This window comes from Streptomyces nogalater, assembly GCF_039532885.1.
In the GTDB taxonomy this organism is placed as follows: Bacteria; Actinomycetota; Actinomycetes; order Streptomycetales; family Streptomycetaceae; genus Streptomyces; species Streptomyces nogalater.
This window is the reverse complement of sequence record NZ_BAAASM010000030.1, coordinates 56124-113146: the sequence shown is the minus strand read 5'-3', so window position 1 is coordinate 113146 and position 57023 is coordinate 56124. Positions and strand designations below refer to the sequence as shown.

General features: G+C 71.2%; 47 protein-coding genes, 1 tRNA gene and 1 pseudogene (2 of these 49 cut by a window edge). 17 read left to right on the top strand and 32 right to left on the bottom strand.

Annotated elements, in window-relative coordinates; genetic code table 11:
• Nucleotides 1-385: the 3' portion of an STAS domain-containing protein gene (locus ABD350_RS20280; RefSeq protein WP_344349607.1), read on the top strand. It extends 107 nt beyond the left edge of the window; 385 of the gene's 492 nt are visible here — the last part of the coding sequence; its start codon lies beyond the left edge, outside the window; its stop codon occupies nt 383-385.
• Between the two features lie 488 nt (nt 386-873).
• Here ABD350_RS20280 and ABD350_RS20275 read toward each other — a convergent pair whose 3' ends face one another.
• From ABD350_RS20275 to ABD350_RS20260, 4 genes are all read right to left on the bottom strand, one after another.
• A complete protein-coding gene (locus tag ABD350_RS20275; RefSeq protein ID WP_344349606.1) occupies nt 874-1827 on the bottom strand; it encodes an anti-sigma factor RsbA family regulatory protein in 954 nt (317 codons plus the stop codon).
• Nucleotides 1824-2249, bottom strand: a complete 426-nt coding sequence (locus ABD350_RS20270; RefSeq protein ID WP_344349605.1) for an STAS domain-containing protein — start codon at nt 2247-2249, stop codon at nt 1824-1826. Before ABD350_RS20270 ends, ABD350_RS20275 begins: the two co-directional genes overlap by 4 nt.
• 305 nt (nt 2250-2554) lie before the next feature.
• Entirely contained in the window at nt 2555-4216 is a 1662-nt protein-coding gene (locus ABD350_RS20265) for an FAD-binding dehydrogenase (protein ID WP_344349686.1), read from the bottom strand.
• 2 nt (nt 4217-4218) lie between these two features.
• The gene (locus ABD350_RS20260) at nt 4219-5172 is read right to left on the bottom strand and encodes an alpha/beta fold hydrolase (protein ID WP_344349604.1); all 954 of its coding nucleotides are present in this window, start codon (nt 5170-5172) and stop codon (nt 4219-4221) included.
• Between the two features lie 1275 nt (nt 5173-6447).
• Between ABD350_RS20260 and ABD350_RS20255 the strand changes: the two genes are divergently transcribed.
• Nucleotides 6448-7821 (top strand): NsdA family TPR-like regulatory protein, encoded by a 1374-nt coding sequence (locus ABD350_RS20255; protein WP_344349603.1) that lies wholly within the window; start codon nt 6448-6450, stop codon nt 7819-7821.
• Nucleotides 7822-8067: 246 nt separating this feature from the next.
• Here ABD350_RS20255 and ABD350_RS20250 read toward each other — a convergent pair whose 3' ends face one another.
• Both ABD350_RS20250 and ABD350_RS20245 read right to left on the bottom strand, forming a co-directional pair.
• On the bottom strand, nt 8068-9198 hold the full coding sequence (locus ABD350_RS20250) for a Leu/Phe/Val dehydrogenase (protein WP_344349602.1): 1131 nt from the start codon (nt 9196-9198) through the stop codon (nt 8068-8070).
• A 99-nt stretch (nt 9199-9297) separates the two neighbouring features.
• Nucleotides 9298-11019 (bottom strand): PHA/PHB synthase family protein, encoded by a 1722-nt coding sequence (locus ABD350_RS20245; RefSeq protein ID WP_344349685.1) that lies wholly within the window; start codon nt 11017-11019, stop codon nt 9298-9300.
• A gap of 511 nt (nt 11020-11530) precedes the next feature.
• Between ABD350_RS20245 and ABD350_RS20240 the strand changes: the two genes are divergently transcribed.
• Nucleotides 11531-13246, top strand: coding sequence for a long-chain-fatty-acid--CoA ligase (locus ABD350_RS20240; protein WP_344349601.1), 1716 nt, complete (start codon nt 11531-11533; stop codon nt 13244-13246).
• Nucleotides 13247-13293: 47 nt separating this feature from the next.
• On the opposite strand, the gene ABD350_RS20235 is transcribed toward ABD350_RS20240, so the two are convergent.
• A complete protein-coding gene (locus tag ABD350_RS20235) occupies nt 13294-13635 on the bottom strand; it encodes a transposase (protein WP_344349600.1) in 342 nt (113 codons plus the stop codon).
• A gap of 408 nt (nt 13636-14043) precedes the next feature.
• Here ABD350_RS20235 and ABD350_RS20230 point away from each other — a divergent pair, with 408 nt between their 5' ends.
• Nucleotides 14044-15798 carry an alpha-keto acid decarboxylase family protein gene (locus ABD350_RS20230; RefSeq protein ID WP_344349599.1) on the top strand — a complete coding sequence of 585 codons (1755 nt, stop codon included), beginning with the start codon at nt 14044-14046 and terminating at the stop codon, nt 15796-15798.
• Between the two features lie 344 nt (nt 15799-16142).
• On the opposite strand, the gene ABD350_RS20225 is transcribed toward ABD350_RS20230, so the two are convergent.
• Together ABD350_RS20225 and ABD350_RS20220 are read right to left on the bottom strand one after the other, a co-directional pair.
• Nucleotides 16143-16216, bottom strand: a tRNA-Pro gene (locus tag ABD350_RS20225).
• A gap of 45 nt (nt 16217-16261) precedes the next feature.
• Entirely contained in the window at nt 16262-17692 is a 1431-nt protein-coding gene (locus ABD350_RS20220; RefSeq protein ID WP_344349597.1) for an MFS transporter, read from the bottom strand.
• Between the two features lie 245 nt (nt 17693-17937).
• On the opposite strand from ABD350_RS20220, the gene ABD350_RS20215 reads away from it, so the two are divergent.
• The 4 genes from ABD350_RS20215 to ABD350_RS20200 all read left to right on the top strand — a co-directional run bounded on the left by ABD350_RS20215 (nt 17938) and on the right by ABD350_RS20200 (nt 21316).
• Nucleotides 17938-18516: a TetR/AcrR family transcriptional regulator gene (locus tag ABD350_RS20215; RefSeq protein ID WP_344349596.1), complete on the top strand. Its 579-nt coding sequence runs from the start codon at nt 17938-17940 to the stop codon at nt 18514-18516.
• 128 nt (nt 18517-18644) lie between these two features.
• Complete coding sequence (locus ABD350_RS20210; protein WP_344349595.1) at nt 18645-18989, top strand: cupin domain-containing protein; 345 nt, start codon at nt 18645-18647, stop codon at nt 18987-18989.
• A gap of 136 nt (nt 18990-19125) precedes the next feature.
• Nucleotides 19126-20277 (top strand): Gfo/Idh/MocA family protein, encoded by a 1152-nt coding sequence (locus tag ABD350_RS20205; RefSeq protein ID WP_344349594.1) that lies wholly within the window; start codon nt 19126-19128, stop codon nt 20275-20277.
• 34 nt (nt 20278-20311) lie between these two features.
• Nucleotides 20312-21316 (top strand): Gfo/Idh/MocA family protein, encoded by a 1005-nt coding sequence (locus tag ABD350_RS20200; RefSeq protein ID WP_344349593.1) that lies wholly within the window; start codon nt 20312-20314, stop codon nt 21314-21316.
• A gap of 40 nt (nt 21317-21356) precedes the next feature.
• Here the strand turns inward: ABD350_RS20200 and ABD350_RS20195 are convergent, their stop codons facing one another.
• Nucleotides 21357-21551: a hypothetical protein gene (locus ABD350_RS20195; RefSeq protein WP_344349592.1), complete on the bottom strand. Its 195-nt coding sequence runs from the start codon at nt 21549-21551 to the stop codon at nt 21357-21359.
• Between the two features lie 124 nt (nt 21552-21675).
• Nucleotides 21676-22578 carry a sugar phosphate isomerase/epimerase family protein gene (locus tag ABD350_RS20190; RefSeq protein ID WP_344349591.1) on the bottom strand — a complete coding sequence of 301 codons (903 nt, stop codon included), beginning with the start codon at nt 22576-22578 and terminating at the stop codon, nt 21676-21678.
• Between the two features lie 226 nt (nt 22579-22804).
• On the opposite strand from ABD350_RS20190, the gene ABD350_RS20185 reads away from it, so the two are divergent.
• A complete protein-coding gene (locus tag ABD350_RS20185) occupies nt 22805-24160 on the top strand; it encodes a cellulase family glycosylhydrolase (RefSeq protein ID WP_344349590.1) in 1356 nt (451 codons plus the stop codon).
• A 76-nt stretch (nt 24161-24236) separates the two neighbouring features.
• On the opposite strand, the gene ABD350_RS20180 is transcribed toward ABD350_RS20185, so the two are convergent.
• From ABD350_RS20180 to ABD350_RS20165, 4 genes are read right to left on the bottom strand one after another with little or no spacing between them, the layout of a single operon-like run.
• Nucleotides 24237-26630: a beta-xylosidase/alpha-l-arabinosidase gene (locus ABD350_RS20180; RefSeq protein WP_344349588.1), complete on the bottom strand. Its 2394-nt coding sequence runs from the start codon at nt 26628-26630 to the stop codon at nt 24237-24239.
• A complete protein-coding gene (locus tag ABD350_RS20175) occupies nt 26627-27445 on the bottom strand; it encodes a carbohydrate ABC transporter permease (RefSeq protein ID WP_344349587.1) in 819 nt (272 codons plus the stop codon). The genes ABD350_RS20180 and ABD350_RS20175 overlap by 4 nt, the downstream gene beginning before the upstream one ends.
• Entirely contained in the window at nt 27442-28398 is a 957-nt protein-coding gene (locus ABD350_RS20170) for a carbohydrate ABC transporter permease (RefSeq protein ID WP_344349586.1), read from the bottom strand. The genes ABD350_RS20175 and ABD350_RS20170 overlap by 4 nt, the downstream gene beginning before the upstream one ends.
• A gap of 7 nt (nt 28399-28405) precedes the next feature.
• Nucleotides 28406-29710, bottom strand: a complete 1305-nt coding sequence (locus ABD350_RS20165; RefSeq protein WP_344349585.1) for an ABC transporter substrate-binding protein — start codon at nt 29708-29710, stop codon at nt 28406-28408.
• A gap of 134 nt (nt 29711-29844) precedes the next feature.
• Between ABD350_RS20165 and ABD350_RS20160 the strand changes: the two genes are divergently transcribed.
• The gene (locus tag ABD350_RS20160) at nt 29845-30867 is read left to right on the top strand and encodes a LacI family DNA-binding transcriptional regulator (RefSeq protein WP_344349583.1); all 1023 of its coding nucleotides are present in this window, start codon (nt 29845-29847) and stop codon (nt 30865-30867) included.
• A gap of 620 nt (nt 30868-31487) precedes the next feature.
• Here the strand turns inward: ABD350_RS20160 and ABD350_RS20155 are convergent.
• Nucleotides 31488-32573, bottom strand: a complete 1086-nt coding sequence (locus ABD350_RS20155; protein WP_344349582.1) for an endo-1,4-beta-xylanase — start codon at nt 32571-32573, stop codon at nt 31488-31490.
• A 385-nt stretch (nt 32574-32958) separates the two neighbouring features.
• Here ABD350_RS20155 and ABD350_RS20150 point away from each other — a divergent pair, with 385 nt between their 5' ends.
• The 3 genes and pseudogenes from ABD350_RS20150 to ABD350_RS20140 all read left to right on the top strand — a co-directional run bounded on the left by ABD350_RS20150 (nt 32959) and on the right by ABD350_RS20140 (nt 35417).
• Entirely contained in the window at nt 32959-33654 is a 696-nt protein-coding gene (locus ABD350_RS20150; RefSeq protein ID WP_344349581.1) for a glycoside hydrolase family 11 protein, read from the top strand.
• 68 nt (nt 33655-33722) lie between these two features.
• Nucleotides 33723-34433, top strand: a pseudogene (locus tag ABD350_RS20145) (polysaccharide deacetylase family protein); the annotation flags it as partial.
• 120 nt (nt 34434-34553) lie between these two features.
• Nucleotides 34554-35417 carry an LLM class flavin-dependent oxidoreductase gene (locus ABD350_RS20140; protein ID WP_344349579.1) on the top strand — a complete coding sequence of 288 codons (864 nt, stop codon included), beginning with the start codon at nt 34554-34556 and terminating at the stop codon, nt 35415-35417.
• Between the two features lie 121 nt (nt 35418-35538).
• Here the strand turns inward: ABD350_RS20140 and ABD350_RS20135 are convergent, their stop codons facing one another.
• Nucleotides 35539-36543, bottom strand: a complete 1005-nt coding sequence (locus tag ABD350_RS20135) for a helix-turn-helix transcriptional regulator (RefSeq protein WP_344349577.1) — start codon at nt 36541-36543, stop codon at nt 35539-35541.
• Nucleotides 36544-36895: 352 nt separating this feature from the next.
• On the opposite strand from ABD350_RS20135, the gene ABD350_RS20130 reads away from it, so the two are divergent.
• On the top strand, nt 36896-38653 hold the full coding sequence (locus ABD350_RS20130) for a M28 family peptidase (RefSeq protein ID WP_382466716.1): 1758 nt from the start codon (nt 36896-36898) through the stop codon (nt 38651-38653).
• Nucleotides 38654-38887: 234 nt separating this feature from the next.
• Here the strand turns inward: ABD350_RS20130 and ABD350_RS20125 are convergent, their stop codons facing one another.
• The 15 genes from ABD350_RS20125 to ABD350_RS20055 all read right to left on the bottom strand — a co-directional run bounded on the left by ABD350_RS20125 (nt 38888) and on the right by ABD350_RS20055 (nt 53423).
• Nucleotides 38888-39721, bottom strand: a complete 834-nt coding sequence (locus ABD350_RS20125; protein WP_382466710.1) for a restriction endonuclease — start codon at nt 39719-39721, stop codon at nt 38888-38890.
• 130 nt (nt 39722-39851) lie between these two features.
• Nucleotides 39852-41132, bottom strand: a complete 1281-nt coding sequence (locus tag ABD350_RS20120; RefSeq protein WP_344349574.1) for a lytic transglycosylase domain-containing protein — start codon at nt 41130-41132, stop codon at nt 39852-39854.
• A 69-nt stretch (nt 41133-41201) separates the two neighbouring features.
• Nucleotides 41202-42005, bottom strand: coding sequence for a hypothetical protein (locus ABD350_RS20115; protein WP_344349573.1), 804 nt, complete (start codon nt 42003-42005; stop codon nt 41202-41204).
• Nucleotides 42006-42049: 44 nt separating this feature from the next.
• A complete protein-coding gene (locus tag ABD350_RS20110) occupies nt 42050-42598 on the bottom strand; it encodes a hypothetical protein (protein ID WP_344349572.1) in 549 nt (182 codons plus the stop codon).
• Between the two features lie 26 nt (nt 42599-42624).
• Nucleotides 42625-43386 (bottom strand): hypothetical protein, encoded by a 762-nt coding sequence (locus ABD350_RS20105; protein WP_344349571.1) that lies wholly within the window; start codon nt 43384-43386, stop codon nt 42625-42627.
• Entirely contained in the window at nt 43383-43895 is a 513-nt protein-coding gene (locus ABD350_RS20100; protein WP_344349570.1) for a hypothetical protein, read from the bottom strand. Before ABD350_RS20100 ends, ABD350_RS20105 begins: the two co-directional genes overlap by 4 nt.
• Nucleotides 43892-45178 carry an MCE family protein gene (locus tag ABD350_RS20095; RefSeq protein ID WP_344349569.1) on the bottom strand — a complete coding sequence of 429 codons (1287 nt, stop codon included), beginning with the start codon at nt 45176-45178 and terminating at the stop codon, nt 43892-43894. The genes ABD350_RS20100 and ABD350_RS20095 overlap by 4 nt, the downstream gene beginning before the upstream one ends.
• Complete coding sequence (locus tag ABD350_RS20090) at nt 45175-46431, bottom strand: MCE family protein (RefSeq protein ID WP_344349568.1); 1257 nt, start codon at nt 46429-46431, stop codon at nt 45175-45177. Before ABD350_RS20090 ends, ABD350_RS20095 begins: the two co-directional genes overlap by 4 nt.
• Complete coding sequence (locus tag ABD350_RS20085; RefSeq protein WP_344349567.1) at nt 46428-47450, bottom strand: MCE family protein; 1023 nt, start codon at nt 47448-47450, stop codon at nt 46428-46430. Before ABD350_RS20085 ends, ABD350_RS20090 begins: the two co-directional genes overlap by 4 nt.
• Nucleotides 47447-48535: an MCE family protein gene (locus ABD350_RS20080; RefSeq protein WP_344349565.1), complete on the bottom strand. Its 1089-nt coding sequence runs from the start codon at nt 48533-48535 to the stop codon at nt 47447-47449. The genes ABD350_RS20085 and ABD350_RS20080 overlap by 4 nt, the downstream gene beginning before the upstream one ends.
• Nucleotides 48532-49593, bottom strand: coding sequence for an MCE family protein (locus ABD350_RS20075; RefSeq protein ID WP_344349564.1), 1062 nt, complete (start codon nt 49591-49593; stop codon nt 48532-48534). The genes ABD350_RS20080 and ABD350_RS20075 overlap by 4 nt, the downstream gene beginning before the upstream one ends.
• A complete protein-coding gene (locus ABD350_RS20070) occupies nt 49590-50843 on the bottom strand; it encodes an MCE family protein (protein ID WP_344349563.1) in 1254 nt (417 codons plus the stop codon). Before ABD350_RS20070 ends, ABD350_RS20075 begins: the two co-directional genes overlap by 4 nt.
• 1 nt (nt 50844) lies before the next feature.
• Nucleotides 50845-51651 (bottom strand): MlaE family ABC transporter permease, encoded by an 807-nt coding sequence (locus tag ABD350_RS20065; RefSeq protein ID WP_344349562.1) that lies wholly within the window; start codon nt 51649-51651, stop codon nt 50845-50847.
• A gap of 6 nt (nt 51652-51657) precedes the next feature.
• Entirely contained in the window at nt 51658-52422 is a 765-nt protein-coding gene (locus tag ABD350_RS20060; protein ID WP_344349561.1) for an MlaE family ABC transporter permease, read from the bottom strand.
• Nucleotides 52419-53423 carry an ABC transporter ATP-binding protein gene (locus tag ABD350_RS20055; RefSeq protein WP_344349560.1) on the bottom strand — a complete coding sequence of 335 codons (1005 nt, stop codon included), beginning with the start codon at nt 53421-53423 and terminating at the stop codon, nt 52419-52421. Before ABD350_RS20055 ends, ABD350_RS20060 begins: the two co-directional genes overlap by 4 nt.
• A gap of 653 nt (nt 53424-54076) precedes the next feature.
• On the opposite strand from ABD350_RS20055, the gene ABD350_RS20050 reads away from it, so the two are divergent.
• The 3 genes from ABD350_RS20050 to ABD350_RS20040 form a co-directional block, all read left to right on the top strand.
• On the top strand, nt 54077-54712 hold the full coding sequence (locus ABD350_RS20050) for a hypothetical protein (RefSeq protein ID WP_344349559.1): 636 nt from the start codon (nt 54077-54079) through the stop codon (nt 54710-54712).
• Between the two features lie 125 nt (nt 54713-54837).
• Nucleotides 54838-56448, top strand: coding sequence for a DUF6801 domain-containing protein (locus ABD350_RS20045; RefSeq protein ID WP_344349558.1), 1611 nt, complete (start codon nt 54838-54840; stop codon nt 56446-56448).
• A gap of 46 nt (nt 56449-56494) precedes the next feature.
• Nucleotides 56495-57023, top strand: the 5' portion of a protein-coding gene (locus ABD350_RS20040; RefSeq protein WP_344349557.1) for a hypothetical protein. It continues 413 nt past the right edge of the window; 529 of the gene's 942 nt are visible here — the first part of the coding sequence; its start codon is at nt 56495-56497; the stop codon falls past the right edge of the window.

Below are 57023 nucleotides of genomic sequence, written 5' to 3'. Positions count from 1 at the left end.
GCGCCGCGAAGCCTCGGGAGTTCTCGAGCGGGGATGTCCGCATCTGGTTCTGGACCTGTCGCAGGTCGGCTTCTGCGACTCCGCCGGTCTGAGCGCGCTCATCGGCCTCTGGCACACCGCCCAGGCGGTAGGCGGTGCGCTCGGACTCGTCAACGTCCCCGACCGCCTGATGCGGATGCTCGTCCTCACCGGTGTCGACGCAGTCCTGCCGGTCCATGCCACCGCCGCCGAAGCAGTCACCGCCATGACCGCCGGCCTGTTCACCAGCGCAGGCGAGCACGGCTCAATCACCCGCGCCTCCGCCGGCGGCGGGAGCGGTGAGCCGACCGGGGTGCAGCGCACGGCCTGCGACAGCGCTCACACCCCCTCTGCCGAACTGAGCTGATCCCTTCCCCGGGTGCCGCGGCGGGAGCGAGATGCTTGCGCAACTTGGCTCTCCCAGGCCGACAGGCACAGCAGGCACAGCGGTTTCTTCACTGCGGTGGACCCCCACAGCGGGCTCTGGAGACGTCGGCCCCGGCTGTGGCCAGGTGCAGCCTGTCGCCATGGGGCCCGGGCGTGACGGCGTGCGCGCATGATCCGGGCAAGACGCCTTCTGGCGGCGCTGTGGTTCGCGGCGCGGGGTGCCGTCCGCCCTCGAAAACCGTCTCCATTGAACCCGGCGGCTCGAAACCGCCGACGTGCTGCTGACGAATGACGGCGCGGATGCGCGGGTCAGGGTGCCGCCGTATTCGAGGCATCCGTTGCCTGCCGCGCCTATTCGGCGTCCTGGCGCTCCATGTCCAGGCCGGTGCCCGGCAACCGTCCGTCACTGGTGAGGATCGGCGTGGAGCAGGACGGGGTCAGGACGACGTCTCCGTCACGGCGCACCGCTCAGTCCAGCGTCAGGTGCATACGCACGATCAGGCCCGACGGCGGGGTGCGCATCTCGACCAGGTCGCACAACTGGTGCATCATCCAGACGCCACGGCCGCCGGCCGGGGACAGCGGATCGGGACGGCGTCGGCCGACGAGCGCGTTCGTGAGCCGTCCGCGGTCCCTCACTTCGGCGATCAGGGTGTCGGCCGTGCGCCACAGCCGCAGAATGCCCTGCCCTCCGCCGTGTCGCACCGAATTGCCGGTGGCCTCGTTGACGGCCAGCAGCCAGTCGGTGTGTCGACGAGGGGACAGGCCGGACGTCTGCGCCCAGTGCCCCGCGGTGACGCGGACATCGGCGAGGTCCTGCTCCGTGAAGTGCAGGACGAGTGGATCCGTCGGCTCCTCCAAGGGCCTGTCGCAGTCGCCGCACACTGTCTGCGGGTCCTCGTAGCGGGTGCTGCGCAGGTAACCGTCCGTGTCTCCGACGACCGGGTGCGTACGGTGTGCCTCCGCCAGCACCCGCTCCGGCAGGGCGGTGTCGTAGGGGCACAGGATCGTGACAGGCCGGCCGGCGAACGCCAGGTTGATCAACGCCTCGTGGCGAGTCGCTTCTCGTGCCTCCGCTTCGGTGCGCCCGACCCAAATCGGTTCGCCCACGATGGACGGCCGCCGCTGAGGGTGCCGGTCGGCGAAGTCCTGGAGCATCGACAGGATGCGCCCGGGGTTGCGTCCGGCCTGCCGCATGTCGACGAAAGTGACGCTTTCGCTTTCGACACCGACGGCTTCCCTGAGCAGCTGCAGTCGTGGACCGGGAACAGCGACCAGAACAGGGCGTCCGTCGGCCGCCTCCACCCGGATGAACTCGCCCACGCCTTGGAGGAAGTCCTTCTCCGTGGTGTAGAAGAGAGCAGGGTGGTGGAAGACCGGATCGACCCGGCTCGCCGCCGACGTCGGTGTGTATGTCGTCACTGGCCGACCGCCTGCAGGCCGGTCCCCAGCTCGGTGAAGAGCTCCAGCATGCGGTGGAGCGCGGGCGGCGCACCGACGAGTCGCAGCGGTGTCCCGGAGGGGCGTCGCCGCGCGGCGTGGGCGATGTCGGCCAGTGTGGCGACGTCGAGGTGGTCGAGGGAGGACAGGTCCAGGGTGATGTCTTGTGCCGGCGAGGCCGCGAGAGCGGCTGACGTCGACGCGGCCACACGGCGGCTCTCGTAGCCTGCCGATCCGGACAGACGGAAGCCGGGACTGCCGGCCAGAGGCACGACCGAGAGTCCGGGCCGGACGTGGGAGCGAGGCACGGCGCCCGCCCGCGTCAGGTGCGCGCCCGTCAGCACGTCGAGGGCATCGGGTGCCAGCAGGCGGCGGTCGTAGAAACACCAGGCCGTCAGCGGCAACTGCTCGAAGACCTCGTGGTGAATCCGCAGCTCGTATTCCTTGCGGGATGCCCTCCCCAGGTTGCGCGGCCAGCACGACGGCTGAACGCCCGCCGTCGGCGCACGACTTGAACTCCTGGAGTGAGCCTCCGTTCGTCCACCCGTCGGGATCGGCGTCCATCGGACCGGCCGGGCCGGGAGGGTTGACCACGTGCCGCCTCACCGATCACCGATGGTTCCGAGTCGGCGCCGTCATCGGCGTCACCGACGCGCGCGTGCCGGCCCCCGGTCGGGATGAGGGCTGAGACCGTCCCGGCCGAGCAGGCTCACGCCAGGTCCCGCGCCAGGGCTCGGCCGGCGACTCTGCCCGAGAAGATGCAGCCGCCGAGGAAGGTGCCTTCCAAGGCGTTGTACCCGTGTACTCCTCCCCCGCCGAATCCGGCCACCTCTCCCGCCGCGTAGAGACCGTCGAAAGTCGTCCCGTCCGGTCGCACCACCTGGGCGTCGAGGTTGGTCTGCACGCCGCCCAGCGTTTTACGGGTGAGCATGCGCAGGCGTACGGCGACCAGCGGTCCGTGTTCAGGATCGAGCAGGCGGTGCGGGGCGGCGATCCGGAGCAGCTTCTCCGGCAGGTACGCTCGCGCGTTACGCACGGCCATGAGCTGCATATCCTTGCTGTAGTCGTTGACGACCTGCCGGTCGCGGGCCACCACCTCCCGCTCCACGCGCTCGTAGTCGAGGAGTCTTTCGGAGGTGAGGGTGTTCATGCCTTCCACCAGCTCCGGCAACGTGCGGCGTACGACGATGTCCTCGCCGCGTTCGAAGAACGCGCGCACCGGAGCCATCGTGCTCTTCTTGAGCCGCTGGAGCAGCAGCACGCAGTTCTTGCCGGTCAGGTCGGGGTTCTGGTCGGAACCCGATAGTGCGAATTCCTTGTCCACCATCAAGTGGCTCATGATGAACCACGAGTGGTCGTATCCGGTCGACCTGAGGTGCCGTAACGTCGTCAGGGTCGTGTGGCTGGGGAACAGCGGTGGAGGCAGCCGCCGCCCCGTGGCGTCGAGCCAGAGAGGCGATGGGCCGGGCAGGAGCCGTACTCCGTGGCCGGGCCAAACGGGAGCCCAGTGCCTCATCCCCTCGTTGTAGAACCACATGCGGTCGAGGTTGACCACGGAGCCGCCCGCTCGTTCGGTGATCCGGAACATCCGCCCGTCGACGTGTGCGGGCACCCCGGTGAGCATCGATGCCGGCATCGGTCCGAGGCGGTCGGTGGGCCAGTGGGCACGCACCAGGTCATGGTTGGCGCCCATGCCACCGGAGGTGATGAGTACCGCCTGCGCGCGTATCTCGAATGCTCCCGTTTCCTTCCTGGATGACGGCACGCCGCGGGGTTCTCGTGACGGTTCCAGAATCGCGCCCCGCACACCCACCGCGCTGCCGTTCTCGATGACGAGTTCGTCCACCCGGTGCCTGTGCTTGAAGGTCACCAATCCGCGTGAGGCCGCGGCGAGCACTGGCCTTCGGAAGACGCGCACGACCTCCGGCCCACTGCCCCAGGTGTAGTGGAGCCGGGGGACGGAGTTGCCATGACCGGTGGCGGATCCCGTCCCACGCTCGATCCAGCCGACGAGCGGCAGCAGACGCAGCCCGAGCCGGTGGACGTACGCGCGTTTCTCTCCGGCGGCGAAGTCGACATAGGCCTCGGCCCATCGGCGGGCCCAGCGGTCCTCGGGGTCGCGATCATGTCCGGCCGAGGCAAGCCAATCGGCCAGTGCGAGTTCGTGGGAGTCCTTGATGCCCAGCCGCCGCTGCTCGGGGCTGTCGACGAGAAAGAGGCTGCCTTCGGACCAGAATGCCTGGCCGCCGAGGTTCGCCCGGTTCTCCTGGTCGACCACGATCACACGCCGTCCGGCTCGTGTCAGCTCGTATGTCGCGACCAGACCGGCCAGGCCCGCCCCCACCACGATCACGTCAGCTTCGGTGTTCATGGTCATCGCCTTTGTTCTGTCGTCGTCATGCTGTGGCCGGAGTGAAGGAGGAAGGGACGGAGGGTCTTCAGCAGTTCGCCGGCGGCTTCCGTCGGCATCAGGTGCCCGGTGCAGGGGATGACCTTGAGCTGTCCGTTGCGCAGGCGGCGGCGCGCGCCGATCCCCTGCCAGAAGGGGACGAGGAGGTCCTGCAGGCCCCAGGCCACCAGGGTCGGCATGGGCAGTTCGGGCAGCCGTCCGGTGAGCAGATTCTTCTGTCCCAGTAGCCCGACCGTCGCGCGCTCGGAGCGCAACGTCGTGGGCAGTGCCTCGGGTGAGGAGACGGCTTTGACCTGGCTGCGCCACCAGGCGGAGGGGAGACGCCAGGGACGGGATGCCCCTAGCACCGCCACCGAGGCCACGAGCAGTCGCGGGCCGGAGGGGAGACGGGGGATGAGCCATTTCGTCAGGTCGCCCAGGGGGGTGACAGCCAGTATCACCATCGCCGGGTTGATGGCGCGTCCCATACCGGCGGAGCTGATCAGCACGAGGGACGGTACGTGGTCCGGTCGCTGCAGCGCCATGTGCACGGCTACGGCGCCTCCGAAGGAGTGCCCGACGACCACGGGGCGTTCCGCGCCGACCGCTCGGGCGAAGTTCCAGACGAAGGTGGCCATCCCCGCGGGGCTGGCATCAGTGATCCGCTCGCTGTAGCCGTATCCCGGTAGGTCCACGGCGACGACCCGGTGGCTGGTGGCAAGACCTTCGAGGATCCCGTACCACTGTTCCGAGACGCTCCCTTCGCCGTGTATCAGCAGTACTGGGGCTCCTTGTCCGGTTTCGAGATAGCGGGTTCTTGTGCCTTCGACGTCGACCCAGCGTTCTTTCGGGGTTTCCCCGCGTACGGGGACGGGCCGTTTCATCATGGTCTCCCGTCTTGTGCGATACGGCGCGAGTCGCCTGTGGTGCAGTGCCACGCCGTCGGGAAGTATCTGAGGGATTTCTCGCGCTGGGCCGGAATCGACCGTTTCCGCGCGGAAAACGGTATCGACGCAGTGTCGCGCAGGTTCGGTATTCCCGGGATGGGCGGGTGATTTTCCGGGTGATCTGCTGGGTGAACGTACGGAACTGTAACGCGGACCTACTCGCACCGGCAGGCGTGCGGGGTGACTCCGGGTGCGGGCCGGCCCCGTGGCGCGTACGCCTGCTCGTACACCAGTGCTCGCAGGCGTAGGCCCCGAGGGTCACCGCGTTGTCCGTCCCAGCGCCTTCTGGTCCGCCTTGCACGCATCATTGCTCGTCCCCTACCTCTGATTCCCCGTTTGTTCGGGGGCAACGGATGTGCGCGCCCCCGTGCGCCCCCCTGTAAGCGCGTTGCAGGGCACGCACCTGCCATTACATACGCCCTCGTACTACCCCTCCGGCATGTTGCGTCGGAAAGGGTGCACAGCCTTCCGAACGCCCATCTTGGGCAGTTGCGCCGAATCGACGTGTGGCCTGCACTGGTTCGAGAGTCGGTCAGGCCTCCGAAACTCGTCGCGTTCGCCGCTGCCGGTCGATTCGGAGCCGCACGCGTCGGAGGCCGTTGCCCGGACAACCGTCGGTCTCACTCCGCTCAGGGCTCGCAGGGCCCTGAACAAGGCAAAGGAGCACAGAGTGATTCCCTTTCCGGCTCACCGGGACCCCTCGGCACGGTCCTGACGCTTGGCGGGCGACGTGAGACGCTGAAGGCGAGGAGGGAGTAGCGCCGTGGCCATGGACGGGCCGCAGAAGGGCACTGTCAACACGCCGAGACGACCGCGGGGATGTGTTTCCCTCGGAGCCCGGCGCCTTCCCGTGTCCGGCCGTCGAGGCGTCCGAATCCCGCTTGGCATATGCGGGCGTCAAGCTGCAAGCGACGCGACGGACGCGCTGCTTCCTCGAATCCTGTTTGTTCACTCCGGGGAGTGCTTCATGCCGCGTCGTACCTTCAAGGCGCTGTCTTGGTGCGGGAAAACGATGACGTGCTCATCCGGAACCCTGTGGTCGCGTTCGTGAAATGTCGCGTATCCCTTGATGATTCCGTGAAACATGCGCTTCCCGGTGCGCTTCCCGGTCCGGATTCTGCGAAGTATTCGGTTCCCGGAGAACTGACACGGTGTCTCGTTCGCCGTTGAACGCGTCATTATCAGCCAGAAGACCCCTGGTGGTGCTGCCTTGGCTGCGGGGGCGGGCAGAAAATATCGGTACAGAAATGCGAAGGAGACGAGGATATGGCCGTGCCACCACGTGTGGGCCGTGAGGCCAACGAACGGCTTCGTGCCGTGATGGAAGCAGCGGGGTGCTCCAGCACGGGACTTGCCCGCCGGGTGAACGCCTGCGGCGCAGAGCAGGGACTTGATCTGCGGTACGACAAGACGTCGGTGGCCCGGTGGCTACAAGGCCAGCAACCTCGCGGTCGAGCCCCGGACATCATCGCCGAGGCGCTGACGCGCAAACTGGGTCGTACGGTGACCGTCGATGACATCGGGATGAGCGCCGCACGGGGTGCGGCGTCCACGGTGGGGTCGCGGTTCGAACCCACGGTGGCGGGCGCCCTGCAGCAGGCGTGCGCACTGTGGCGTAGTGACACCAGGTACGGCAACCTCGGTACCAGGGACCGATTAGCCGCCTCGGTGCTCGTTCAGGCCAGCCGTGACTGGCTGATCGCCGAGCCAGATCTCGATATCGCGATAGAGGGTGTTCCTGCGGTCGGCTGCAGGGACATCGCGGCGGTGCGGGCGACGACTGCGGCATTCTCCGACCTGGACCACAAATTCGGCAGCGGAAGCATACGCTTGGTCGCCGTGCGTTACCTCGACAGTGTCGTCTCCGAACTCCTCGCCGGCCCGTACCCTGAGACGACAGCACGGTCCCTGTTCGAAGCTGTCGCACGGCTGACAGAAGTCACAGCCTCCATGACCGTGGACACCGGGCAGTTGGGACTGGCTCAGCGCTACTACATCCAAGCACTGCGCTTGGCGCAGGCAGCGGGTGACCGTCTCTTCGGGGGGTACATCCTGGCCTCGGGAATGGGGCATGTGGCGCTGCACCTCGGCGACGCGAGTGAAACCGTCCAGCTCGCGCGAGTGGCGAGAGAGGGAACCCGGCAACGGATCAGCCAGGCCCCGCAGGTCGTCTTCTACTTGACCGAGGCCCGCGGTCACGCCCTGCTGGGGGACGCGGCCGCCTGTGAGAGGGCCGCCGGGCAGGCACGTGACCTGCTGGAGAGGGACGACTTCGACGAGCAGGAGCGCCCGGACTGGGCCCATCACGTCGACCGGGCCTACATGGCGCAGGAGCTGGCTCACTGTTACCACGACCTGGGCAAGCCGGAGACCGCCGTACGCTGGATTCAGGAAGCACTGCGAGAAGACACCCTCAAGAGACCACGGCGTCGCGTGCTCAGCTTGCTCCTCCTGGCTTCGGCGGAATTGCGACTGGGCGAGGTCGCGCGGAGCTGCGGCACCGCGGCACAGGCCCTCGCGTTACTGCGTGGAATACGCTCCGCTCAATGCACCAAGCGTATGGAGGAGTTCCGCAGCCGCCTGGAGGCTTCGGGGCATCACGAAGAGGCTCGTAGCCTCCAACCAGCGGTCGACTACTGAAGCTTGCCAGCGCGTCCGGAACACCGGGGGACGCCTCCGTTCCCGCTGCGCCGCCGCTGGTCCTCGGAGGAACACCACCGCGCTCGCGGGCCTCGGCCATCCGGGCGCGGGCCGAGCCCTATGGTCATCCGGCGTCCCCCGACAGGACGGTCACACCACTCCACGTACTGCGGCCGAGGGACCGACGTGCCGGGCATCAGCGCGGAGCAGGCGGTCGCCGATGCCCGACAGCGCGGGAGCCGCCACTCAGGCGACGCGGCCGGGACGGGGCGAGCGACCGCTTGCCGCTGCGGTCCGTGCGCTCGCCGCCGTGGCGATGCGCTGCTCGGCGATCCGGTCCGCGGCCGCACCCGGCAGAATGTCTTCCGCCTCAGCGTGTTCCAGGATCGCCAGCGTGGTGTCGAAGATCGCGTCCACCTTGGCCAGGATCTCACCGTCCGTGGCCCCGCGCAGTCCTCCGGCCGCATGAATCACCCCGCCGGCGTTGACGACATAGTCCGGGAGGTAGAGGATTCCGCGATCCTTGAGTCGTCGTTCTATACCAGGGTGAGCCAGCTGGTTGTTGGCGGCGCCGCACACCACCTCGGCAGTGAGCAGCGGGACGACGTCATCGCTCAACGCCCCGCCGAGAGCGCAGGGAGCGTAGACGTCCAAGCCCTCGAGCCGGATCAGGGAGCCGGTGTCCTTCACCGCGGTGATCTCCGGGAACTTTTCGGTGATGCCACGCACTGCCTCGCCCCGCACATCGGTGACCACCACACGGGCGCCTTCCTCGAAGAGGAGTTCCACCAGTAGGTGGCCCACCTTGCCTACTCCCGCGATTCCGACCGTCCGCCCCTGGAGAGCCGGCGTGCCCCAACGGTGGAGGGCTGCCGCTTTCATGCCTTGCAGGACACCGCGGGCTGTGAAGACGGACGGATCGCCCGTTCCACCGCTCGTCGTGGGACGGGTCACGGTCCACGGGCAGGTGGACGCGATCACCTCCATGTCCTCCGGTGTGGTGCCGACATCGCATGCCGTCACGTACCGGCCGTCCAGAGAAGCCACGAATCGACCGTAGGCCAGCAGCAGTTCCTCGGTTTTGATCCGTTCGGGGTCCCCGATGACGACGGCCTTGCCGCCGCCGAAGTCAAGCCCGGCGACGGCGTTCTTGTAGGACATTCCGCGTGACAGCCTCAGCACATCGGCCAGGGCTTGGCCCTCGTCGGTGTAGGAGGTGAAGCGGACGCCGCCCAGAGCCGGGCCCAACGCGGTGGAGTGGACGGCCACGAAGCCTTTCAGGTCCGAGGCGGGGTCCTGGAAGAGGACGACTTGCTCGTGTCCGGTCCCATCGGAGTCGAACCGGGCGGCGAGGGTCTTGAGGTCGAAGGCGAGCATGATGCTTCTCCTCGGAGATGGATTGTTGCGCGTCGCGCTGAGGGGTCCGTGGACGTCGGCCAGGCCGTCGTCGAACCGGCCGCGTTCGGCCGGGTGCTTTCATCGGCGGTGCGCCCGTCGGTCGGCTTTTCCGCCGGAGGCACCGACCGAGGAGGGTGGGGTCCAGGTGCCGTGACCGGCAGCCGTCGCGCGAATCGGGCCACCGGTGCTCTTGCCATCGGCCGGCAGCACGTACCTTCCGGGAGCGGGGGGCCCAGGCGGGTACCGGGTACTGCCCACCGTGCGACCGGGGACATGAGGGCCCGAACGGGGGGCGAGCCATCTCGACCACGCCGTCCACCAGGACTCTCCCTGGGGCAGGGCGTGGGCGAGCCAGTCCTGGGGCCTCGGAGGGAGAGTGTTCCGGCCGGTGAGGTAGTCGGCCTTCGGGCGTGGAGGATTGATGATGCCTCCGACATGTCCCGAGGGCACCAAATGGAAGGCGACGTCACCCCCGAGCAGCCGAGCGCTCCTGTACACCGTTTCCCAGGGAATGATGTGATCGCGTGAGCCGGCTACCACGAAGGCGTCCTGTGTCACGGCGGACAGATCGATGTCTCGCTGACCGACCCGCAGCCGGCCTTGGGCCAGAGCGTTGTCCGCCGCGATCCGCAAGGTCTGCCTGAAGAGAACCTCAGGCACGTCGATCCCGTCCTCGCTCCAGGCCCAGATGTCGAAGGGCCGTGGTCTTTCCCCCATGAGCCACCCGGAGATGAGCGGCTGCCAGATGGTCTCCCTGGGGCGCAGCAGGTCGAAGAGGAGGCTGATCTTCCTGCCGTCGACAAGGCCCTGCTTGTTGGAGAGCATGCGGGTCAGCGACCCTATCTCCGTGTCGGACGACTTGTGATCGTCCTCCGGGTCCGCGTAGTCCAGCGCTGACATCAGCAGGGTCAGTGATGCCACCCCGGTCTCACTTCCCGCCGCCAGCCAGGCTGCCGCGGATGCCGCGAACAGCCCCCCGGCACAGACTCCCACCAGATGGGCCTGGTCTGCCCCGGTGATGTCACGCACGACTTCCAGGGCACGCAGCGGGGCTCGCAGCAGGTATTCGTCCAGACCGAGACCGGTCTGCTCGGGCCGGGGGTCGCGCAGACTGATGGCGAAGGCGGTGAAGCCATCGCGAACCGCCCACTCGACAAGGCTCCGACCGGGCGCAAGGTCGTAGATGTAGAACTTGTTGACCCAAGCGGGGACGAACAGCAGCGGCACCTGACGCACCTGAGTGGTCTGGGCCTCGTACTGGATCAGTTCCATCAGGTCATTGCGGTAGACGACCCGGCCGGGAGTGGCGGCCAGGTCCTCGCCCATCCGGTAGGCGCCGGGCGTCATCTTGGCCGGCCGGCCCCGGCGGCGCACCACGTCGTGCAGAAGGTGGCCCGAACCGCGGACCAGACTCACCCCTCTGGTCGCCGCACCCCGGCGCAGCGCCGCGGGGTTGCCCGGGAGGAAGTTCACAGGAGCCAGGGTTTCCGTGATGACCTGGGCGAGGAACTGCAACTGCCGACGGCGCCGGGCCGGCAGATATGGCGCTTCCGCCGCTGCCAGGAGCAGCCGACTCCATGTCAGGTAGTACTGGAGAACCCGCCGGTATTCGGGATCGGTACGCCAGGACGGGTCGTTGAAACGCCGGTCTTCAGGGTCCGGGACGCACTCGGAAGCCACGAACAGTTCGCGGAGCCGCCCCGCGCGAGAAGGCCGTCGTGCTTTGGCACGCCGTTTCCGGAAGACGGGATCCAGGTCGTATTCATCGTACGCAAAGGGTTCGCTGCCGCACGGACTCATCACAGTATCTCCTTGCCGCGCCAACGGTCACGCCGACGCTGGAGAGCAAATTTAGGAGTGCGCAGGGTGCACCGACAGGCGTGTTCGTGGGTTTACGGAGCAGTCGGCCACGGAGGCGGACACCGAGCGTACGGAGGGCGTGGAACGGAGGCCGCGTAAGTGTCCGCACCACTTTCACGACCGCTGCCGCACGTCTCTTCTGGTGGTCCTTCGGACAAGCCATGGACGGGGGGATTCCCGGGCGTGTAGTCACAGGTGTCCGCGCTGCTCAGCCTTCTGGAGACAGGCGGACCGGCGCGTCGCCAGAGATGACGGCCCAGATTGCTTTCAGTGGCGGGCGTCGCCTTTTACCGGCGCCTTCTTTCCGATGCCGGTAACCATGCGAGACGGCCCCGGAAGGAGACTCGTGAAGCGATGGACACATACATTGACCGCGCGGATTCCGGGACCGAGGCAAGAGGCCCGGCCACCCGGCATGACACCCAAACTGGAGGTCACTGTGCGCAGCACCATGTCCGACTTTCCGCTCACCGCGGCCCGCATCCTGCGGTACGGCTCCGGTGTCCATGGCACCTCGAGTGTGTCCACGTGGAACGGGGAGGGATTCGTCCGCCGCAGCTACGGGGAGGTGGGCGAGCGCGGTGCCCGCCTCGCGCACGCGCTCCGAGACCGGCTCGGTGTGCGCGTCGGAACCGGGGGTACGGGGGAGCAGAGTGTCATCGGCACCCTCATGTGGAACAACACCCGTCATCTGGAGTTGTTCGTCACCGTCCCCGCGATGGGCGCGGTGCTGCACACGCTCAACCCCCGGATGTCGTCCCGGCACATGGCCTACACCCTCGGGAACGCCGGTGACGAAGTCATCGTCGTGGACGCCGGCCTGGTCGAGGCACTCGTTCCCGTTCTGCCCGAACTGCCCCGGTCGGTACGGCACATCGTCGTCGCCGGCGCGAGCGACCGGGAACTGCTCGCCGGGTTCGCGGGTGAGGTGCACGATTACGAGGAACTGGTCGGCGAGGGCCCTCTCGACTACCCGTGGGCGGAGCAACTCGACGAAGACGCGGCCGCAGTGGTGTGCTACACCTCCGGTACGACCGGCCATCCCAAAGGAGTGGTGTACAGCCATCGGGCGATGTATCTGCACTGCCTGCAGTTGGTGGCTCCGAGCCATTACAACGTCAGTCAGCGCGATGTTCTCTTCCCCGTCGCGCCCATGTTCCACGTCAGTGGCTGGGGCATACCGCACGTCGCGTTTCTCACCGGCGCCGACCTGCTACTGCCCGACCGGCACATCCAGGCGGCATCGCTCGCTCGCATGATCGAGCAGGGGCGGCCCACCTTCAGCGCCGCCGTACCCACCGTGTGGGCGTCCCTTCTGGAGGAATTGGACACCCATACCTATGACACGAGCAGCCTGCGCACCGTGTTCACGGGTGGTTTCGCCTGCCCACCCGCCCTGATGGCTGCTTATCGGGACCGGCATTCCATCCAATTCCTGCACGGCTGGGGAATGACCGAGACCTTGGGAGTCGTCAGCGCGGCCGTGCCTCCGGGCGGACTGGACGCCGACGAGGAGTGGACCTACCGCGTCAGTCAGGGAAGGTTCTCCGCGTCGACGAGGTTCCGCCTTGTCGGGTCCGACGGTGCCCTCGTGCCGCATGACGGCGTAAGCATGGGAGAGCTGCAGGTGTGCGGTCCCGACGTCACCCACGCGTACCACGGCGGAGTGAACGCCCCTCCGATCCGGCCGGCGGACAACTTCACCAGCGACGGCTGGCTGAGGACCGGCGACATCGGGAAGATCTCCCCCGACGGATTCCTGACACTCACCGACCGTGTGAAGGACGTCATCAAGTCCGGCGGCGAGTACATCTCCAGCATCGACCTGGAGAACACGCTGATGGAGCATCCGGCCGTCTCCGAAGCGGTGGTGGTCGCGGTGCCTGACGAGCGCTGGGGCGAACGGCCCCTGGCCGCCGTGTCCCTGCGCGAGGATGCCGACATCGGCCCGGAAGAGTTGCGTGACTTCCTCGCCCACCGCATCGACGCCTGGATGATGCCCGAACGCTGGACCATCCTGCGGACGGTACCGAAGACGTCAGTGGGCAAATACGACAAGCGTCATGTCCAGGACCAGTACCGGAAGGGCGAGTTCGACGTCGTTCACCTCTCCCGGCGCCCCGGTGGCTCGCCCCCCACCGCGCCGCCCGAGCACACGGACGGGTGACGCGGCGGGCCCGTCCGTCCGGGGCGCACACGGCAACGTGTCCTCACTCACCGTGACATGGCCGCTTCCGCGATCGACACCGCCCACCGCTTCTCGTCATCGGCTCCCTCACCCTCCAGCACCGCCTGCCGCATCCGCTCCCACAGCCCTGCCTCGCACCACGCGACGAAGCGACGGTGCGCCGTCGCCGGGGAGACCGCGAAGGAGGACGGCAGGCGGCGCCAGGCGGACTCACTGGACAGCACGTAGACCACGGCCGTGAAAACACTGCGGTTGTCCAGCGGGCCTCTGCCACCCCCCTGCCTCCGTGGCCTGAACTCCGGGAGCAGCGATGCGACCATCTCCCACAAATGATCAGGTACCAAACGCTGTGACAACCTCTCTCCCATGGACGACATCATGGCGTCCCACCGGCACGGCACAAGTGAGGGAACCGTCTCGTCCGGTCGGTGGTGTAGCGTCCGGGGGGGTTCCGAGGCGGTCGCCCCACGCGCGCACACCTGACTGCCACAGCGCGAGCAGGCTCACAAGCAAGCGGCCCCAGTACGCTCTATCCCGGTTCGCGCGCCTGCCCATGGCAGTCGGCGCACCTCTACAGTGATCTCAGGGTGAACGGCGCCCTCCTACTGAAGTGCCCGGCCGAGCGAGGACAGTGGCCGACGGCAGGCCACCCACCGACGCGGGACCGGCCGCTCACCCCCGCCGGACCGTGCCGCCCTCGACGACAAGCAGGAGCACTCCGACGGCACGGGCACGCGCAGTGGGGCCAGTCGCCCAAGGAATGGGGAGACCGACCTATGAAATCCCACCGTTCGAAGGCCGGTACGACGGTCATCGACCACATCCTGAACCGTCTGAACGACCTGGGGGTCAGACACCTGTTCGGTGTCGCCGGCGATTACAACCTCGCTGTCCTCGATCACGTGGTCGCCCACCCGGAAGTGAAGTGGGTCGGGGCCGCGAGTGAACTCGGTGCCGCGTACGCGGCCGACGGCTACGGACGCATCCGGGGGTTCGGAGCACTCCTGACGACCTTCGGTGTAGGAGAACTGAGCGCGATCAACGCGGTGGCCGGCAGCTACACGGAACGTGTACCACTCCTGCACATCGCAGTCGGACCCACACAGGCCACCGAGCGCGCCGGGCTGACGGTGCACCACAGCATGGGAGACGGGGACTTCGACCGGTTCCTTCGCGCGCAGCGGCAGGTCGTCTGCGCGGACGCCGTCCTGCGTCCCGACAATGCCGTCATGGAGATCGACCGGGTGCTGACTGCCTGCCTGCGGGAAAGCCGTCCCGGCTACCTCCGGGTGCCCCGCGATGTCGCCTTGGCGGCCGTCCCGCCGCGCCGGCCGTTGGCCGCACCCCGGCAGCAAACCGTGGACCAGGGCAGCCTCGATGCCTTCCGTGCCGCGGCACGTGCCCGGCTCGCTGCCGCGAAGAGCGTGGTGGTGCTGGCCGACTTCCTCGTGGACCGTTTCCACGCCCGCTCAGAACTGGCGGACCTGCTGCGGGCCGGAGCGTTCCCTCACGCGGTTCTGGCGACGGGCAAAACCGTCGTGGACGAGAGCGCTCCGGGCTTCCTCGGTCTGTACGCGGGAGCCATGAGCGAGAAACACGTCCGCGCTGCCGTCGACAGGGCGGATCTGCTGATCCGTGCCGGAGTCCTGCTCGCCGACATGACCACCGGAAAGTTCACCCACCGGTTCGATCCGGAGGCGGGCATCGACCTCGGGCCCAGGAGCGCGAAGGTGGACGGGGCCGTTTTCCCAGGTATACCGCTGGCCACGGGACTGGCCGTGCTGACGGATCTTGTCCGGGATCTTTTCCCGGCACACAGTGGTCCCGCCGTTGCCGGCCACCACAGGCCGGAAGCGCCGACGCGTCGAGTCCCCGCCCGCCCGGCCGCGGTCCCCAGGCGGACGACGCCCCGCCGGTCCCGACTGCACGGCTCCCTTCGGCCGCTCACTCAGTCCTACCTCTGGTACGCGGTGGGCAGTGCCATACGGCCGGACCACACCGTTGTCGCCGACGACGGCACCTCGCTGCTGGGCATCGCCGATCGCCGTTTCCCCCGGGGAGCCCGGTTCGTCGCACAACCGATGTGGGCGTCCATCGGCTTCAGTCTGCCCGCGCTGCTGGGAGCCCAACTCGCCGATCCCTCCCGGCGCGGGGTGCTGCTCATCGGCGACGGCGCGGCTCAGCTCACCGCCCAGGAACTGGGCACCATCAGCCGGTACCACCTGAAGCCGATCGTGATCCTCGTCAACAACCACGGCTACACCATCGAGCGCATCACCCACGGCCTGCGCGCACCGTACAACGATGTCGCACGCTGGCACTGGACCAAGGTGCCGACCGCCCTCGGTGTGTCGCATCCGCTCGTGCTGAGGGCCCGTACCCGGACCGCGTTGGACCGCGCGCTCGCTCGTGCCACGGCCACCACCGACCGACTCGTCCTGATTGAAGCATTCACCAGCCAGTACGACGTTCCCCCGGCGCTGAAACGCCTGGCTGTCAACCGACCGGACAAGGCCCGTTGGGTCGCCTGAGAAACCGGCGTCGCACCGCGGTCTCGCGGGCCACCGCTCACGGGCCGAGCGATCGCAAGCGCATGATGTCCCCAGTCATCGAGGAGATCCGCCCGCGCGGCGGACGCATCTCCTCTGCCGTCCCCTGCGCCACCCCACCCGGACGTCCACAAGATCACGGCCGTCGGCGCAGCACTCTCCGCACACCTCAGCGCCGTCCGCGCCGCCCGCTCACTCCCGGGCCCGATCGTCATGACCCGCTGACACCGGTCAAGGAAGCCCTGGTCCCCAACCGGTCCCCGAAAACGGCCGAAGGCCGGTTTCGGATATCTCCGAAACCGGCCCTCACCTGCGACTCTCACGAGTCGGGACGACAGGATTTGAACCTGCGACCCCTTGACCCCCAGTCAAGTGCGCTACCAAGCTGCGCCACGTCCCGCCGCGGTCCCACGCGGGGTGTCCCGCGTGATCACGCAGGTCAACACTACCGCACCCGGGCGGGTGCCCGCGTCACCCCGGGGTCGGTGGGCGCCTCGGCCGGGGAGCCTTGGCGGCGGGCCGGGACCAGGAGGGCGGCGCCGGCCGCGGCCAGGCAGAGCAGGGTGAGCAGGGCCCAGCCGTGGGTGTAGCCGGAGGCGTACGGCAGGCCCGAGGGCTGGAGCCGGCCGGTGACCAGGACGCTGGTGAGCGCGGCGCCGATGGAGCCGCCGATGGTGCGGATGTTGGCGTTCATGCCGGTCGCGGCGCCGGTCTGGGCCACCGGCACGCTGCCCACGATGAGGTTCGCCATCGAGGCGAAGGCCAGTCCGATGCCGAGGCCGAACAGGCCCGCGACGACGCCGATCTGCCACCGGGCGTCATGCCAGAGGGTGAGGAAGGCGCAGGCCAGCGCGCCGAGCGCGGCGCCCGTGGTGAGCAGCGCCTTGGCGCCGACGCGCGGCTCCAGCCGGCCCGCCAGCACGCCGGAGAGGAACATCGCGACCAGCATCGGCAGCATGAGCAGTCCGGACTCGGTGACGCCGGCGCCGAAGCCGTAGCCGGCCGCGGCCGGTGTCTGGACGAAGCCCGGCAGGAAGGACCAGATGGAGTACATGCCGGCGCCGAACAGCAGGGCGGCGGTGTTGGTGGTCCGCACCGCGGGCAGCCGCAGCACCCGCAGGTCGATCAGCGGGGTGCGCGAGCGGGTCTCGGCCACCAGCCACACCGCGAACAGCGCGAGGGCGGCGGCGAACAGGCCGAGCACCTTCGCCGAGCCCCAGCCCCACTGCCCGGCCTGGCTCAGCGGCAGCAGCAGGGCCACCAGCCAGCCGGAGAGCAGCACGGCCCCGGTCCAGCCGACCTTGCCCTCGGTGCGTTCGGACGACTCGGGGATGTAGCGCAGGGCGATCAGGACGGTGGCGGCGACGATCGCCACCGGGATCCAGAACAGCCAGCGGTAGTCGAGCGCGGACACGATCGGTCCGGCGGCCACCATGCCGACGCCGCCGCCGGCCGCGATCACGGCGGAGAGGTTGCTGATGCTGCCGCTGACCCGGGTCGGGGCGAACTCGTCGCGGATGATGCCGAAGGAGAGTGGGAAGAGGGCGCCGCCGACGCCCTGTAGGACCCGGGCGACGATCAGTATGCCGATGTTCGGGGCCAGGGCGGCGACCAGACAGCCCGCGAGGACGGCCAGCAGGACGGCGACGAGGGTCCGTTTCCGGCCGGCGAGGTCGCCGACCCGGCCGAGGATCGGGGTGAAGACCGAGGCGGACAGCAGATAGGCCGTCATCACCCAGGTCGCGGTGGACGGGGAGGCGTGCAGGGCGTGCTGGACGGTCGGCAGGGCCGGCGCGATCAGCGACTGGAGCATGGAGAAGACGCCGGCACCGGTCGCGAGGACCGCGAAGGTGAGGCGGGTGGAGGCGCGGGGCATGAAGGAGCCTCTCCGGGGATCAAGGGAAGCGGAGGGTCGGGTACACGCGGTGCGTGGTGCGGGTTCCCGTGGATGCGTGGTGCGGGGGCGCGGGTCGTACGGGCCGTGCCCTGGTCGCGGGGGCGGCGGCGCGGGCCGCGTCCGGCCACGGCGGAGCCACCCCGCACTGGTAAAGTGGAGGTACCCCTCCACTCTAGCGGAGGCCAACCTCCGCTTCAATTCCCTTTCCTCCCCGGGAGGCAGCAGTGACGGCCACGCCGTACCCCGTCAGCGAGATCGTGGCGGCCCGCCGGCCGCACCGTAAGGACGCCGCCCGCAATTTCGACGCCCTGCTCGACGCGGCCCGTGAGGCGTTCGCCGAGCACGGGGCCGACGCCGCCCTGGAGGACATCGCCCGCCGCGCCGGTGTCGGCATCGGCACCCTGTACCGGAACTTCCCGACCCGCCGCGACCTGTTCGAGACGGTCTACGCCGACGAGGTCGCCGCCCTGTGCGAGGCCGCCGCGGAGCCGACGGACCGGGAGCCTTGGGAGGCACTGTCGGCGTGGCTGGACCGGTTCGCCGGTTACATGGTCACCAAGCGCGCGGTCCGCGAGGCGCTGAACGGCGAGTCGGACATCTTCCAGACCTGCCGCGAGTCCATGTACGCGGCCGGCGGCCCGCTGCTGGAGCGGGCGCAGCGAGCCGGCGCCGCCCGGACGGACATGGACTTCGGGGACCTGCTGCGGCTGGTCGCCGGGATCATGGCGACGACCTTCGAGGACGACGCCCAGCGCGACCGGGTGCTGGCCATCGCGCTGGACGGGGTGCGCACCGGCCGCTGAGGCCGGGGCACGGCGATCCCGTGCCACCGCTCTGCCCACCCCGCGCGACGAAGTGTCCCGCGACCGGCCCCGATGCCCCACACCCTGTCCACGGCGGCGCGGCGCGCCCCCCGACTAGGGTCGGCCGCATGACGCACAGCTTCGCGCTCCACATCCCCGACGCCGACCTCGAACCCGAGCCCCTGGACCCGGCGCAGATCGTCTCCGGGAACCCGGAGGTGACCGGGAAGGTGGTCTGGGAGTCGCCGGACGGGCGGCAGCTCCGGGGGATCTGGCAGATCACCCCGGGCGTGGTCACGGACACGGAGGCCGACGAGCTGTTCGTGGTGATCAGCGGCTCGGCCACGATCGAGGTCGAGGACGGGCCGACGCTGCGGGTGGAGCCCGGCGACATGGCGGTGCTGCGGGCCGGCGACCGCACCCGGTGGACGGTGCACGAGACGCTGCGCAAGGCGTATGCGATCACTCTCTGAGAAATGCGCGATCACTCTGCGAGAGACAGGGACGAGCGACCCGAGGGTTGACACGCCGCCATGTCCGGACAAAGGTGGCCCGGAGCCGGGACGGACCGGTCCGGGCGCCGGTCCCACGCTTCTGGGAGAGGCTGTCATGGTGGATGCGCTGGGTGTCGCCGTCATCGGGTTCGGCTGGATGGGCCGCGTGCACACCCAGGCGTACGCGCGGCTCCCGCACCACTATCCGGACCTCCCGCTGCGGCCCCGGCTGGTCACGGTCGCCGAGGAGGTGCCGGGGCGGGCCGAGGAGGCCGCCGAGCGGTTCGGGTTCGCCCGCGCCACCCGTGACTGGCGCGAGGTGGCCGCCGACCCGCGCGTCCAGGCCGTCAGCGTCACCGCGCCGAACTTCCTGCACCGGGAGATCGGCGTGACCCTGGCCGAGGCCGGCAAGCACCTGTGGATCGAGAAGCCGGTGGGCCTGGGCACCGGCGACGCGCGCGCGGTCGCCGACGCGGTCGCGCGGGCCGGTGTACAGGGCACGGTCGGCTTCAACTACCGCAACGCGCCCGCCGTGGAGGCCGCCCGCGAGCTGATCGCCTCCGGCGGGATCGGCACGGTCACACATGTGCGCGTCCGTCTGTTCAGCGACTACGCGGCGGATCCGGACACCGCGCTGACCTGGCGCTACGAGCGGCGGCGCGGCGGCAGCGGGGTGCTCGGCGACCTGGCCTCGCACGGCGTGGACCTGGCCCGCTTCCTGTGCGGCGACATCGCCTCCCTCGCCGCGGACACCGCGGTCTTCGTCCCGGAGCGCGCCCGCCCGAGCGGTGCGACGGCCGGTCACGCCCGGTCCTTCGGCGGCGAGCCGGGCCCGGTCGAGAACGAGGACTACGTCGGCTGTCTGCTGCGCTTCGCCTCCGGCGCCCGCGGGGTCCTGGAGGCCTGCCGGGTCTCGGTCGGCGAGCAGAACGCCTACGGCTTCGAGGCGCACGGCACCCGGGGGGCGGTGTTCTGGGACTTCCGGAGGATGAACGAGCTGGGTGTGAGCCACGGCACCGGTTACCGGGACCAGCCCGTGAGCACGGTCTACGTCGGCCCGGGTGCCGGCGAGTTCGCCGCGTTCCAGCCGGGCGCGGCCAACGCGATGGGCTACGACGACCTGAAGGTGATCGAGGCCTGCCGCTTCGTACGGTCCGTCGCCGAGGGCACGCCGTACGGCACCACTCTCGCGGACGCGGTGCACAGCGCGCGTGCGCTCGACGCGATGGAGAGGTCCGCGCGGACCGGCGGCTGGGTCAGCCCGTAGGCGCGAGGGGTTTGTAAGGACAAGAATGGGGCGCATGCGTATCGGAATTCTCGGTCTCGGCCGTATCGGCTCCTTCCACGCCGAGACCCTCTGCGGGCTCGACGCCGTCGAATCGCTCGTCGTCACCGACCCGTTGGCGGACGCGGCCGAGCGCGCGGCGGAGCGGTTCGGCGCCGAGGTGGCCCCGTCGCCGCGGGCGCTGCTGGCGTCCGGTGTGGACGGCATCGTGGTGGCGGCGGCCACCGACGCCCATCCCGCGCTGATCCGGGCCGGTATCGAGGCCGGTGTCCCGGTCTTCTGCGAGAAGCCGGTCGCCCGGACGATGAGCGAGGGTGTCGAGGTCCTCAGGGCCGTACGGGAGGGCGGCGTGCCGGTGCAGATCGGTTACCACCGGCGCTTCGACGCGGGGTTCGCCGCCGCCCGGGCCGCCGTACGGGCCGGTGAGCTGGGCGCGCTGCACACCGTGCGGTCCACGACACTGGATCCGGCGCCGCCGCCGGCCGCGTACATCGCCGCGTCCGGCGGCATCTTCCGGGACTGCGCCGTGCACGACTTCGACAGCATCCGCTGGGTGACGGGCCGTGAGGTCACCGAGGTGTACGCGGTGGGCGGCAACCGCGGCGCCGGCCCCATCGAGGCGGCGGGCGACGCCGACACCACCGGCGCGCTGCTCACCCTGGACGACGGCACGATCGCGACGGTGTCCAACTCCCGGCACAACCGGCGTGGTTACGACGTGCGCATGGAACTGCACGGTTTCGCCGACTCGCTCGCCGTAGGCCTGGACGACCGGCTTCCGCTGCGCTCGGCCGAGCCCGGCGCACACTTCCCCTCGGGCACTCCGCACGCCTTCTTCATGGACCGCTTCGCCGCCGCCTACCGCGCCGAACTCGCCGCGTTCACCGAGGTCGTGGCCGGTGTCCGGCCCTCCCCCTGCACCGTGGCCGACGCCCTGGAGGCCGGCTGGATCGCCGAGGCGTGCACCCTGTCCCTGCGCGAGCGCCGGCCGGTGGCGCTCGCGGAGGTGCGGCCGGCCTGAGCGGCGCGGGGACGGTGCCGGGCCCGTCCCCGCGCCCGGGTCAGCCGCAGTAGCGGATCAGCCACTCGTCCGCGTTGTAGGTGTCCCGCGCCGGGTCCGGCCGGGTGGCCGGCCGCGTCTCGACCGTGTCCTCCGGGCGTATCCGCTCGGGCAGGCGGCCGAAGCGCTGCCGTCGGGTGACGGCCGCGTCGGCGGCGTCCCGGGGCGTGTCGTGGGTGTGCGTGCGGTGTGTCATGTAGTCCTCCCGTCCACGCGGGCGTTCCCCGTTGTCGGTCGAACGCCCGGGTGCCCCGGTTGGTTCCCGGCCGCGCCGTGGCCGAATCCGTCAGGGGAGCGCAGGAACCGGCGCGGGCGCCCGCTCAGGCGCCGCAGGAGCGCAGGAAGCGGCGGGTGCGGACGGCGATCGGCAGCGGCCGGTCCGGCTCGCACGGGTACATGTCCTGCTCGACGATCGCGAACAGGTCCACGCCCAGTCCCTGTGCCGCCCGCAGCACCGGTGCCAGCTCCGGGACCCCGGAGGGCGGTTCGCACATCACCCCGCGCCGCACGGCGGGCCCGAACGGCAGGCCCTGGGCGACGACCTCGGCGAGGATGTCCGGGTCGACCTGCTTGAGGTGCAGATAGCCGATGCGCTCGCCGTAGGTCTCGATCAGCTTGACGCTGTCGCCGCCGCAGTAGGCGTAGTGCCCGGTGTCCAGGCACAGGTTCACCCGTGCGCTGTCGGTGGCGTCCAGGAAGCGGGTGACGTGGGCCTCGGTGTCGAGGTGGGTGTCGGCGTGCGGGTGGACGACGATGTCCAGGCCGTAGGTCTCCCGGACCCGGTGGCCGAGCCGTTCCATGCCCCGGGTCAGGTGGGTCCACTGCTCGGCGGTCAGCTCGGGCGGCTCCAGGATTTCGGCGGTCTTGTCGTCGCGCCAGAAGGAGGGGATCACCACCAGGTGCCGGGCGCCCATGGCCCGGGTGAGCGCGGCGACCCGGGCGACGTGTGTCCAGGTCTCCTCCCAGACGGCCGGTCCGCGGTGCAGGGCGGTGAAGACCGTGCCCGCCGAGACGTTCAGGTTCCGCCGGGCCAGTTCGTCGGTGAGCCGGGCCGGGTCGGTGGGGAGGTAGCCGTAGGGGCCGAGTTCGATCCAGTCGTAGCCCGCCTCGGACACCTCGTCGAGGAAGCGGTGCCAGGGGGTCTGGTGCGGGTCGTCGGGGAACCAGACGCCCCAGGAGTCGGGGGCGGAGCCGACCCGGATGCGGTCGAGGGTCTGGGCCATGGCAGCGGTTCCTCTCCGGGTCGGTTATCGCGGGCGGGGGCCCGCTGTCCCTCCTTTGTCAGGACATCATTTCACGAACGCGCTCGTATGTAAGGAGGGTGGTGCGGTCCCTCGTGCTGGTCTTTCCCGTGTGCGCCTGGTAGCACGGGGGTGTTCGAAGTGCACGCCGAGTCAAGGACGTTGCTGCCGGCCCCCACCGCCCCGGAGGTTTCCTGTGCTGCGAGCGATGCTGACGGCGGGCGCGGCCGTCGCCGCGCTGCTGGCCCCCGCCACCGCCCACGCCGAGGAGGGCGGGCCGGGCATCCCCCCGCTGACCGACGTGCAGGGGCGGGTGCTCACCCTGCGCGGCTGGAACATCGAGGACAAGGCGCACCGGGGCGAGCAGGCGCTGAGCGCGATCACCGAACGGCATCTGCGCGATCTGCGCGCCCAGGGCTTCGACTTCGCCCGGCTGCTGGTCTTCTGGGACGATCTGGAGCCCCGGCCCGGGCAGTACAGCGAGCGCTACCTGCGCAGGATCGAACGCGTCCTGGACTGGGCCGAACGCCAGGACGTGCGGGTCGTCCTCGACGCCCACCAGGACGTCTTCGGGCCCGCCTTCGGCCACCGGGGCATACCCGAGTGGGCGACCAGGACCGACGGGCTGCCGTTCACCCCGCATCCGGACGACTGGTTCGCCGAGTACTTCGAGCCCGCCGTGCAGCGCGCCTTCACCCATCTCTACGAGGACGACGACCTCCGGCGCGCCCAGGCCCGGATGTGGCGCACGCTCGCCACCCGCTTCGCCGGCCATCCGGCCGTACTCGGCTACGACCTGATCAACGAGCCGATGGGCGAGCCGAGGCCCGGGGAGGACCTGCCGGCGGCCGCGCGCCGTATCGAACGCGAGCAGCTCACCCCGATGTACAACCGCCTGGCCGACGCCGTCCGGCCGGCCGACCGGGACGCCTGGCTGTTCGTCGAGCCGACCCCGGTCGTCGGGGAGGGCGTGCCGACGGGCCTCGGCCGCGTCCGCGATCCCCGGGTGGTGTACGCGCCGCACTTCTACGCCACCGCGATGGAGGCGGGCGCCGACTACGACCCCGGGGCCGGCTGGATCGAGGCGTACGAGCGGGCCGTCACCGCGTACCCGAAGCGGTACCGGGTCCCGGTGGTGGTCGGCGAGTGGGGTCCGCCGGACAGTTCCCTGCCGCACATGAACCGCTTCTACCGGGACGCCATGGCCTCGCTCGGCCGCTATGCCTCCGGCTGGGCGGGCTATGTGTGGTGCTACGGCGGCGGGTACTGCGCGCTCGACGGCACGGGCGCGTTCCGCGCCAACAAGGAGCTGACCGTGGAGCCCTACGCCGAGACCGTCGCGGGCACGGTCCGCTCCGCCTCCTACGACTCCCGGGCGGGCGTGTACCGGCTGGTCTACCGCGCGGCACCGCACGGCTCCCGGGTGAGTGTGCTGTCCGTGCCGCCGGGCGCCTGGCGGATCACGGCCGGGGGCGGGGCGGGCGTCGTCAGGCGCACGGCCGGCCGGGCGTGGGTCCGGGCGGTCCCGGGCACCCTGGTGACCGTCACGGTGACGCGCGGGTGAGGCCGGCCGCGGCGCGCGGCCGGCCACGGTGACGACGTGCGGCCGGCCACCGCCGGGGCCGGCCGCGCGCACCGGGTCAGACGGCGGGGCCCGCCGGCCGTACCGTCTCCTGTTCGAACCGCGCGTGGAACCGGCGGGTGTGGTCCACATGGCGTTCCGGGCCGGTCAGGGTCACCGTCGCGGTCAGGCGGACGTCCGCGCTGGATGCCGCGAGGCGCAGCCGCAGTTCGCCCGGTTCGACCACCCGGCGGCCGTCCCGGCCGGTGAAGGAGGCCAGGTCGGCGGGGACGGTGACCCGCACCCGGCGGGCCTCGCCCGCGGCGAGCCGCACCCGGGTGTAGCCGATGAGCCGCTGCACCGGCTGGACGACGGAGGCCACGGGATCGTGCAGATACAGCTGGACCACCTCGGTGCCGGCCCGCTCCCCCGTGTTGCGGACGGTGAACGCGAGGGAGAACTCGCCGCCGGTGTCCGCCTCCGCCCGGCCGACGGTCAGCTCGTCCCAGTCGAAGGACGTGTAGGACAGCCCGTGCCCGAACGCGAAGGCCGCGGTGGGGTCGATGCTGGAGACGTCGCTGGCCTGGGCGAGCCGGGCGCCCAGATAGGTGGCGGGCTGGCCGCCGGTGTCGCGGGGCACACTGACCGGCAGCCGTCCGGAGGGGTTGGTCCGGCCGCTGAGCACGCCGGCGATGGCGCCGGTGCCCTCCACCCCGGGGAAGAAGGACTGCACGATGGCGGCGGCCTCGTCCACGGCCCGGCCCAGGGCGTAGGGCCGGCCGGCCAGGAGGACCGTCACCACGGGCGTACCGGTGTCGAGCAGCGCGTCGAGCAGCCGCTGCTGGGCGCCGGGCAGCGCCAGGGACTCGGCGTCGCAGCCCTCGCCGCTGGTGCCCCGGCCGAACAGGCCCGCGCGGTCGCCGAGGGCCACCACGACGACATCGGCCTGGCGCGCGGTGTCGACGGCCTCGGCGATGCCGAAGATGTCGCCGTCGTCCACGCCGGTGCCCGGTACGACGGTGAGGTCCGTCTCGGGGAACTCCCGCCGCAGGGCGTCCTCCAGGGTGGGCAGCTCGATGCCGGGCGGGGTGCCCGGGTGGTGCACGCCGACGTGCTGGGGGAAGGAGTAGCAGCCCAGCACGGCCGCGGGCGCGGTCGCGTTGGGGCCGATCAGGGCGATGCGGCGGGGCCCGGCGAGGGGCAGGGTGCCGTCGTTGGCCAGGAGGACGACGGCTTCCTCCGCGATGGTCCGGGCCAGTTCCCGGTTCTCGTCGGTGTCCAGGTCGATGGTGCCGCGCAGGGTGCCGGGGTCGTCCAGGTCGGCTCCGCGCAGCGCGGGCGGGACCGGGTTCCAGCCGGCGTCGAGCAGGCCGAGCCGGGCCTTCTGGGTGAGCACCCGGCGCAGGGCGCGGTCGATGAGCGCCTCCGGCACGCGGCCCGCGGCGACGGCCTCGGCGAGGGGCGCGCCGAACGTCTTGACGGTGGGCAGTTCCACGTCGACGCCGGCGCGCAGGGCCGTCGCCGCGGCCTGTGCCCAGTCCCCGGCGACCCCGTGCAGGGTCTTGAGGAAGGCGATGCCGAAGTAGTCGGCGACGACCGTGCCCGTGAAGCCCCAGGTGTCGCGGAGCAGCCCGGTCAGGAGGTCCTCGTCGGCCGCCGAGGGGATGCCGTCGGTGTCGGTGTAGGCGTGCATGACGGAGTCGGCCCCGCCCTCGACGATGGCCATCTCGAACGGCGGCAGCAGGACGTCGGCCCGTTCGCGCGGGCCCATGCCGACGGGCGCGAGGTTGCGGCCGGCGCGGGAGGCGGAGTAGCCGGCGAAGTGCTTCAGGGTGGCGACCACACCCGCCGAGCCCAGCCCCTGCACGTAGGCGGTGCCGATGCTGCCGACGAGGTAGGGGTCCTCTCCGATGGTCTCCTCGACGCGGCCCCAGCGGGCGTCGCGCACCACATCCAGGACGGGCGCGAGGCCCTGGTGGACGCCGACGGAGCGCATGTCGCGGCCGATGGCGGCGGCCATCCGGCGGATCAGGTCGGGGTCGAAGGTGGCGCCCCAGGACAGCGGGACGGGGTAGGCGGTGGCGCCCCAGGTGGCGAATCCGGCCAGGCACTCCTCGTGGGCCAGGGCCGGGATGCCGAAGCGGTTCGCCGCGGTGATCCGGGTCTGGGTGCGCAGCAGGGACAGCGCGCCGAGCGCGGGGTCGACCGGTGCCGTGCCGAACGGGCGGGTCAACTGGCCCAGCCCGGCGGGCAGCAGGGCGTCGAGGTCGACGGCCTCCTCCATGTCGTGCTGGTGCGGGGCGACTTCACCGCCCTCGTCGGACGCGCCGACCCAGACGCCGTACAGCTGGGCGGTCTTCTCCTCCAGGGTCATGGCGTCGATCAGCGCGGAGACGCGGGTGCCGATGTCCTGGGACGGGTCGTTCCAGAGGGGGACTTCGGGGGTGGTCTCTACGGCCACGTTGGCGGTCACTTTCCTCCCATGCCCATCAGGCCCTGGACCAGGGCGCGGCGGGCGAACAGGTAAACGAGCAGGACGGGCACCATGGACAGCGTCACGGCTCCCAGCAGGCCGGGGATGTCGATTCCGTGTGCTGTCTGGAAGTTGTACAGACCGAGGGTGATCAGCTTGGTCTCCTCGGACTGGGTCAGGACCAGCGGGAACAGGAAGCCGTTCCAGGCCTGGAGCGCGGAGAACACCACGATCGTGGACAGTCCGCCGCGCGAGAGCGGCACGACGAGCTGGAAGAACATCCGCCTCGGGCTCGCCCCGTCCATGGTCATGGCCTCGAACAGCTCCGGGGAGATGTCCCGCATGGCCCCGCTGAGGATGAGCGCCGACATCGGCAGGCAGAACGCCGCGGTGGGCAGGATGACACCCAGCAGGTTGTCGTACAGCCCGGCCTCGCTGATCAGGTAGAACATCGGCACGATCACGGCCTGGGCGGGGATGGCGAGGCCCAGCAGGAACAGCCGGAAGATCTGCGAGGTGACCCGGGAGCGGCTGCGGACGATCGCGTAGGCCAGCGGCGGTACGAGGACCAGCACCACGCCGACGACACAGACGGTGACGATGATGGTGTTGAGGAAGTACCGGCCGAAGCCCGAGTCGAACGCCCCGGTGTAGTTGTCCAGGGTGAACTCGCTGGGGAAGGACACGGGGCCCTTCTTGGCGTAGTCCTGCCGGGTGCGCAGGGTCGCGGCCAGCATCACGTACAGCGGCAGGCCGACCACGACGAGCCAGACGATCGAGCCGGCTCCGGCGAGGTAGTTGGGGCGGCGCCTCATGACACCCCCTCCATGTCGCTGCGCATCTTGTCGTAGCCGGAGACGCGGACCACGATCAGCGAGACGATGGTGGCGGCGACGACCAGGCACAGGGCGATGGCCGCGCCGGCTCCGAAGTCGAAGCTCTTGAAAGCCTTTTGGTACATGTAGTAGGCGCTGATGGTGGTGTCGGTGCCGGGTCCGCCCTGGGTGAGGATCAGCACGGTCTCGAACGTGGTGAGGCCGCCGACGATCATCAGGATCATCGAGGTGACGATCGAGTTGCGCAGCTGCGGCAGGGTGATGTGGAAGAACTGGCGGAAACGGCCGGCGCCGTCGATCTCCGCCGCCTGGTACAGCACCGGCGGGATGGCGCGGGCGGCACCCTGGTAGATGAGCGTGTGGAACGGGGTGAACTGCCAGGTGGCGACGAAGGCGAGGACGCCGATGGCGGTGCTCTGCTCGCCGAACAGGTTGCCGTCGCCGAACAGCCAGGTCATCCGCGCGGGGATGCCGAAGTTGGGGTCGAGCAGCGCCCGCCAGAGCACCGACACGGCGGTGGCGGACAGCAGCAGCGGGATGAAGTAGACCGCCGACAGGACGGCCCGGTTGCGCTGGTGGCCGGCGGCCCAGACGCCGAGCACGATGCTCAGCGGGGTCTGGAGGACCACGCCGAGGGCGGTGAGCAGCAGGGTGAGCCAGATGCTGCGGATCATGACCGGGTCGTCGAGGATCCGCTTCCAGTTGTCGGTGCCGACGAACTCGGGCGATCCCAGGCCGTTCCAGCTCATGAAGGACAGCACCGCGACCATGAGCAGTGGTGCGATGGCGAAGAGAGTGAAGAACAGGGTGGCCGGCAGCGCCCAGAGGAAGCCGGGGCGGGTGCCGCGGGCGGCGTGTGAGTCCTCCGGCCGCCGCCGGGCCTTACGGGTGGCCTCGGCGGTGGGCGGGGCGCTCGTGAGCTGTGTGGTCATGAGCGGTTCATTCGGTCGGGAGGGCCTGCATGGCCTTGCTAAAGCCGTCCTCGTCGAGCTGTCCGTTGAAGAACTGCTGAACGGCCTGGTGCATGGAGGTGGCGGCGGTCTGCGGGTAGGCCTGGTCCCAGGACAGCTGGAAGGTCTTGGCCTTGGCCACCAGGTCGTACTGGAAGCGGGAGTACTCGGGGCTCGCCGACTTGTCCAGGAACTGCGGGGTGGTCGTGGTGGTGGGCAGGTTGCCGATGGACAGCTGGGCCTTGACGAACTCGTCGGAGTACATCAGCTTCAGGAACTCGGCGACGGCCTCGGGGTGCTTGGTCTTCTTCATCACCGAGTAGAAGTTGTTGGTGTTGCCGACGACGTCCGAGGGGTCGCCCTTGCCGCCGGGAACGGTCGGGAACGGGCCGTAGCCCAGGCCCTTGGCGGCGAAGTCCTTGGCGTCCGTCTGCTGCTGCGAGTAGTACCAGGAACCCATCAGCTCGAAGCCTGCCTTGCCCTGCGCGACCAGGGCGGGCGAGGAGCCGTTGGTGTACTTCACCGAGTCGTAGTTCTTGCCGAACGCGCCCGCGTCGACCAGCTGCTTGAGCATGCCGAGCGCCTTCTTGCTGTCCGCGCTCGCCCAGGCGTCCTTGTCACCCTTGAGGGCCTTTTCGAACAGCCCCGGGCCGGCGACCCGGTCGTAGACGTACTCGAACCACATCAGCGTCGGCCACTGGTCGCCACCGCCGAGGGCGATGGGGGTGACGCCCGAGGACTTCAGCTTGCCTACGGCGTCGAGCAGTTCGTCCCAGGTCCGGGGCTGCTTCACCCCCGCCTTGTCGAGCACGTTCTTGTTGCTGAACAGCAGCACCGGCTGGGTGCCGCGCATGGGGATGCCGTACGGCTTTCCGTCCACGACGGAGCTGTTGTAGACGGTGGGCAGGAACTTGTCGTCGAGATTGGGGTCCTTCTTGATGAAGTCGTCCAGCGGCATCAGCAGCCCCGCCTTGACGAAGGGCTTGATGCTGCCGCCGCCCCAGTGGAAGAAGATGTCCGGCGCCTGGGGTGTGCTGATGATGGTCTGCAGCTTCTGCTGGTAGTCGGCGCCGGGAATGGTGTCGAGGACCGCCTTGACCTTCGAGGTCTTGTTGAAGGTGTCGACGATCTGTTTCTCGATCTTGTTGCCGGAGTCGCCGTAGACGAGCACGTGGATCTTGCCGTCGTTGGCGGAACCGCCGCCGCTGCCGCTGCCGCAGGCGGCGAGGGTCGCCGCCAGGGCGAGGGTCGCGCCACCCGCGACCATTCTGGACATCCGTGTACGCATGGTCATCCGCCTTCCGAAAGTTTCGGTATAAGAGCCGAAAGTCCTGCGGCTGGACAGTAGGAGGCGAGGGAAGAAATGGTCAACGGTCGTGCACGTACGCGGCCAAACCGTTACCCGGAGCCGTGCCCTATGCTGCGTCCATGCGCGAAGAAGTCCAGGTCGGTCGCAGAGTCACCCTGGCAGCCGTGGCCAGAGAGGCCGGCGTCTCGCTTCCGACAGTTTCGAAAGTGCTCAACGGTCGTTCGGATGTGTCTCCGGCGACCCGGGCCAAGGTGGAGCGTCTGCTGGAGGCGCACGGCTATCGCCGGCGGACGGCGGGGGCGCCGCAGGCGCCGCTCATCGAGATCGTCTTCCACGAGCTGGAGAGCGTGTGGGCGATGGAGCTCATCCGCGGGGTGGAGAACGTCGCCAAGCAGAACGACGCGACCGTGGCGCTCACCGAGAGCGGGACCCGGCAGGCGCCCGGCCCGGAGTGGATCGGGGGTGTGCTACGCCGCCGCCCGCTGGGCGTCCTGCTGGTCTTCTCGACGGTACCGGAGGACGTGAAACGCCAACTGCGGTCACGGGCCATCCCGTTCGTGATCGTGGACCCGGCGGGCGATCCGGACCCCGACGTGCCGTCCGTCGGCTCGGCCAACTGGGCCGGGGGCATGGCCGCGACGCGTCACCTGACCGACCAGGGGCACGAACGCGTCGCCATCATCACCGGCCCCGAGGACCTGATGTGCTCGCTGGCCCGGCTGGACGGGTACCGGTCGGCGATGGCGATGGCCGGGCACGAACCGGATCCGGCGCTGGTACGGTTCGGCGACTTCCACGTCCAGGGCGGCTTCGAACACGCCATGGACCTGCTGCGGCGGCCCGACCGGCCGACGGCGATCTTCGCCGGCAGCGACCTCCAGGCCCTCGGCGTCCTGGAGGCGGCCCGGGTCCTGGGCCTGAGCGTCCCCGGCCAGCTGTCGGTGGTGGGCTACGACGACGTGCCCCCGGCCCGCTGGTCGAGCCCGCCCCTGACCACCGTCCAACAGCCCCTCCAGCGCATGGCCGAGGAAGCGGCGCGCATGCTCCTGCGCCCCACGGACGCCCGGAAGTCGGCGCTGCGCATCGAGTTGGCCACACACCTGGTGATACGCCAGAGCACGGCTCCGCCTGGGGGGAGGTGAGGGGGGCCGGGCACGGGCGGCGCGGACTCGCCTCGGTACCTCGGCACCCCGGCGCCGGTGCGCTGTCGACGGCCCATTGCCGGCCGTCGCCCGATCACTCGCCGGACGGGCGCGCCCACGGCCGCGGCGACCGGGCGCGTTCTGTACCGATTATCCCATAACTGGGTCCGGGGTGTTCCGGGCCCCGGCGTCCGCGCCCCAGGGGCACCGCCCGGCGACACCGACAGGCCGGACCCTCGCCGCCGCCATAGCGGACCCCGCCGCGGGAAAACCCGCCGCGGGGGCCCGCCGTAGGGAATCCCGCCGCCGAGCACCCGCCGCAGAACACCCCGCCACAAAGGACCCGCCGCGGAGGACCCGCCATAGAGCAGCGCGCCGCGCAGGCCCCGCCGCAGAGCACCCCGCAACCGCCGCAGGAGAACCCGCCGCACAGAACCCACCGCGGAGAACCCGCCGTAGAGCATCCGAGCATCCGCCGTCGAAACCCCGCCATCGACGCGAAACCGGCCGTCGCGCCGCGTGGGAGTGGCGTCGGTGGCGGGCGGGCACCGGTCCGTACCCCCGGCGGGAGGCCGTGCGGCTCGCGTCTCCCCGGCCGCACCCCTCGTGTCAGCGCGCCGCTACTCGGCGGACCGCGGCCGTGCCCGTCCCGTCAGCTCCTCCTGGAGGGTGCGGTAGGCGGGCTTGGGGCGGTAGTTCTCGTCGAACAGGTTGGCCGCGCCCTCGCCGGGGAACGTGTCGGGCACCCAGGAGTACTTGTCGGTGAAGCCCCAGACGGTGAACGAGATGCAGTGCCGGGCACGCAGACAGGCGTCGAGCAGGCGTCGGTAGCCCTCGGCCTGGGTGGCCAGCTTGCCGTCGTCGGCCGGCGTCTCCATGCGGACGTCCGCCTCCGTCACGGCGGTCGCCAGGCCGAGCTTGTCGAAGCGGGCGAAGTTGGCCGCCATGTCGGTGGGCAGGCCGTACTGGATGCCGAGGTGCCCCTGGAAGCCGACCCCGTCGATGGGCACCCCTTCGGCCCGCAGGCGCTTCACCAGGTCGTACACGGCGTCGCTCTTCGGGCCCGACCACTCGGTGTTGTAGTCGTTGTAGAACAGCAGGGCACGCGGGTCGGCCTCGTGGGCCCAGCGGAAGGCGTCGGCGATGTAGCCGGGCCCGAGCTCGCGCAGCCAGATGCTGTCGCGCAGGGTGCCGTCCTCGTTGAACGCCTCGTTGACCACGTCCCACTGCCAGACGCGTCCCTTGAAGTGCCGGACGGTGTCGGTGATGTGGCGGTGCAGGATCTCCCGCAGCTGGTCGGCGGTGAAGTCCCCGGAGGTCAGCCAGGACGGCAACTGGCTGTGCCAGACCAGGACATGGCCGCGGACCTTCTGCCCGTGCCGGTGCGCGAAGTCGACGAGCCGGTCGGCGGCGGCGTAGTCGTACTCACCCTGACGGGGTTCGAGCTCCTCCCACTTCATCACGTTCTCCGGGGTGACGGTGGAGAACTCGGAGCCCGTGAGCCGGCGGTAGGCGGCGTCGTCGGCGAGCGCGGACATGTCGACCGCGGTGCCGACCCGCAACCGGTCGTCGGCGGCGAGCTGCCGCAGCGGGCGGTCCGCCGCGGCGGGGCCGCCCGTCGCGACCGCGGGACCGGCGGTGGTGAGCGGGAGCAGGGCGAGACAGCAGGCCGCGGCGGCGGCCGCGGTGAGGCGGGGCAGGTTCACGAGCACTCCTGAGGAGGATCGAAAGTTTCGTCTGCGGATACGAGCGTTGCGTCACGCTAAACACCCGCCTTTACCCCGTCAACCGTCCGGACCATCGGTATTGCTCCCCAACCCGCCGGCATGGACGAAACTTTCGATTATAGCGCCCGTAAATACTCGCCGAGTTTCGATGAAGTTTCGGAAACAGACGGATTGACCGTCGTTTCGGCGCGGCCGCATACTCTCCAGCAATCGAGCCCGCATCCGGCAGGGACGGCCCCGTCCCGGCGTATGGCGCGTACATGCCATCCCCCTTCCAGTCGCCGGCCATGCCACCCCTACGCCTGTCACCCGCACCGCCGTGCCCGCCCCGGGCTTCCGCTCATCCGCCCTCACCAGGAGAAGCATGGACATGGACAACGCCCTCTCCCGTTCGATGAGCCGCAGGGGCTTCATCGGCCGCGCCGGAGCCCTGGCGGCGGCCACCACCGCCTCCGGGCTGCTGCTGCCCGGCACCGCCGACGCCGCCACCGTCATCACCACCAACCAGACCGGCACCGACAACGGCTTCTACTACTCCTTCTGGACCGACGGCGGCGGCGCGGTGTCGATGACCCTCAACTCCGGGGGCAACTGCAGCACTTCGTGGACGAACTGCGGCAACTTCGTCGCGGGCAAGGGCTGGAGCACCGGCGGGCGCCGGACCGTGCAGTACTCGGGCGGCTTCAGCCCGTCCGGCAACGGCTACCTGGCCCTGTACGGATGGACGTCCAACCCGCTGGTGGAGTACTACATCGTCGACAACTGGGGCACCTACCGGCCCACCGGAACGTACAAGGGCACGGTCACCAGCGACGGCGGCACGTACGACATCTACCAGACGACGCGGTACAACGCCCCCTCGGTGGAAGGCACCAGGACCTTCAACCAGTACTGGAGCGTCCGGCAGTCCAAGCGGACCGGCGGCACCATCACCACCGGCAACCACTTCGACGCCTGGGGCCGCGCCGGCATGCCCCTCGGCAGCTTCAAGTACTACATGATCCTCGCCACCGAGGGTTACCAGAGCAGCGGCTACTCCAATCTCACGGTGAGCGGCTGACCAGCCCCCTTCCTCCGTCCGCCCACCCCCGCCCGCGATCCCGCACGTCCCGAGGAGGACCCACCCGCATGCGCGCCGTACCCCGTTCCCTGCTGACCGGACTGGCCGTCGCCGTGACGGCCGTGGCCGGCAGCGCGACCGCCACCGCCCAGACCACACCGGCCCAGACCGCACCGGCGCAAGCCACTCCGGCTCGGGCCGCCGCCTGCAACGGCTATGTCGGGCTCACCTTCGACGACGGTCCGTCCAACGACCGCACCCCGGCCCTGCTCAACGCCCTGAGGCAGAACGGCCTGCGAGCCACGATGTTCAACGAGGGCCAGTTCGCCGCCGCCTACCCGGCCCAGGTCCGGGCCGAGGTGAACGCCGGCATGTGGATCGGCAACCACAGCTACACCCACCCCCACCTCACCCAGCTCGGCCAGGCCCAGATCGACTCCGAGATCTCCCGCACCCAGCAGGCGATCGCGGCGGCCGGCGGCGGCACACCGCAGCTGTTCCGCCCGCCGTACGGGGAGACCAACGCCACCGTCCAGGCGGTGGAGGCCAAGTACGGCCTGCGGCAGATCATCTGGGACGTCGACTCGCAGGACTGGAACGGCGCGAGCACCGACGCCATCGTGCAGGCCGTGTCCCGGCTGGGCAACGGCCAGATCATCCTCATGCACGAGTGGCCGGCCAACACCCTCGCCGCCATCCCGCGCATCGCCCAGACCCTGGCGAGCAAGGGCCTGTGCGCCGGCCGCATCTCCCCCCAGACGGGCCGCGCCGTGGCCCCCTGACCGGCAAGCCCCCCTCCCCGGCAACCGAGATCACCTCGGGGGTGGCCCCGGATCCCTCCGCGGCCACCCCCACTTATCGCCGTTGCCCCTTGGCAGTGGATTGCGCATCCTTCGAGGATGCGCTTCTCCGTCAACCTTCCCAACTTCGGTGACTTCGCCGACCCACGCAACGTCGTGACCGTGGCGACGGCCGCCGAACAGGCCGGCTGGGACGGCTTGTTCGTGTGGGATCACGTGCTGCACCGGCGGCACCAGGGGCGTCCCTTCGGGGATCCCTGGATGCTGCTGACCGCGGCCGCGCTGGCGACCTCCCGGATCCGGCTGGGCGCCTTGTTAACACCGGTCCCCCGTTACCGGCCGCAGCAACTCGCCCGCCAAGTGGCCACTTTGGACCAGCTGAGCGGCGGCCGGGTCGTCTTCGCCGCAGGCCTCGGTGGTCCGGTCGAGGACGAGTACCACAGTTTCGGCGACACCGCGGGCCCGCGTCTCCTCGCCGAGCGGCTGGACGAGGGACTGGAACTGCTGCGGCGCTTCTGGTCCGGCGGGCCGGTGAACCACCACGGCCGGCACTACGAGGTCCGGGACGTGACGCTGCTGCCCGCCCCCGTGCAGCGGCCCGGTCCGCCGGTGTGGATCGGCGGGTTCTGGCCGCGGCGCGCACCCATGCGGCGGGCGGCGCGCTGGGACGGCGCGGTACCGCTGTTCGAGACGGCCCGGCACGGTCGGGTACCCGAGGTGGCGGAGGTACGGGATCTCGTCGGCTACGTGCGCGGGCACCGCTCGGCCGGGACCGACCGCCCCTTCGAGTTCGTGCTCGGCGGTGCCACCCCCCTGGACGCGGCCAAGGCCAGGGACGTCATCGGACCCCTGTGCGACGCCGGCGCCACCTGGTGGGACGAACGACAGCTCCAGACCGGTCCCGGCCTGGACCGCCTGTCCGCGGTGCTGCGCCGCGTCGAGGCGGGACCGCCGGTGCTCTAGCCGGCCGTCCCGGAGCGGCCGGGTCCACGGACGGGCTTTCGCCGACCGCTGCCCGCCCGAGCCCGCCGCCCCACCGGCCCCGGAACGCCCCCCCGGGTTCAGTCCGCCAGGCACCCCGCGTTCAGTCCACCAGACCGAGGCGGACCGCCGTCACTCCCGCCTCGAACCGGCTGGACGTGCCGAGTTTCGCCATGATCTGGTGCATGAGGCGGCGCAGGGTGCGGTCCGAGCAGTCCAGCCGGCGGGCGATGGTGTCGTCCTTGGCGCCGGTGGCCAGCAGCGCCAGCACCTCGCGTTCCAGCGCGGTCAGTCCGGGCCCGGCGCGCCGCGGCCCGGGGGTGCGTTCGGTGTGCGGCCGGGCCAGGTCCCAGGCGTGGAGGAAGACCCGGGCGAAGCACTGCGCGACGGGCCCGCTGTGCAGGATGACATCACCGCCCTCGCCCCGCGGACCGGCCCCCACCCCGATCACGACGACCGCGCGGTCCATGATGTTCATGTGGAGCGGCACCGTCGTGGCGACCCGCACCTCGACCCCGGCCTCGATCAGCGCGTGCAGATAGCGGGCCGGCGCGGGTGAGCGCAACGCCTGCTGAGAGGTCAGCAGGCGCATGCGGACGCCGCCGGCGGCCATCTCCACATCCCGTGCGAGGCTGGCGTCCAGCACCCGCGCGCCGGGGAAGGTGTTGCGCATCGCCAGGAACTCCTCCCGGCTCAGCGCGTCGAGTTCCTCCAGCCGCTGCCGGGTGCGCTCGCGGTCGGTGAAGAACTCCGTCTCCACGGTTTCCCGGGTGCCGGGACGGGGGGCCGTCAGCAGGGACAGTACGTCGTCCAGTGCCCGGGCGTCCCGGGCGAGCCCCTCGACCGTCTCCCGCAGGCGGCTGCGGTGCTCCGAGACGACGTGCCGCAGGGCGCGCTCCGGGGGGCTGAGCCGCTCCCCGCTCGGGTCCAGGAGCCGCCGCTCCGCCAGCCACCGCGTCAGTTCGGCGGGTGCTCCCCGCAGTTCCTCCCGCTCGGTGGCATGCCGCGCGTCCGATGTCTCGATCCGCTCCAGCATGGCCAGATAGGCCTCCTTCGCCTCGGAGTCCGTCGGCCGCCGCCCCCGCGAAGGGTTCTCCCGCGCACGCATGCGCGCACGATACGGGCGGCACGCACCGGAGGCCAGAGCCGTCGTCCGGCCCCCCACGCGCGGGCGGCGGATCTGGCCGGGTGCGGACGCGCCGGTTTCGGCCAGGGCCGCGAGACGGGTGGGGCCGTTAACCTCGTGGCCGCCCGCCCGGTTCCTCGGGGCCCCGGCGCGCCGTACGGCACCCGTGCCGGCGCCTGCCGGGAGGACGGGCGGGAAAGCCGTTGATCCGGCCGGTCCCGCACGCCCATGCTTACCGAGAGCTTGGCATGCGCATGCTCTTCAGGGTGCTGCGGCGCGGCTCACCCGAGCCCGCCACACGCCCGGCGTTTCCTCCACCCCACAAGGAGACATGGTGCTACGACCACGAAGACTGTCCCTGGCGGGCCTGGCGCTGGCCACGGCCGCCGCGGGCCTCACCCTGCTGCCCGCGAGCGCCGAGGCCGCCCCCGCCGGCCACGCCCGCACGGCGGCCCACACCCCCGCCCTGGCCGCCGCCGCGCCCGACATCGACGTCACCAGAGTGCAGGCACACCTCACCGAGCTGAACGCCATAGCCACCCGCAACGGCGGCAACCGCAGGTCGACCGGGCAGGGTTACCGCGACTCGGTCGCCTATGTGAAGGGCAAGCTCCAGGCGGCCGGTTACACCGTCACCGAGCAGGCCTGCACCTCCGGCTGCACCAGCGGCGCCGGCCCCAACCTGATCGCCGAGTGGCCCCGCGGCGACGCGTCGAAGGTGTACATGTTCGGCTCGCACCTGGACGGTGTCTCCGCCGGCCCCGGCATCAACGACAACGGCTCCGGCAGCGCCACCCTCCTGGAGGTCGCGCTGAAACTGGCCCAGACCGACCCCTCCATGGCGGCGCGTGTGCGCTTCGGCTGGTGGACCGACGAGGAGCAGGGCCTGAACGGCTCGGACTTCTACGTCCGTTCGCTGACCTCCGCCCAGCGCTCGGCGATCAAGGCGTACTACAACTTCGACATGGTCGCCTCGCCCAACGGCGGCTACTTCATCAACCACATCACCTCCGCCGCCGCCGCGCCGATGAAGGCCTACTGGGACTCGCTGAACCTCCAGCCCGAGGAGAACACCGAGGGCGCCGGCCGCTCCGACGACTACTCCTTCGAGAACTACGGCATACCGACCTCCGGTTACGCCATGGGCGCGAGTGCCCGCAAGACCTCGGCGCAGGCGGCCAAGTGGGGCGGCACGGCGGGCGCCGCGTACGACGGCTGCTACCACTCCGCGTGCGACACCACCAACAACATCAACGCCACCGGGCTGAACCGCAGCGCGGACGGTGTCGCCTACACGCTGTGGAAGCAGGCGGTCTCGGACACCGCCCCGGCGAACGACTTCTCGCTCTCGGTGAACCCGGCCGCCGGCAGCACCGACCCGGGCACCACGCTGACCACCACCGTGTCCACGGCCACCACCAGCGGCTCGGCACAGACGGTGAACCTGTCCGCCTCGGGTGCCCCGGCAGGCGTCACGGTCTCCTTCAGCCCCGCCTCGGTGACCTCCGGTGCCTCGTCCACGGCGACGGTCTCCGTCGGCTCCTCCGTGCCGCCGGGCACCTACCCGCTCACCCTCACCGGCACGGGCACCGCCACGCACAGCGCGTCGTACACGCTGACCGTCAAGGGCGCGGGCGGCTGCACGCCGGCCCAGGTCGTCTCCAACGGCGGCTTCGAGAGCGGTACGACGCCGTGGACGGGTGACACCGGTGCGATCGGCACCTTCAGCGGCCAGTCCGCGCACTCCGGGTCCCGGTACGCCTGGCTGGCGGGGTACGGTTACGCCGCCTCCGACAGCGTCGGCCAGACGGTGACCGTCCCGGCGGGCTGCGCGAAGGCCACCCTGAGGTACTGGCTGCACATCGACACCGCCGAGTCGGGCACCACGGTGTACGACACCTTCCAGGTCAAGGTGAACGGCACCGCGAAGCAGACCTACTCCAACGCCAACGCGGCCACCGGGTACACCGAACGCACCCTGGACCTCGGCCAGTACGCCGGTCAGCAGATCACGCTGACCTTCACGGCCACCGAGGACTCCGGCCTCCAGACCAGCTTCGTCGTCGACGACGTCACCCTGACGACCGGCTGACCGCCCGTACGACGAGGGGGAGCCGGACCGCCGTTCCCGGCTCCCCCGCCACGTTCCCTTCCCGCGACCGCGGGACGCCGCGCCGACGGCGGTCGCGTCCCCTGCCGGCCGTGCCGGGGCGTCCGGACCACCGCGGTTCCTCCACCCAGTGCCGCTCCTTCAACGCGTTCCGCTTGCCCGGCGACAGGCTCGCGTGCGGCAGCAGCCGGGGTCGGCCCACCAGGCCGGGCAGGGTCATGAAGAAGACGGATGCCCTGCCCCGGTATCAGGGCCGAGCAGCCAAGGCGGCAGCCCGGTGCCGTCGTGCCACGCCCGCAGGGCCGGCCGGTCGACACACACGATCCCGCACTGTTCGGCGTACTCGGCGGCCGGCGCGGTGAAGTCGCTGGTGGTGACGAGGACCGCGACATCGGCCTCGTGCACGGTGTAGCACGTGCCGCCGAAGCGCTGCAGGTCCTGTGAGCCGACCCGGTGCCCCTCGCCGTAGCGCTTGCACTGGATGACCACCCGCCGCCCGTCCGGCGCCACGGCCAGCACATCGGCTCCCAAGTCGCCCGCGCCACCGACGACTTCGACCCCGCTGCAGCCGTCCCGTGCACACAGCCCGGCCACGGCCCGCTCGAACTCGTCGGCGTCCAGGGCTTCGTAGTCGTAGTCGGCGTAATCGTAGTCGTACGCGCGGTCGTCCCCGGCGGGACTCCCGACGAAGTACCCGGCGGAATCGGTGACATGCAGGCCGTCGGCGGAGGGGACGCCCGCCGCGGGCGCCTCCCACTCCTCCAGTGCCGTGTGCACGCCCTCCTCCAGTGCGGCGGCGGCCCGCCGGGCGGTCCGGGCGCCGGAGAGACGGTGCCGCCGGCGCCCCCACGCCAGGACGGCGGCGAGGCCCGCCAGGCACAGGACGGCCACCCAGGCGGGGCGCCGCTCGGCGGTCCCGGCCAGCGTACGGACGGCGAAGCCCAGGACACACAGGAGCAGGGCGAGCAGCACGAAGAACAGCGCGGTCGAGCGGAGATCGAACGACCGGCGGCCGCTGCGTGGTCGTATACGGCGTGCGGGCATGGTCACGAGGTGACGCCCCCTTCCCCTGGCGGAACGTGGAGATCACTTCCGTCTGCCCGCAAAGTCCGCGCCCCACCACATCACCCCGCACGTGCGGTGGGACTTGGCGAGGGACCGGGCCGAGGCCGCCTCGCCCTCACCCGGTGGTGACGGTCGGGCACGGTGTCGGGCCCGGGGAGGTGCCGGGGCCGGGGGACGGGGTGGCGGATTCCGCGGCGCAGCCGTCCGGCTCGGTGGCCGACGGGCTCGGCTCGGCCGTCGGGCCCGGTGAGGTGGACGGCGACGGGCCGCCGGTGGGCTGCCCGCCGGGCGACCGGGAGGGCTCCGGACCGGCCGGGGGCGTCGTCGGGGCGGAGGGGTCCGGGGACGGGGAGGCGGATGTCGGGGCAGGGGTCGGCGAGGGAGCGGAGGGGGACGGCCCGGGGCCGCCCGACGGGGTCGGGTCCGGATCCGGGTCCGGGCCTACGATGATGCCGCCGCCGTCGCTTCCCGTGTCCCCGCCGCGTCCCGTGCCGCCGTCGTCCGAGCCGTCGGCGGGTTCGGTCGCCGGGGTGCCGCCCCCCGCGCCGGGGCTCCGCGGGATCACGCCCGTGCCGTCCGGTACGGGATGGACTCCCCGGCTGTAGAACTCCAGCCAGTGCCTGACCAGTTCGAGGTAGGGCCGCGAGTGGTTGTAGCCGAGGACCGCCGCGTCCAGGTCGGCGCCCCGGCTCAGGTCCCGGTCGCCCGCGCACAGGTAGTGTCCGGCCGCCAGAGCCGCGTCGAAGACGTTGCCCGGGTCGGCCCGGCCGTCGCCGTTGCCGTCCGCGCCCCAGCGGGCCCAGGTGGAGGGCAGGAACTGCATCGGCCCCACCGCGCGGTCGTAGACCCGGTCGCCGTCATGGGCCCCGCCGTCCGTGTCCCGGATCAGGGCGAAACCGCGGCCGTCGAGGGCGGGGCCGGTGATCCGCCGCACGGTGGTGCCGTCCGGGCCGACCGCGCCGCCGCCCGCGTGGCCGGATTCGACCTTGCCGATCGCCGCGAGCAGCTCCCAGCGCAGCCGGCAGCCGGGATCGGTCCCGCCGACCGAGGTCTCGGCGGCACGGTAGGCGCGCAGCACGGTGGCCGGGATGCCCGACTGGGAACGCGTGCCACGCGAGACGGCCGGGGAGACCGTGCCGGCCTGGCGGGTCAGGGGCGGCAGTTCGGTGTGGTACGAACCGTCGCCCGGCAGGGCGGGTTCGGTGTTCGGGGCGTCCGTGGCCGACCGGTGTTCCTCGTCGGCCGACGGTGCGGCCCGGGTGTCCGTCGCCTCCTCGGTGAGGCCGGGTGCCTGGGAAGCGGTGAGGGCCGTCACGACCGTCACGACGAGTGCGGTGGTCCGCATTCCCCTGCGGGCCTGGCCGGGGAACAGGCGTCGTACGCGGCGCAAGGACATGGCTGTGGTCACTCCCGTGGTTGTCGTGGGCTTCGCGGTGGCGCGCTCGATGGCGTGGGCGCGTGGTCCTCAGCGACCGAAGGTGTCGATGCCGGAGACGAGCCACCGCCCGTCGCGGAGTACGACGTCCACGGAGAGCATCGCTCCCGCGTACACGCCCTCGTCCTGTTTTCCGCGGCTTCCGGCGGTGCTGACACTGCTCTGGTCGGCGTAGACCAGGGCCCGGGCCCGGTCGCCGTCGATGCGTTCGACCGCGCTGTCCGTGACCTTCGTGGTGATCACCGCCTTCTGCGCGTCGGCCCGCCGGCGGACGTCGGCGAGCAGGGCGCGGTGCTGGGCGACGGCCTTCCCGGTGAGAAGTTCCCCGGCGGCCTTGTCGAGCGCGCCGGGGTCGGTGTGGTCGTAGGAGAAGAGCCGGTCGACCGCTCGGGCCGTCTGTCCCTTGATCTCGCTGGTGCGGGCGAGATCGGTCAGGGCGGTGTTGCCCAGCGCCGGGTCGTCCCGCAGTGCCTCGGCCTTGGCGTGCGCCCAGCCGGCGAAGCCGCCGAGGAGGAGGGTGAGGGCGCACAGGAGGGCGAGGACGGTGTGGTGGCGGGTGCGGGCGGTGGTGGCCTTTCCGGCGGCCGTGGTGCCGGCCGCCTTCGGGTCCTCCGCCGTGTCCTGGGGCGCGGCCGGGGCCGCGTCCGGGGCGTCGGCGGCGACCTCGGGGTCGGCGGCCGCGCCGCGGAGACGGGTGCGGTGTGCCGTGGGTTCCGGCTGCCCGGGCTGCCCTGGCTGCCCCGGCTGCACCGGCTGTCCCGGGGAGGCGGCGGGCCGGCTGTCGCGCGTCTGGCGGCGCCGCTCGCGGTTGATGTGGTGGCGGGTCGTCGGCATCGTGCGGTGTCCTCTCGGGCGGGCGGCTTGCGCGGACGGAACGGTCAGCCGGCCGACGCGCCGCCCACCGGGGCCTGTCCCAGGGCGCTGAGCCGCCACTGGCTCTTGGTGCGGGTCAGTTCGCCGAACATCCGGCTGTCCTTCTCGGTCTTCGCCCCGCCGGACGCCTTGACGGTCACGCGCAGGGCGACCAGCACCCGGGCCCGCCCGGCACGGTCGTCGAGTTCGGTGACCGCACCGGAGAGCACCCGGGCCGTGGTGACCGTCTTCGCCTCCTTCACCTGCTCGGCGAACTGCTTGCGCCCCGAGGTCAGTTGCTCGTGGAGCTCGCCGGTGGTGGACGACTCCCACAGGTCGAGGCCGTGGTCCAGGTCGCGGTGGTCGAGGGTGTTGAGGTTCTGCACGGCCTGTTCCCCGGCGGCCAGCACCTCGTCCCGCTGCGCGGCGTACGCGGACCGGTCGTCGTGGGCTGCCGCGTACCAGTCCGCGCCCGCCCACGCCGCGAAGCCTCCCGCGCACAGGGTGAGGACGAGGGCCAGGGCGGTCAGTGGCCGGATGCGGTTTCCGGCGCGGACACGTGGGGCGCGTCGCATGAGGTTCTCCCGTCTTTCGCGCACGGTCAGCGGGCATTGAGGTCGACGATCCGCCAACGGTCGTTCACCAGCCGTGCCGCGACGGTCAGTTGGGCGGCGGCGGTGGTGGGCGTGTGGTCGCCGCGGCGGGAGGTCTGGTCGAGGAACACCAGCAGGCGTGCGTGCTCCCCGTCGAGTTCGATCACCCCGGTGCGTACGGCCTTGGTACTTAGGGTGATCCGTTGACCGGCGAGGTCGTCGCGGACCTGGGCGAACAGGTCCCGGTACTGGCGGGCCGCGCGGCCGTCGAGCAGGGTGCGTGCGGAGCGCTCGGCGGTCGCGGTGCCGTCGGGTGTGTAGGAGAAGACGCGGGCGAGGGCGTTGTCGATCTCCCCCGCGACCCGAGCGGTGGCCTCGGTGTCGGTGAGCGCGCGGTTACGGGCGGCCTCCGTCGACCTCAGCTGGTGGGCGCCGTAGTGGAAGCCGCATCCGCCGCCGACGAGTACCGCGACGATCCCTGCCGTCGCGATCCGGCGCAGCCGGCCGCCCGGCGACCGGCCGGACACGCCCCCGCCCGCCTCCGGCGGGCCGGCCCCGTCCCCGGGCGCCCCCGACTCCGACCCAGGATCCGTCTCGGCCCCGGCCGGCTCCCCCTCACGCCTCCCGCCCTCCGGCCGCCCGTCCGCAGCCGGTTCGGTGGATTCGCCCCGGGGCGTCACGGGCTCCGGCCCGGAATCCGCCTCCGGTCCGGTCGGGGCGGGTCGGGTGAGTGCCGGTGTCGAGGCGCGGCGCGGGCGCGTGAGTCTCATCGGTCGTCCTTCCCGTACCCGGCGAGCGGTACCGCGTTCAGGGCCCGCACCTTCCACTCCCCCGCGTCCGTGCGGGCCAGGACGGCCTCCAGGCGTTTGCGGTCGGTGGTCGGCCGCTTGGTCCCCGCCGGGGTGACCTCGACACTGACGGTGGCGATGAGCTTGGCCGTGCCGGCGCGGGTGTCGAGCGCGGTGACGGCGGCCTCGGTGACCGTGCCCCGGGCCGAGGCGCCCGTCTTCGGCTCCGTACGGCCCAGGGCGTCGCGCAGCGGCCCGGTCGACGCGTCGCGCCAGGCCCGGATGCCCGCCTCGGCCCGCTGCCGGCTGGAGGCGTCCAGCGTGGTGAGGACCGCGATGCCCGCGCGGCCCTCGGCAAGCGCCCGGTCCCGCTGCCGGCCGTAGGCGGGCGCGTCGTCGGTGCGGGCCTGCCCGTACGTCCACGCGCCGGATGCGCAGAAGCCGATCGCCAGGGCGAGCCCCGCTCCCGCGAGAAGCCTGGCCCCCCTCACCGTGTGCTCCCGGTGCCGGGGAGGAGGAGGCCCGCCATGTCCCGTGGCACCGTCCCGTCCAGGCCGGGCAGGGCGAGGGCGCCGGGCAGCGGGGCGGCGGTGCTCCCCGGCGCCGTCCTGCCGCCGGCGCCGCCGGCGGGCAGCGAGCCGGGCTTCGCCGGGTCGGGGAGCGGGCCGCCCTTGGGAGCGTGCGCCGAGCCGCGTACGTTGAACCCGGCCGAGGCGGGGGCGGTACACGCCGCGCCGGTGTTGAGGGCGGGCGCGGTCCCGAGGTCGAGTCCGTTGCGGTAGCGGGTGGCGCCGTAGCCGGCGGTGCAGGGCAGGGGCTTGAAGAAGGTGACGGCCATGCCGAGGTTCAGCTTCCCTCCGTCGACGGCGGTGGCCCCGGCGGACACGGCCGCCGGGTACTTCACGAGCAGTTCCTCCAGTCCGCGCTGCCGGGTCACGGCGATCTCGGAGGTGGTGAGCAGGTTGGCGAGGACGACGCCGAGGCTCGGGTCGAGGTCCCGCAGGACTCCGCTGACCTGGGTGGCGGCCTCGGGCGCGGCGGCGAGGAGGCGGCGCAGGTCGGCGTCGGAGCCCTTGAGGGTGCGGGCCAGTTCCTTCGCTCCGACGGCGAAGTCCCGGATGGCCCGGGCCTCCTCGGCCTGGGTGCGCAGCACGGTCTCGCCGTCGGCGAGGAGCCGGGTGGTGGACGGCAGGCTGCGGTCGGCGGCCTCCAGGAAGGCGCCGCCGCTGTCGAGCAGCGCCTGGAGGTCGTCGCCGTGCCCTTCGAAGGTCTTGCCGAACTCGTCCACGACCGTGCGCAGGTCCTCCAGGGGGACGGACCCGGTCAGGTCGTCGATGCTGGCGAGAACGTCGGTGACGGGCGCGGGCACCTGTGTGTCGGACCGTTCGATCCGGGCGCCGTCGGCGAGGTAGGGGCCGCCGTCGCCGCGCGGGCGCAGGTCGATGTACTGCTCGCCGACGGCGGAGAGTCCGGCGACCACGGCACGGGCGTCGGCGGGTATGCGGGGGGCGGACTTCCTGATGCGCAGTTCGGCGACGACACCGTCGGCGGTGAGGCCGATCGGACCGACGCGGCCCACCGAGACGCCCCGGTAGGTGACGTCGGAGTGGGTGAACAGGCCACCGGTGTGCGGCAGTCGCACGTCGACCGTGTAGTAGTCGGCGACGCCCGCGTACCGGCCGAGGTCGGCGTAGCGGATGCCGAGGTAGGAGCAGGCGAGCACGGCGATGAGGAGGAAGGCGAGGTTCTTCAGCCGCACGGCGCGGGTGATCAATCGAGTTCACCTCCCGGCGTGGGTGTCCCGGAACCGGTGCCGGTGCCGGTGGAGACGGTGGCCAGAGGCAGCGGCGAGGAGGAGGCGGGGGCGGGCCGGCGTCCCTTGCCGGTGCCTTCGCGGGCCGTCGTGCCGGGCGTGCCCGCCGTCGCGGAGGGGGTGCTCCGCGGCACCAGCGGCGGGATGATCCGCGTTCCGGGCGCGGCCGTCATCTCCAGGTAGACGTTGAGGTAGTCGCCCTTCACGCCGCGCAGCACCTCGTCGGTGAACGGGTAGGTGAGCAGCACCTGGAGCGAGTCGGGCAGGTCCGCGCCCGCGTCCGCGAGGGCCTTCAGGGTGGGGGCGATGGCTTGAAGGTCGGCGATCATGTCGTCCTTGCTCGCGTCGATGGTGGCGACGGCGACCTCGGAGAGCGTGTCGAGGGAGCGCAGCATGGTCAGCAGCGAGCCGCGTTGCCGGTCGAGCGTCTTCAGTCCGGGTGAGAGGTCGGTGAGGACGGTGGCGACGTCGTCGTCGCGGGTGGCGAGGGTCGCGGAGAGCCGGTTGACCGCGTCGAGCGCGTCGGTGATGTCGCCCCGGTGGTCGTCGAGGTCGGTCACCAGGGTGTTGACCCGTTTCAGTACGGAGCGGACCTCGCCCTCGCGGCCGCCGAGCGCCTGGTTCAGTTCCCGGGTGATGGTCTTGAGCTGGTTGACGCCGCCGCCGTTGAGCAGCAGGGACAGCGCGCCGAACACCTCTTCGACCTCGGTGTTGCGGTTGGTGCGGGAGACCGGGATGACGTCGCCGTCCGCCAGCTTTCCGGTGCCGGTCTCCCGGGCGGGTGCCACGAGCTGGATGTACTTCTCGCCGAGCAGACTGGACTGTTCGAGCCGGGCGGTGGCGTCGGCGGGCAGCCGTACGGAGCCGTTGATCCTCATGGTGACGCGGGCCGACCAGCCGTCGAGTTCGATGTCGGTGACCCGGCCGACGGCGACGTCGTTGACCTTCACCGCTGCCTGCGGCACCAGGCTGAGCACATCGCGCAGTTCCGCCGTGACGGTATAGGGGTGGTCGCCGAGGTCGGCGCCGCCGGGCAGCGGCAGTTCCTGGATGCCGTCGAAGCGCGTCACCCCGACGGTGACCGCGCCGAGGGCGAGGACGAGGCCGAGTGCGAGCAGTCCGCCCGCGGTGAGGCGGGCCGCGCCTCCCGCGGTGGGCGACCCCCTGCGGACCGCCGCGGCCACCCGCCCGGCGGGCCGGGTACGGCGCTTCATCGCTTCCCCTTCCCCAAGGCCGTGATGCCGTCCGTCGGGGACAGCGGCAGCAGCGGGCCGCCCAGTCCGATCTCGTTGAGGTTGGCGCGGCCGTCGAGGGTGCGGGTGTCGGGGTTGTAGGCGTTCACGACGTTGCCCGCGGCGAGCGGCGCCACGTCCAGTGCCTCGGCGAGCGAGGCCCGCTGCTCGACGAGGGTCCGGGTGAGGGGGACGAGCCGGTCCACGTTCTCCTTCAGTTCGCCCCGGTGGTCCTCGATGAAGGTCTTGACCTGGCCCAGGGCGGCGCCGAGTTCCTCCAGCGCGCCCGCGAGGTCGTCCTTGTTGTCGGCGAAGAAGCCGACGACCTCGGCCAGGCGTTCCTGGGCGGTGCGCACGTCGTCGTCCTTGTCCTTCAGCATGGTGGTGAGGACCTGGAGCCGGCTCACCGTGTCGAACAGGTCGTCGCTGCTGCCGTCGAGGGTCTTGGCCGCCTTGCCGAACTGCTCGATGCTGTCGCCGATGGCCTCGCCATTGCCGTCGAGGTTGGCCGCACCGGTGCGCAGCAGGTCGGACAGGGCGCCGGTGGAGTTGGCGCCGTCCGGGCCGAGCGCCCGGCCGAGATCGGTGATCGAGTCGTAGAGCTGGTCTATCTCGACGGGGGTGCGGTTGCGGGCGGCGGGCAGGACGGCGCCGTCGGCGAGCGCCGGGCCCTCGCGGTAGGCGGGGGTGAGCTGCACATACCGGTCGGAGACGACGCTCGGTGCGACGACGACGGCACGGGCGCCGTCGGGCACCTTGACGTCCTCGTCGAGCCGGAGGCCGACCCGCACCGTGGTGCCTTGCGGACGCACCGACTCCACCTCGCCGACCCGTACGCCGAGGATTCTCAGGTCGGACCCGGCGTAGATGCCGACGGCGCGGTCGAAGTAGGCGGTGAGGCGGGTGCCGTCGGAGCCGAGGACCCGTACGGCGGCCAGCCCGGCGGCGATCAGCACCGCGAGGGCGAGCGCACAGGTGAGGAGTTTTCCGCGGGTGCTCATCGCTCACCCTTTCCCCCGGCCGCGGCCGGCTGCTTCGGCGGCATGCAGCCGGTCGCGGGCCGGGACGTCTCGGGCAGGTACGCGCGGGGGACGACACCGCACAGATAGCTGTCGAACCAGCGGCCGTTGCCCAGGGTGTTGCCGACGAGACGGTAGTAGGGGCCGGCCAGCGCGAGGGTCTTGCCGAGCTGGGTGCTGTTCTTCTCCAGGACGGTGGTGACCCGGCCGAGCGCCTTGAGGGTGGGGCCCAGCTGCCGGTCGTTGTCGGCGACGAGGCCGCCGAGTTCGGTGCCGAGGTCCCGGCTTCCCTTGAGCAGCGCCTGAATGGCGTCGCGGCGGTCGCGCAGCTCGCCGAGCAGGGAGCCCCCGTCCTCCAGGAGGATCTCGAAACTGGACTTCTTGTTCTTCAGCGTCTGGCTGAACCGGGCGCCGGCACGCAGGAGTTCGGAGAGTTCGGTGTCGCGCCGGGAAACGGACTTCGACAGCGCGGACAGGCCGTCGGCGGCCTTGCGTACATGGGGCGGGGAGTTCGCGAAGGTCTTGGAGATGGTCTCGAAGCTGTCCGCGAGCCGCCGGGTGTCGAGGGCGTCGACGGTGCCACCGAGGTCCTGCAGCGCCTGGGTCACGTCGTACGGGGAGGTGGTGCGCGACAGCGGGATGCGGCTGCCGGGGTCCTGGCGGGCGGAGCCGAGCGGGTCGAGGGCCAGGTACTTGTCGCCGAGGACGGTCTTGATGGCGATGGCCGCGGTCGTGCGGTCGCCGATCCAGGCATCCTCGACCTCGAAGCCGACCCTGACCTTGGGGCCGTCGAGGGTGACGCCGGTGACCTGCCCGACCTTGACGCCGGCGATGCGTACCTCGTCGCCCTCGTCGAGCCCGGCCGCCTCCGAGAAGTCGGCGCTGTAGGTGGTGCCGCCGCCGAACGGCAGCCGGTCCGCCTGTTGGACGAGGACGGCGAGCAGGGCGAGGGCGAGCAGTCCGGCGACGCCGACGGCGCGGGGATCGCGCTCCCTGAGCGGTGTGTGGTGCGGGCGCCGGGCCGCGCCCGGCCGGCCGGCGGTGTCGCGCCGTGCGAGAAGTCTCATCCGCGGCACCTCGATTCGGTGAGCGCGATACCGGTCGGCGCCTTGGAGCCGTCGGAGGTGGTCACTCCGCTCACCCGTGCCTCGCAGAGGTAGAGGTTGAACCATGATCCGTAGGAGGAGAGCCGGGCCAGGGCGGACATCTTGGCGGGGCTGCGGTCGAGGAAGTCCTCGATCTGCGGGGTGTGTTCGGCCAGGCCCGTCGACAGCCGGCCCAGTTCGCGGATGTCCTTCTTCAGGGGCGCGCGGCCGTCTTGGAGGAGCCCGGCGGTGACGGTGGTCAGCTCGCCCATGGCCTGGACGGCCTCGCCGAGGGGTTTGCGGTCGTCGTCGAAGCCGGTGACGAGGGAGCGCAGGGTGCCGACCAGGTCGTCGAAGCCGTCTTCGCGTTCGTTGAGGGTCCGCAGGACGGTGTTGAGGTTCTCGACGACCTCGCCGATCACCTCGTCCTTGGCGGCGACGGTGGTGCTGAGCGAGCCGACGTGGCGGATCAGGCTGTCCACCGTGGCGCCCTCGCCCTGGAGCACCTGGACGATGGACCCGGCGAGTTCGTTGACGTCCTTCGGGGAGAGGCCTTCGAACAGCGGCTTGAATCCGTTGAAGAGCAGGGTCAGGTCCAGGGCGGGGGTGGTGCGTTCCAGCGGGATGGTGTCGCCCGGCCGGAGTGTGCCGGTGAGGTCGCCGCTGCCGCGGTCCAGCGCGAGGTAGCGCTGTCCGACCATGTTGAGGTACTTCACGGCGGCGGTGGCCGATCGCGGCAGCCGGCGGTCGTCGCGGACGGTGAAGGTGACCTGTGCGATGCGCCGGTGGACGACCCGCACATCGGTCACCTCACCGACCTTCACCCCGGAGATCCGCACGCCGGCGCCGTCGTCGAGGCCGGTGACGTCCGTGAACAGGGCCCGGTAGGTGTGGGTGCCGCCACCGCCGATGCCGGTGTCGGCGACGCTGAGGCCGAGCACGGCGGTGGCGAGGCCGGTCACCACCACGAAGGCGAGCGACTTCAGCAGCGGCCCGGTCAGGGAGCGCCGCCGGGTGTGCGCGTGGTCGGGGGCGGTCATCCGAGGGTCACCTCCGTGCCGCGGTAGGCCGGGCCGGCCAGCAGGCTGCTCCAGTCGGGCAGGTCGCCGGGGGGCCGGCCGGTGGCGGGGGCCAGCAGTTCGTTGAGGAGGCCGTTCTCCTGCGGGGTGTTGGCCGGGCCGAGCTCGTCACCGGTGTCCGGGTAGGCCGCCGCGGCGGGTTCCGCGCCGGTGCCGAGGTAGGGCACGGGGTGGCAACGGGGGCCGCCTCCGGAGCCGTAGACCGGGGTGTCGCGGCCGGGGCGGTAGGCGCCGCGCGAGGGGACGGTGGTGACGTCGACGTGGATGCCGGGCCGGTCGGTGCCCTTGCCGAGCGCCTTGTCCATGGCGGGCACGAACTCGGCGAGGGTGCGCAGGGTGCAGGGGAAGGACGGGGAGTACTCGGCGAGCAGTTCCAGGACGGGCCGCCCGGAGGCGCTGAGCCGGATCACGTTCTCCGCGTTCTGCTGGAGGAAGGCGGTCATGTCCTCGGCCGTCCGGGTGGTGGCGCCGAGGGTGCCGGCGAGTTCGGCCTCCTGCTCGGCGAGGGTGCCGCTGGTGGTGGTGAAGTCGGTGAGCGCGGTGAGGATGTCGGGGGCGGCGTGCGCGTAGACATGGCTGACCTTCACCAGTTCCTTGAGGTCGCGGTTGAGCGTGGGCAGCTGGGGGTTGAACCGGCGCAGGTGCGCGTCGAGCCGGGTGAGGGTGGCGCCGAGCCGGTCGCCGCGGCCCTCCAGGGCCTGGGAGACGGCGGAGAGGGTGGCGGAGAGCTTGTGCGGCTGGACCGCGGTGAGCAGCGGCAGCACGTTGTCCAGGACCTGCTGGAGTTCCACGGCGTTCGCCGAGCGGTCCTGGGGGATGACGGCTCCGGCGGCCAGCGCCCGTTGCGAGGGGCGCGCGGGCGGCACGAGAGCGACGTACCGTTCGCCGAACAGCGTGGTGGGCAGCATCTGCGCGCGCACGTCGGACGGCACCCGGTCGAGGGCGCCGGGTTTCATGGCGAGGGTGAGCCGGGCGCCGTCGCCGGTGGCGTGGATGGCGCGGACCTCGCCGACGACGACGCCGCGCAGTTTGACCTCGGCGCCCAGGTGCATCTCGTTGCCGACGCTGCCGGTCTCGACGACCACCGGTTCGGAGGCGGTGAACTCCTTGTCGTAGACGGCGACGGCCAGCCAGATCAGCAGAGCGGGCAGCAGCAGGAACACCACCCCGGCCAGACGGCGGCGCAGCGTGTCGCCTCGTGGTCGGCTCATCTCACCCCGCCACCTTCACGGTCGTGGTCGCGCCCCACAGGGCGAGCGACAGGAAGAAGTCGGTGACGCTGATCAGCACGATGGCGTTGCGTACGGACCGGCCCACGGCGACGCCGACGCCGGCCGGCCCGCCGGCGGCGCGGTAACCGTAGTAGCAGTGGGCGAGGATCACCATCACGCTGAAGATCAGCACCTTCAGCACGGACAGGAGTACGTCCGTCGGGGACAGGAACAGGTTGAAGTAGTGGTCGTACGTGCCCCGGGACTGGCCGTTGAACAGGACGGTCACCCAGCGCGAGGCCAAGTAGGAGGAGAGCAGGCCGATCGCGTAGAGCGGGATGATGGCGACGACGCCGGCGATGATGCGGGTGGTGACGAGGTAGGGCATGGAGCGGATGCCCATGCCTTCGAGGGCGTCGACCTCCTCGTTGATGCGCATGGCGCCGAGCTGCGCGGTGAAACCCGCGCCGACGGTCGCGGAGAGGGCGAGTCCGGCGACGAGGGGCGCGATCTCGCGGGTGTTGAAGTAGGCGGAGACGAATCCGGTGAACGCGGCGGTGCCGATCTGGTCGAGGGCCGCGTATCCCTGGAGTCCGACGACGGTCCCGGTGAACAGGGTCATCGCGATCATCACGCCGATGGTGCCGCCGATGACGCCGAGTCCGCCGGTGCCGAAGGCGACCTCGGCGAGGAGGCGCTGGACCTCTTTGAGGTAGCGGCGCAGGGCGCGCGGGATCCACAGCAGGGCCCGGGCGTAGAAGAGCAGGTGGTCGCCGGAGCGGTCGAGCCAGGCGAGCGGGGAGGCCATCGCGGGTCAGCCCCCCTTCGGCGGGACGATCCGGAGATAGAGGACCGTCATCACCATGTTGACGAAGAAGAGCAGGAGGAAGGTGATGACGACGGACTGGTTGACGGCGTCGCCGACACCCTTCGGGCCGCCGCGCGGGTTGAGCCCCCGGTAGGCGGCGACGATGCCCGCGATGAACCCGAAGACCAGCGCCTTGAGTTCGCTGATGTACAGGTCGGCCGGCTGGGCGAGGGAGGAGAAGCTGGACAGGTAGGCGGCGGGGGTGCCGTCCTGCAGGATGACGTTGAAGAAGTAGCCGCCGAGGGTGCCGACGACGGAGACCAGACCGTTGAGCAGGACCGCCACGCCCATGGTGGCCAGCACCCGGGGCACGACCAGGCGCTGTACGGGCGAGACGCCCATGACCTCCATGGCGTCCAGCTCTTCGCGGATCTTGCGGGAGCCCAGGTCGGCGCAGATGGCGGAGCCGCCGGCGCCGGCGATCAGCAGGGCGACGATGAGCGGGCTGGCCTGCTGGACGACGGCGAGGACGCTGGCGCCCCCGGTGAAGGACTGGGCGCCCAGCTGCCGGGTGAGCGAGCCGACCTGGAGGGCGATGACCGCGCCGAAGGGGATGGAGACGAGGGCGGCGGGCAGGATGGTGACTCCGGCGACGAACCAGAACTGCTCGATGAACTCGCGGAACTGGAAAGGCCGTCGGAAGATGGCGCGGCCCACCTCGGCGGCGAGCACGAACAGCCGCCCGGTCTGCCGCAGCGCGCCGGTGATCATGCGCCGCTCCCGGCGGCGGGCAGGGGCGCGGCCGGCGTTTCGGTGTTCTCCGCGTAGGTCCGCAGGATGGCGGTACGGGCGGCGGAGGGCAGTTGGTCGATCATGCCGAGGACGCGTTCCCGCCGCCGGGTGACGGCGCGGCGGTGCGGCAGACCGGGCGACGGCTCCAGCTGCGGGACGATCCTGCGGGGCTGGGCGGCGCGGTCGAGGCTCGCCTCGGCCGCGAGGGTGGCCGCGTCCTTCTCCTCCGACATCCCGATGGGGCCTTCGCGCCGGCCGTCGAGGAACTGGGCGACCACCGGTTCCTCGCTGGTGAGCAGCACCTCGCGCGGGCCGAAGGTGACGAGTTCGCGCCGGAAGAGCATCCCCATGTTGTCGGGCACGGTGGCGGCGATGTCGAGGTTGTGGGTGACGATCAGCATCGTCGCGTCGAGCTGCGCGTTCAGGTCGATCAGCAACTGGGAGAGGTAGGCGGTGCGGACCGGGTCGAGGCCGGAGTCCGGTTCGTCGCAGAGGATGATCTGCGGGTCCAGCACGAGCGCGCGGGCCAGTCCGGCCCGTTTGCGCATACCCCCGCTGATCTCCCCCGGCAGTTTGCCCTCCGCGCCCAGCAGTCCGACGATCTCGATCCGCTCCATGACGATGCGGCGGATCTCCGACTCCTTCTTGCGGGTGTGCTCGCGCAGCGGGAAGGCAATGTTGTCGAACAGCGACATGGAACCGAACAGAGCGCCGTCCTGGAACATGAGCCCAAATAACTTACGGGTCTCGTAGATATCCCGCTCTGGGCTGTTCACCATGTCCACTCCATTGATGAGCACACGGCCTTTCTCGGGTTTGAGCAACCCTACGAGCGACTTCAGGAAGACGGTCTTCCCGGTGCCGGACGGCCCCAGCATGACGCTTACTTCACCGGCCGGAAGAGTGAGTGTCACGTCCCGCCAGATGCTCTGCTTACCGAAGGACTTGGTCAGACCCTCGACCACCACTTCGACGCCCATATCACCTCCAGCGGACGCAGGTTGGTTCCGTGTGCGGGCGTCGCACGTCACGTGGGTGCGCAACCCGCCGACCATGGGTGCGGGCCCGCGTCCCCCGTCGCCGTCCCGGCGTTTGTCACCCCGGAGACAACCCCGCTCCGCCCGCCTGTGCCCCGATGAGGACAGGGCGGGAGAAAGCGGCCGGAGGGCATCCGCCACGGCTCGGCCGGCAGGGGGCGCCGACCTGGTACCGAGCACCGCACCGGCACGCTACGGCCCGGTAACCACGGTGGGCAAGACAGGATTCCAGGTTTTCGGAGAGTCCTGGTCCAGCCATCCGGAATCTGTCACGGCGCAGACAATCCCGCCCCCGGAAGTTGTCGCCGAGTGAGCATTCCGGACGGGTGCGGCCAGGTCGGCGGGCATCCCCTCCCCGGCCGCCGAAGGCTTCCTGTTTTGGCAGCGGATGACTAAGACAGGTTGCGGATCACTCACCCCGGAAAGAGATGGTTCTTCTTTTCAAAGAATCATGAACAACGGCATTGTTCGAAGAAGTTTCCCGCCAGTAACGTCATGGTTCGCGGACGGGGAACACCGAGCCGCGGGCCGCACACCCCGATCGATTCGGCAGCGGCCCATCCCTGCCGTTCAACCACAAGGAGAGCCCCGAAGTCATGAAGAAGCACACGAGAAGGCTCGCCGTCGTGGCGGGTGCGGCCGCGGCCGCCTTCGGTCTTACCGCCGGGCCCGCCTCGGCGGCTCCCTCCACGGTCTGGACCGTGACCCCGACGGGCAGCTACACGGCGACGAACAGCGGCAACATCGTGCTGACCGCCAGCATTCCGATGACGTGCACGACCTCAAGCGCCTCCGGCAGCATGGCCAGCACCACCGGCAATCCGGCCACGGTCGCCACCATCAACGCCATCAGCTTCGGCACCTCGGCGTCGCCGTGCACCAGCGTCCTGGGCAACGTCAGCACCGTGGCGGTCACCCCCTGGACGGTCGTCGCCCAGGACTACAACGCCACGACCGGCGTCACCACGGGCTACGTCGGCAACATCAAGGCCAACGTGACCGCGGGCGCGTGCAAGTTCACCGTGACGGGCAAGGCCTCGGGCACCTACACCAACTCGTCGGGGGTCCTGGCGGTCAACAGCGTCGCGGGCGAGCTGACCGTCAGCTCCAACCCGGCCCCCGTCAACTGCGGCACGGTGGTCACCACCTCCACCAAGCCCACCTTCAAGGGCAACTACGTCATCAAGGCGTCCAACGGCACCATCCCGAAGATCGTCGGCTCCAACCCGTAAGGCACCGCCGTCCGCGTCCGCCGGGCCGGTCACGCACCCGGCCGGGCGGACGCGGGCCGCCCGGCCCCGCTCCCCGGCGGCCCTTTCCCCCTGTCCCCTACCGGTGTACGACCGACTGGAGCTGTATGAGAGGCCATCGCGCCGCCGCGCCGCGGCTGCCCCGGGTCCGTGCCCGCACCACGGCCATCGGCGCGTTCGTGGTACTCGCCGCCATGGTCCCGGCCGCCGTCTCGGCCCCGGGCACCCAGGAGGCCGACGTCGCGCTCCCCTACGTCTGCGCCCTGCCCTCGGGAGAACTTCCCGTGACGGTACGCGTCACGGCGGACTTCCCCACCGCCGCCAGGGCGGGCAAGGCGTTCACCCCCACCGATGTCACCACCACCGTCGAGCTGCCGGCGGAAGCGGTCGCGGACCTCGCCGACGGCAAGGCGGCCGGCGTACGCGCGGTGACCCGGCTCGGGGTCGGGATCGCGCAGGGCGCATCGGCGGCCGAGGCGACCTGGCGCGGTACGGCGCGGCCGGCCGCCCTCCCCGCCTCGGGGCCCCTGACGCTGACCGCGACGGGCGAAGTCCCCTCCGTCACCGCCCGCGTGGGCGGCGCCCTCACGTTCTCCGCCCGCGCCCTCGACCTCGACCTGGCGCTCGACACCCCGGACGGCACCGCCGCCGACCCCGCTGCCCTGACCGTCGGCTGCTCGCTCGCCGAGGACGCGCCCGAGCAGGGCCTGCTGGCCACCGTCGCGATCGAGCCGGACCCCAGGCCCCCGGCCACCTCCCCCGCTTCACCGGACCCGTCCGTCCCGGCGCCGGGCACCGGCACACCCACCGCCCCGCATTCCCCGGGCGGCCGGGACGACCAGGGCAACCAGGACGACCAGTCCGACGAGGGGGACCGGGCGCCGACGGTGACGGAACGCGCCCCGCGGGGCGCCGCCGCCCGCCCGGCCGCCCCGCCCTGCCGCTACGACGAGCGGCACCCGTCCACCTCGGCGTCCCTGAACGCCTACGTCACCGGCTACACCAACGTGCGCAAGCTGGACGGGGCCTCACTGATCCCCCTGTCCTGCGCGCTGATCGAACAGGGCCCCACCGACATCGAGTTCTTCCCGGACTTCACCGGGGGCTATCTCACCCAGCGCTCGAAGGGAACGCTCTGGTACGAGGGCGAGGCGCGCACCCCGCCGTTCCAGGCCACCTTCCTGACCTTCGGTTTCGTTCCGACGAAGGCCACCATGGTGCTGGAGCAGACGGGGCCCATGACCATGGACGGCAGGGGCGAGACCTCGTTCGTCACCCTGTTCACGAAGATGGAGACACGGGTACGGGTCCCGCTGGTCCTGCGCGTGACCTCCCTGGAGGTCAACGGGACCCCGCTGGACGTCGGTGACGGCTGCCGGACGCGCGGCCCGCTGCGCTCCGAGGAGCCCGAGCCCGCGAAGTTCCCCGGTGACCACCTGCTGCTGACCGGACGCAGCTCGCACCAGCCGCCCGCCCTGCCGGTCGGCTATCTGCTCAGCTCCGGCGGCCCGTTGACCGGCGAGGTGACCATCCCCGCCTTCACCGGCTGCGGCAGCCACGACGGCGAGAACGTCGACCGCCTGCTCACCGCCTCGGTCTCGGGCCCCGGCAACTACGTCAAGCAGATGCAGGGCCAGACATGTGCGGTGCAGGTGTTCAACCCCGATCAGTGCACCAAGGATCTGCAACCCCTCGTCATCCCCGTCCCCGAGCGCTGAGCCCCCGCCCGGCGTTCCTCCCCCGTCTCCCCGGAAGGCCACCACCATGCCCCGGCTCTCCCCCCGCACCCGGTTCTCCGCCGTCGCCGCCCTGACCGCGCTCGGCACCCTCGCCTCCATCGGCGGCGCGTCGGCCGCCGACCCCACGCTCAACGGCCAGTGGGCCCCCTTCACCCGCTGCCCCGTGGACGCCACGGCGATGCTGGCGGCCGACGGTTCGGACCAGACCCCGCAGTGCGTGGTGTCGACCTCCGCCGGCGGCTCGATCAAACTGGGCAAGACCACCGTGGTCACCGGCAGGACCAACCTCCAGTTCGGTGTCGTCCAGAACGCGGACGGCACCAGCACCGTCGTCGCCCCGCCCTCCGGCGCGCTGGTCGCCGACCCCGCCACCGTCCCCGGCGGCCTGCTCGGCCTGATGTGTCCGAGCGACATCCCGGTGATCACCGCCATCTGCCAGACCCTCAGCGACGCCAAGCTCAACAAGATCACCGCCACCATGGAGTCCGTCGGCGCGCCGTACGCCTTCGACCAGACGGCGGGCGTCCTCAAGGACATGCCGATCATCGCCCTGC

Coding starts and splice junctions, on each gene's coding strand:
- ABD350_RS20265 (WP_344349686.1), bottom strand. CDS start 4,216: ATGAACACCGAAGCTGACGTGATCGTGGTGGGGGCGGGCCTGGCCGGT.
- ABD350_RS20255 (WP_344349603.1), top strand. CDS start 6,448: ATGGCCGTGCCACCACGTGTGGGCCGTGAGGCCAACGAACGGCTTCGT.
- ABD350_RS20250 (WP_344349602.1), bottom strand. CDS start 9,198: ATGCTCGCCTTCGACCTCAAGACCCTCGCCGCCCGGTTCGACTCCGAT.
- ABD350_RS20245 (WP_344349685.1), bottom strand. CDS start 11,019: ATGAGTCCGTGCGGCAGCGAACCCTTTGCGTACGATGAATACGACCTG.
- ABD350_RS20240 (WP_344349601.1), top strand. CDS start 11,531: ATGTCCGACTTTCCGCTCACCGCGGCCCGCATCCTGCGGTACGGCTCC.
- ABD350_RS20235 (WP_344349600.1), bottom strand. CDS start 13,635: ATGGGAGAGAGGTTGTCACAGCGTTTGGTACCTGATCATTTGTGGGAG.
- ABD350_RS20230 (WP_344349599.1), top strand. CDS start 14,044: ATGAAATCCCACCGTTCGAAGGCCGGTACGACGGTCATCGACCACATC.
- ABD350_RS20220 (WP_344349597.1), bottom strand. CDS start 17,692: ATGCCCCGCGCCTCCACCCGCCTCACCTTCGCGGTCCTCGCGACCGGT.
- ABD350_RS20210 (WP_344349595.1), top strand. CDS start 18,645: ATGACGCACAGCTTCGCGCTCCACATCCCCGACGCCGACCTCGAACCC.
- ABD350_RS20205 (WP_344349594.1), top strand. CDS start 19,126: ATGGTGGATGCGCTGGGTGTCGCCGTCATCGGGTTCGGCTGGATGGGC.
- ABD350_RS20200 (WP_344349593.1), top strand. CDS start 20,312: ATGCGTATCGGAATTCTCGGTCTCGGCCGTATCGGCTCCTTCCACGCC.
- ABD350_RS20195 (WP_344349592.1), bottom strand. CDS start 21,551: ATGACACACCGCACGCACACCCACGACACGCCCCGGGACGCCGCCGAC.
- ABD350_RS20190 (WP_344349591.1), bottom strand. CDS start 22,578: ATGGCCCAGACCCTCGACCGCATCCGGGTCGGCTCCGCCCCCGACTCC.
- ABD350_RS20185 (WP_344349590.1), top strand. CDS start 22,805: ATGCTGACGGCGGGCGCGGCCGTCGCCGCGCTGCTGGCCCCCGCCACC.
- ABD350_RS20175 (WP_344349587.1), bottom strand. CDS start 27,445: ATGAGGCGCCGCCCCAACTACCTCGCCGGAGCCGGCTCGATCGTCTGG.
- ABD350_RS20170 (WP_344349586.1), bottom strand. CDS start 28,398: ATGACCACACAGCTCACGAGCGCCCCGCCCACCGCCGAGGCCACCCGT.
- ABD350_RS20165 (WP_344349585.1), bottom strand. CDS start 29,710: ATGACCATGCGTACACGGATGTCCAGAATGGTCGCGGGTGGCGCGACC.
- ABD350_RS20160 (WP_344349583.1), top strand. CDS start 29,845: ATGCGCGAAGAAGTCCAGGTCGGTCGCAGAGTCACCCTGGCAGCCGTG.
- ABD350_RS20150 (WP_344349581.1), top strand. CDS start 32,959: ATGGACATGGACAACGCCCTCTCCCGTTCGATGAGCCGCAGGGGCTTC.
- ABD350_RS20140 (WP_344349579.1), top strand. CDS start 34,554: ATGCGCTTCTCCGTCAACCTTCCCAACTTCGGTGACTTCGCCGACCCA.
- ABD350_RS20135 (WP_344349577.1), bottom strand. CDS start 36,543: ATGCGTGCGCGGGAGAACCCTTCGCGGGGGCGGCGGCCGACGGACTCC.
- ABD350_RS20120 (WP_344349574.1), bottom strand. CDS start 41,132: ATGTCCTTGCGCCGCGTACGACGCCTGTTCCCCGGCCAGGCCCGCAGG.
- ABD350_RS20115 (WP_344349573.1), bottom strand. CDS start 42,005: ATGCCGACGACCCGCCACCACATCAACCGCGAGCGGCGCCGCCAGACG.
- ABD350_RS20110 (WP_344349572.1), bottom strand. CDS start 42,598: ATGCGACGCGCCCCACGTGTCCGCGCCGGAAACCGCATCCGGCCACTG.
- ABD350_RS20105 (WP_344349571.1), bottom strand. CDS start 43,386: ATGAGACTCACGCGCCCGCGCCGCGCCTCGACACCGGCACTCACCCGA.
- ABD350_RS20090 (WP_344349568.1), bottom strand. CDS start 46,431: ATGAAGCGCCGTACCCGGCCCGCCGGGCGGGTGGCCGCGGCGGTCCGC.
- ABD350_RS20085 (WP_344349567.1), bottom strand. CDS start 47,450: ATGAGCACCCGCGGAAAACTCCTCACCTGTGCGCTCGCCCTCGCGGTG.
- ABD350_RS20080 (WP_344349565.1), bottom strand. CDS start 48,535: ATGAGACTTCTCGCACGGCGCGACACCGCCGGCCGGCCGGGCGCGGCC.
- ABD350_RS20075 (WP_344349564.1), bottom strand. CDS start 49,593: ATGACCGCCCCCGACCACGCGCACACCCGGCGGCGCTCCCTGACCGGG.
- ABD350_RS20070 (WP_344349563.1), bottom strand. CDS start 50,843: ATGAGCCGACCACGAGGCGACACGCTGCGCCGCCGTCTGGCCGGGGTG.
- ABD350_RS20065 (WP_344349562.1), bottom strand. CDS start 51,651: ATGGCCTCCCCGCTCGCCTGGCTCGACCGCTCCGGCGACCACCTGCTC.
- ABD350_RS20060 (WP_344349561.1), bottom strand. CDS start 52,422: ATGATCACCGGCGCGCTGCGGCAGACCGGGCGGCTGTTCGTGCTCGCC.
- ABD350_RS20055 (WP_344349560.1), bottom strand. CDS start 53,423: ATGGGCGTCGAAGTGGTGGTCGAGGGTCTGACCAAGTCCTTCGGTAAG.
- ABD350_RS20050 (WP_344349559.1), top strand. CDS start 54,077: ATGAAGAAGCACACGAGAAGGCTCGCCGTCGTGGCGGGTGCGGCCGCG.
- ABD350_RS20045 (WP_344349558.1), top strand. CDS start 54,838: ATGAGAGGCCATCGCGCCGCCGCGCCGCGGCTGCCCCGGGTCCGTGCC.